Source organism: Bradyrhizobium sp. BRP56, assembly GCF_020194035.1.
GTDB lineage: Bacteria > Pseudomonadota > Alphaproteobacteria > Rhizobiales > Xanthobacteraceae > Bradyrhizobium > Bradyrhizobium australafricanum.
Genome location: NZ_JADYVV010000079.1, coordinates 1 through 43,788 on the forward strand (window position 1 = coordinate 1; position 43,788 = coordinate 43,788).

At 65.0% G+C, this 43,788-nt stretch carries 40 protein-coding genes; 15 read left to right on the forward strand and 25 right to left on the reverse strand.

Annotated elements, in window-relative coordinates; all coding sequences use genetic code 11:
• Window positions 1-64: 64 nt before the first annotated feature.
• On the forward strand, window positions 65-568 hold the full coding sequence (locus tag I6F38_RS36880) for an RNA pyrophosphohydrolase (RefSeq protein WP_092087088.1): 504 nt from the start codon (window positions 65-67) through the stop codon (window positions 566-568).
• Window positions 569-600: 32 nt separating this feature from the next.
• Window positions 601-1,101 carry an RNA pyrophosphohydrolase gene (locus I6F38_RS36885; protein WP_225163853.1) on the forward strand — a complete coding sequence of 167 codons (501 nt, stop codon included), beginning with the start codon at window positions 601-603 and terminating at the stop codon, window positions 1,099-1,101.
• Here I6F38_RS36885 and I6F38_RS36890 read toward each other — a convergent pair.
• The 7 genes from I6F38_RS36890 to I6F38_RS36920 form a co-directional block, all read right to left on the reverse strand.
• Entirely contained in the window at window positions 1,059-2,054 is a 996-nt protein-coding gene (locus tag I6F38_RS36890) for a helix-turn-helix domain-containing protein (RefSeq protein WP_225163854.1), read from the reverse strand. The two genes, I6F38_RS36885 and I6F38_RS36890, sit on opposite strands and share 43 nt — an antisense overlap.
• A gap of 104 nt (window positions 2,055-2,158) precedes the next feature.
• On the reverse strand, window positions 2,159-2,314 hold the full coding sequence (locus I6F38_RS36895) for a hypothetical protein (RefSeq protein WP_225163875.1): 156 nt from the start codon (window positions 2,312-2,314) through the stop codon (window positions 2,159-2,161).
• 205 nt (window positions 2,315-2,519) lie between these two features.
• Window positions 2,520-2,927: a F0F1 ATP synthase subunit epsilon gene (locus tag I6F38_RS36900; protein WP_028336321.1), complete on the reverse strand. Its 408-nt coding sequence runs from the start codon at window positions 2,925-2,927 to the stop codon at window positions 2,520-2,522.
• 115 nt (window positions 2,928-3,042) lie between these two features.
• The gene (gene atpD / locus I6F38_RS36905) at window positions 3,043-4,485 is read right to left on the reverse strand and encodes a F0F1 ATP synthase subunit beta (protein WP_016843821.1); all 1,443 of its coding nucleotides are present in this window, start codon (window positions 4,483-4,485) and stop codon (window positions 3,043-3,045) included.
• Window positions 4,486-4,510: 25 nt separating this feature from the next.
• The gene (locus tag I6F38_RS36910) at window positions 4,511-5,389 is read right to left on the reverse strand and encodes a F0F1 ATP synthase subunit gamma (RefSeq protein WP_057020916.1); all 879 of its coding nucleotides are present in this window, start codon (window positions 5,387-5,389) and stop codon (window positions 4,511-4,513) included.
• Between the two features lie 91 nt (window positions 5,390-5,480).
• On the reverse strand, window positions 5,481-7,010 hold the full coding sequence (gene atpA / locus I6F38_RS36915) for a F0F1 ATP synthase subunit alpha (protein WP_225163855.1): 1,530 nt from the start codon (window positions 7,008-7,010) through the stop codon (window positions 5,481-5,483).
• Window positions 7,010-7,570: a F0F1 ATP synthase subunit delta gene (locus I6F38_RS36920; RefSeq protein ID WP_225163856.1), complete on the reverse strand. Its 561-nt coding sequence runs from the start codon at window positions 7,568-7,570 to the stop codon at window positions 7,010-7,012. Before I6F38_RS36920 ends, atpA begins: the two co-directional genes overlap by 1 nt.
• A gap of 630 nt (window positions 7,571-8,200) precedes the next feature.
• Between I6F38_RS36920 and I6F38_RS36925 the strand changes: the two genes are divergently transcribed.
• Window positions 8,201-8,692, forward strand: a complete 492-nt coding sequence (locus I6F38_RS36925) for a septal ring lytic transglycosylase RlpA family protein (RefSeq protein ID WP_225163857.1) — start codon at window positions 8,201-8,203, stop codon at window positions 8,690-8,692.
• Window positions 8,693-8,910: 218 nt separating this feature from the next.
• Here I6F38_RS36925 and I6F38_RS36930 read toward each other — a convergent pair whose 3' ends face one another.
• Window positions 8,911-11,121 (reverse strand): primosomal protein N', encoded by a 2,211-nt coding sequence (locus tag I6F38_RS36930; RefSeq protein ID WP_225163858.1) that lies wholly within the window; start codon window positions 11,119-11,121, stop codon window positions 8,911-8,913.
• Between the two features lie 109 nt (window positions 11,122-11,230).
• Between I6F38_RS36930 and I6F38_RS36935 the strand changes: the two genes are divergently transcribed.
• Window positions 11,231-12,202, forward strand: a complete 972-nt coding sequence (locus tag I6F38_RS36935; protein WP_225163859.1) for a tyrosine recombinase XerC — start codon at window positions 11,231-11,233, stop codon at window positions 12,200-12,202.
• Between the two features lie 144 nt (window positions 12,203-12,346).
• The gene (locus tag I6F38_RS36940; protein ID WP_028336314.1) at window positions 12,347-12,937 is read left to right on the forward strand and encodes a DUF4337 domain-containing protein; all 591 of its coding nucleotides are present in this window, start codon (window positions 12,347-12,349) and stop codon (window positions 12,935-12,937) included.
• 144 nt (window positions 12,938-13,081) lie between these two features.
• Here I6F38_RS36940 and I6F38_RS36945 read toward each other — a convergent pair whose 3' ends face one another.
• The 12 genes from I6F38_RS36945 to I6F38_RS37000 all read right to left on the reverse strand — a co-directional run bounded on the left by I6F38_RS36945 (window position 13,082) and on the right by I6F38_RS37000 (window position 27,357).
• Window positions 13,082-13,621: a hypothetical protein gene (locus tag I6F38_RS36945; protein WP_225163860.1), complete on the reverse strand. Its 540-nt coding sequence runs from the start codon at window positions 13,619-13,621 to the stop codon at window positions 13,082-13,084.
• A 40-nt stretch (window positions 13,622-13,661) separates the two neighbouring features.
• Window positions 13,662-15,062: a dihydrolipoyl dehydrogenase gene (gene lpdA / locus I6F38_RS36950; RefSeq protein ID WP_057020923.1), complete on the reverse strand. Its 1,401-nt coding sequence runs from the start codon at window positions 15,060-15,062 to the stop codon at window positions 13,662-13,664.
• 84 nt (window positions 15,063-15,146) lie between these two features.
• Window positions 15,147-15,896 (reverse strand): SDR family oxidoreductase, encoded by a 750-nt coding sequence (locus I6F38_RS36955; RefSeq protein ID WP_057020974.1) that lies wholly within the window; start codon window positions 15,894-15,896, stop codon window positions 15,147-15,149.
• Between the two features lie 72 nt (window positions 15,897-15,968).
• Window positions 15,969-17,210, reverse strand: a complete 1,242-nt coding sequence (gene odhB, locus I6F38_RS36960; RefSeq protein WP_225163861.1) for a 2-oxoglutarate dehydrogenase complex dihydrolipoyllysine-residue succinyltransferase — start codon at window positions 17,208-17,210, stop codon at window positions 15,969-15,971.
• A 167-nt stretch (window positions 17,211-17,377) separates the two neighbouring features.
• Complete coding sequence (locus I6F38_RS36965; RefSeq protein WP_092087063.1) at window positions 17,378-20,338, reverse strand: 2-oxoglutarate dehydrogenase E1 component; 2,961 nt, start codon at window positions 20,336-20,338, stop codon at window positions 17,378-17,380.
• 254 nt (window positions 20,339-20,592) lie between these two features.
• Entirely contained in the window at window positions 20,593-21,474 is an 882-nt protein-coding gene (sucD, locus tag I6F38_RS36970; RefSeq protein ID WP_225163862.1) for a succinate--CoA ligase subunit alpha, read from the reverse strand.
• Window positions 21,475-21,569: 95 nt separating this feature from the next.
• Complete coding sequence (locus I6F38_RS36975) at window positions 21,570-22,046, reverse strand: DUF1579 family protein (RefSeq protein ID WP_057020925.1); 477 nt, start codon at window positions 22,044-22,046, stop codon at window positions 21,570-21,572.
• Between the two features lie 2 nt (window positions 22,047-22,048).
• Window positions 22,049-23,245 (reverse strand): ADP-forming succinate--CoA ligase subunit beta, encoded by a 1,197-nt coding sequence (gene sucC, locus I6F38_RS36980; RefSeq protein WP_057020926.1) that lies wholly within the window; start codon window positions 23,243-23,245, stop codon window positions 22,049-22,051.
• A 161-nt stretch (window positions 23,246-23,406) separates the two neighbouring features.
• Window positions 23,407-24,375 carry a malate dehydrogenase gene (gene mdh / locus I6F38_RS36985; RefSeq protein WP_028336306.1) on the reverse strand — a complete coding sequence of 323 codons (969 nt, stop codon included), beginning with the start codon at window positions 24,373-24,375 and terminating at the stop codon, window positions 23,407-23,409.
• Window positions 24,376-24,596: 221 nt separating this feature from the next.
• The gene (gene zapE / locus I6F38_RS36990) at window positions 24,597-25,784 is read right to left on the reverse strand and encodes a cell division protein ZapE (protein ID WP_225163863.1); all 1,188 of its coding nucleotides are present in this window, start codon (window positions 25,782-25,784) and stop codon (window positions 24,597-24,599) included.
• Window positions 25,785-26,006: 222 nt separating this feature from the next.
• On the reverse strand, window positions 26,007-26,543 hold the full coding sequence (thpR, locus tag I6F38_RS36995; RefSeq protein WP_057020928.1) for an RNA 2',3'-cyclic phosphodiesterase: 537 nt from the start codon (window positions 26,541-26,543) through the stop codon (window positions 26,007-26,009).
• A gap of 166 nt (window positions 26,544-26,709) precedes the next feature.
• The gene (locus I6F38_RS37000; protein WP_028336303.1) at window positions 26,710-27,357 is read right to left on the reverse strand and encodes an arylesterase; all 648 of its coding nucleotides are present in this window, start codon (window positions 27,355-27,357) and stop codon (window positions 26,710-26,712) included.
• Window positions 27,358-27,412: 55 nt separating this feature from the next.
• Here I6F38_RS37000 and I6F38_RS37005 point away from each other — a divergent pair, with 55 nt between their 5' ends.
• From I6F38_RS37005 to I6F38_RS37015, 3 genes are all read left to right on the forward strand, one after another.
• Window positions 27,413-28,132: an ABC transporter ATP-binding protein gene (locus tag I6F38_RS37005; protein WP_028336302.1), complete on the forward strand. Its 720-nt coding sequence runs from the start codon at window positions 27,413-27,415 to the stop codon at window positions 28,130-28,132.
• A complete protein-coding gene (locus tag I6F38_RS37010) occupies window positions 28,129-30,699 on the forward strand; it encodes an ABC transporter permease (protein WP_225163864.1) in 2,571 nt (856 codons plus the stop codon). The genes I6F38_RS37005 and I6F38_RS37010 overlap by 4 nt, the downstream gene beginning before the upstream one ends.
• A gap of 234 nt (window positions 30,700-30,933) precedes the next feature.
• The gene (locus I6F38_RS37015; RefSeq protein WP_021078796.1) at window positions 30,934-31,725 is read left to right on the forward strand and encodes a Bax inhibitor-1/YccA family protein; all 792 of its coding nucleotides are present in this window, start codon (window positions 30,934-30,936) and stop codon (window positions 31,723-31,725) included.
• Window positions 31,726-31,948: 223 nt separating this feature from the next.
• On the opposite strand, the gene I6F38_RS37020 is transcribed toward I6F38_RS37015, so the two are convergent.
• The 3 genes from I6F38_RS37020 to acnA all read right to left on the reverse strand — a co-directional run bounded on the left by I6F38_RS37020 (window position 31,949) and on the right by acnA (window position 36,576).
• Window positions 31,949-32,320 carry a DUF2794 domain-containing protein gene (locus I6F38_RS37020; protein ID WP_225163865.1) on the reverse strand — a complete coding sequence of 124 codons (372 nt, stop codon included), beginning with the start codon at window positions 32,318-32,320 and terminating at the stop codon, window positions 31,949-31,951.
• A gap of 525 nt (window positions 32,321-32,845) precedes the next feature.
• On the reverse strand, window positions 32,846-33,607 hold the full coding sequence (locus I6F38_RS37025) for a DUF1223 domain-containing protein (protein ID WP_225163866.1): 762 nt from the start codon (window positions 33,605-33,607) through the stop codon (window positions 32,846-32,848).
• A 248-nt stretch (window positions 33,608-33,855) separates the two neighbouring features.
• Complete coding sequence (acnA, locus tag I6F38_RS37030) at window positions 33,856-36,576, reverse strand: aconitate hydratase AcnA (RefSeq protein ID WP_225163867.1); 2,721 nt, start codon at window positions 36,574-36,576, stop codon at window positions 33,856-33,858.
• A gap of 240 nt (window positions 36,577-36,816) precedes the next feature.
• Here acnA and ccmA point away from each other — a divergent pair, with 240 nt between their 5' ends.
• The 5 genes from ccmA to I6F38_RS37055 all read left to right on the forward strand — a co-directional run bounded on the left by ccmA (window position 36,817) and on the right by I6F38_RS37055 (window position 39,722).
• Window positions 36,817-37,419, forward strand: coding sequence for a heme ABC exporter ATP-binding protein CcmA (ccmA, locus tag I6F38_RS37035; RefSeq protein ID WP_225163868.1), 603 nt, complete (start codon window positions 36,817-36,819; stop codon window positions 37,417-37,419).
• Window positions 37,416-38,084 carry a heme exporter protein CcmB gene (gene ccmB / locus I6F38_RS37040; RefSeq protein ID WP_225163869.1) on the forward strand — a complete coding sequence of 223 codons (669 nt, stop codon included), beginning with the start codon at window positions 37,416-37,418 and terminating at the stop codon, window positions 38,082-38,084. Before ccmA ends, ccmB begins: the two co-directional genes overlap by 4 nt.
• Before the next feature lie 75 nt (window positions 38,085-38,159).
• A complete protein-coding gene (locus I6F38_RS37045; protein ID WP_225163870.1) occupies window positions 38,160-38,948 on the forward strand; it encodes a heme ABC transporter permease in 789 nt (262 codons plus the stop codon).
• Between the two features lie 4 nt (window positions 38,949-38,952).
• Window positions 38,953-39,132, forward strand: a complete 180-nt coding sequence (gene ccmD, locus I6F38_RS37050; RefSeq protein WP_057020935.1) for a heme exporter protein CcmD — start codon at window positions 38,953-38,955, stop codon at window positions 39,130-39,132.
• The gene (locus I6F38_RS37055; RefSeq protein ID WP_057020936.1) at window positions 39,129-39,722 is read left to right on the forward strand and encodes a DsbE family thiol:disulfide interchange protein; all 594 of its coding nucleotides are present in this window, start codon (window positions 39,129-39,131) and stop codon (window positions 39,720-39,722) included. Before ccmD ends, I6F38_RS37055 begins: the two co-directional genes overlap by 4 nt.
• 219 nt (window positions 39,723-39,941) lie before the next feature.
• Here the strand turns inward: I6F38_RS37055 and I6F38_RS37060 are convergent, their stop codons facing one another.
• Both I6F38_RS37060 and ftsY read right to left on the reverse strand, forming a co-directional pair.
• The gene (locus tag I6F38_RS37060) at window positions 39,942-40,544 is read right to left on the reverse strand and encodes a septation protein A (protein WP_225163871.1); all 603 of its coding nucleotides are present in this window, start codon (window positions 40,542-40,544) and stop codon (window positions 39,942-39,944) included.
• The gene (gene ftsY / locus I6F38_RS37065) at window positions 40,544-41,488 is read right to left on the reverse strand and encodes a signal recognition particle-docking protein FtsY (RefSeq protein WP_225163872.1); all 945 of its coding nucleotides are present in this window, start codon (window positions 41,486-41,488) and stop codon (window positions 40,544-40,546) included. The genes I6F38_RS37060 and ftsY overlap by 1 nt, the downstream gene beginning before the upstream one ends.
• A gap of 49 nt (window positions 41,489-41,537) precedes the next feature.
• Here ftsY and I6F38_RS37070 point away from each other — a divergent pair, with 49 nt between their 5' ends.
• Both I6F38_RS37070 and I6F38_RS37075 read left to right on the forward strand, forming a co-directional pair.
• Window positions 41,538-42,239 carry an RNA pseudouridine synthase gene (locus I6F38_RS37070; protein ID WP_225163873.1) on the forward strand — a complete coding sequence of 234 codons (702 nt, stop codon included), beginning with the start codon at window positions 41,538-41,540 and terminating at the stop codon, window positions 42,237-42,239.
• Between the two features lie 104 nt (window positions 42,240-42,343).
• Window positions 42,344-43,483 (forward strand): DUF2336 domain-containing protein, encoded by a 1,140-nt coding sequence (locus I6F38_RS37075; RefSeq protein ID WP_225163874.1) that lies wholly within the window; start codon window positions 42,344-42,346, stop codon window positions 43,481-43,483.
• Window positions 43,484-43,788 lie beyond the last annotated feature (305 nt).

Genomic DNA, 43,788 nt, shown 5'->3' on the forward strand with positions numbered 1-43,788 from the left:
GCTCGAGACCTTGCCGGGGGGGCCGGGTCGGGCGGCTCCAGAAAATGTGCGAGGTAGCGGCAGCATGGCACGTTATGAAGACCTGCCCTATCGAACCTGCGTCGGCATCATGCTGCTGAATACTGCGGGGCTGGTCTTCATCGGACGCCGCGCGGGCGGCATCGAGCATGTCGACGACGCGCATGTCTGGCAGATGCCGCAAGGCGGCGTCGATCCCGGCGAGGATACGTTTCAGGCCGCGCGGCGCGAGCTCTATGAGGAGACCAGCATCAAGTCCGTGGAGAAGCTCGGCGAGGTCTCGGACTGGCTGATCTATGATATCCCGCGCACCGTCGCCGGCCGCGCCTGGAAGGGCCGCTATCGCGGACAGCGGCAAAAGTGGTTCGCGCTGCGCTTCACCGGCGATGAGAACGAGATCAACGTCGCCAATCCGGGCGGCGGCCACAAGGCCGAGTTCATCACCTGGCGCTGGGAGCCGATGAAGAATCTGCCGGGGCTGATTGTGCCGTTCAAGCGTCCGGTCTATGAGCGCGTCGTGAAGGAATTTTCCGGTCTGGCGGCCAAGTAGCCGACCGGGTCAACGCGCGACGTACCCACCGAATGTCATCAGATAAGCCCTATCGCCCCAATGTGGGCATCGCGCTGTTCAACGCCGGCGGACGCGTGCTGATCGGCCACCGGATCAAGGACGACGGTCCGGAGATCGTGCTGCCCGGCCTCGAATGGCAGATGCCGCAGGGCGGCATCGACGCCGGCGAGGATCCGCACGAGGCCGTGATGCGCGAATTGTGGGAGGAGACCGGGGCGGTCAACGCCGACTATCTCGGCGAGACCGACTGGATGACCTACGAATTCCCCGCCTATGCCGGGCCGGCATCGCACCGGCTCGCCAAATTCCGCGGCCAGCGGCAGAAATGGTTTGCGCTGCGCTTCACCGGACGCGACGAGGAGATCGATCCTTTGACGCCGCGCAACGGCCAGCCCGCCGAATTCGATCAATGGCGCTGGGAGCGCCTCGACCGCGTTGCCGATCTCGTGGTGCCGTTTCGCCGCGACGTCTATCGCGCGGTCGCGACCCGGTTCGCGGAATTCGCCGGCTGATCCTGCGGCGGAATGCGCCGCGCGTCGCCCGGTGTCATGCCGTAGGTCGAGCGGAAGACGCGATAGAAGGTCGCGATGCTGTCGAAGCCGCACGAGAACGCGATCTCGTCGATGCTGCGCTCCCGTATGGCATAGAGCGCGCGCCTCGCCGCCTTCAACCTTGCCGCCGTCAGCGTCCGCGCAAATGACAGGCCGGTCGGCTCGAACAACGCATGCAATTGCCGCAGTGAGATGCCGAGCTCGGTGGCAACCGCGGCCGGCGTGAGCGAGGCGCGATGCAGGTCGCGGTACAGAATTTCGCGGGCGGCATGAAGGTAGCCCGCATGCAGCGCGGCGCGGATCTCGTCCTGGCGTGGCCGCACGCGTCCGCGCGCGAGCAGCGCCAGGCGCACCATATGAGCAACGTCGTCGGCGAACTGCCCGGCTTGCGCGAGATCTCGCGTCATCGAGCGGAACATGGCGCCGACAAGCCGGGTCAGGCTCGCATCACGCGCCAGCGCGACCGGCGGCGCATCCTCGATCCGCGCGCCGAGCACGAGCTCGTCGGTGACCGGGATCTTGAGGCTGAAGAAGTCAAAGCCGTCGGTCCGTTCGGGTGTCGAGGCAAACGGAAGATTGGAATGGCCGAACACCAGGTCGCCGTTGCGCACAAACTGGACACGATCGCGACCGATATTCATGTGGCCGGGGCCGCGCACCTGCCAGGCGAGATGCAGGCTGTTGCTCGGAACGCGCGCGATGTCGGATGCGGTCCGGCTGACGCGGTAGGAGGAAGCCGACATTTGCGCGAGCACGGCACTGCCCACCGGCGTCGCGGAGAAGCGCCCGCGGAAATCGGCCCTCTTGTCGCGCTCGAGCTCGATGGTGACCCCGAACAGGCTCTTGCCGCGCACCTCGCACCAGTGCTCGAAACGGTCCTGCGGGCGGAGAGCATCGGTGGTGAAGGTCAGCACAGCAGCTTGTCCGTTATGTCAGGAATGAAATCGCGATGCGGTCGGGCCAAATCGTCATCGTGCTGCAGCTTGTCATTTGTGCACGATCCCTGCTGTAAGCTGCTTCACATATTTGCAGGTCGTTCGTTCGGGCCGACCGCGAAGAAGCGGACTTGTCGAGAAGAGGCGAGCCGCCGCAGCGTCTCTTCCTCATCGTCGGCAACCAATCGGCTCTGACCTGCGATATCGGCCGCGAGGATCGCTGCGACCTTGCGCTTCATGAGTACCAGCCCCCGAACCCAGATATGCCTGGGAGAATGCCGCCAGACGATCCCGCGCGCAATAAGCATTGAACGCTCGCCAGGGCGTGGCGAGCGTTGAATTATTCAAGCCTTCTCAGGCAATGATCGAAAAAGTGTGAGCTATTCCACTAAGGGGGTCGGCTCACTCGACATGGCGGCGCGATCGCCGGTCGGCAACCGCGCCTTAGTGCATAGCCGTCGTGTTGAGCTCTTGCTGGATGCTCTTGAAGTGGTCGAGCCGCTCGATCGCGTGGTCGAGCTCGGAGCCCTCCTTCTCGGCGAGCTTCTCCTGCATCTCGTTGATCGTCTCGGCGAACTTCGCGCGATCGATGTCCGCAAGCGCGGTCGCGACGTCGGCGAGCACGGTGAGGCCCTTGTCCGACACCTCGGCAAGACCGCCGAGCACGATCACCTTCTCGCGCTTGCCGGCGGTCGTGATCGTCAGGATGCCCGGACGAACCGTGGCGATGACCGGAGCGTGTCCAGCGAGCACACCGAAATCACCCTCCACACCGGGGACGTCAACCTGATCGACCTCGCCGGAGAAGGCGAGCTTTTCGGGAGAGACGAGATCGAAGTGGAAGGTGGCCATGGTGTTTCCGTTCTTTGCGCTGTCACCCGCGGGCTCGACCCGCGGGTCCATCAGTCAAATACTTCTCGTGCGATGGATCGCCGGATCAGGTCCGGCGATGACGACATCCCAAAGCTTAGGCGGCTTCGGCCGCCAGCTTCTTGCCCTTCTCGACGGCTTCTTCGATGGTGCCGACCATGTAGAACGCCGCTTCCGGCAGATGGTCGTACTTGCCCTGGCAGAGATCGCGGAAGCCCTTGATGGTGTCGGCGAGGTCGACGAACTTGCCCGGCGAGCCGGTGAACACTTCGGCGACGTGGAACGGCTGCGACAGGAAGCGCTCGACCTTGCGGGCGCGGGCGACCGTCAGCTTGTCCTCTTCCGACAGTTCGTCCATGCCGAGAATGGCGATGATGTCCTGCAGCGACTTGTAGCGTTGCAGGATCTGCTGGACCATGCGCGCGGTGTTGTAGTGCTCGTCACCGACGACGAGCGCCGACAGCATGCGCGAGGTCGAGTCGAGCGGATCCACCGCCGGATAGATGCCCTTTTCCGAGATCGCGCGCGACAGCACCGTGGTGGCGTCCAAGTGCGCGAACGAGGTGGCGGGCGCCGGATCGGTCAAGTCGTCGGCCGGCACGTAGATCGCCTGCACCGAGGTGATCGAGCCCTTCTGGGTGGTGGTGATGCGCTCCTGCAGCGCGCCCATGTCGGTCGCGAGCGTCGGCTGATAACCCACCGCCGAAGGAATACGACCGAGCAGCGCCGACACTTCCGAACCCGCCTGGGTGAAACGGAAGATGTTGTCGACGAAGAACAGCACGTCCTGGCCCTGGTCGCGGAAGTGCTCGGCAACGGTGAGACCGGTCAGACCGACGCGGGCGCGGGCGCCCGGCGGCTCGTTCATCTGGCCGAACACCAGCGCGCACTTCGACTTCACGCTCGGATCCGGGTTGTGCGGATCGGCGTTGACCTTCGATTCGATGAACTCGTGATAGAGGTCGTTGCCTTCGCGGGTGCGCTCGCCGACGCCGGCGAACACCGAGTAACCGCCGTGCGCCTTCGCGACGTTGTTGATCAGCTCCTGAATCAGCACCGTCTTGCCGACGCCGGCGCCGCCGAACAGGCCGATCTTGCCGCCCTTCGCGTACGGAGCAAGAAGGTCGACGACCTTGATGCCGGTGACGAGAATTTCGGCTTCGGTCGACTGGTCGGTATAGGTCGGCGCTTCCTGATGGATGGCGCGCAGGCCGTCGGACTTGATCGGGCCGGCTTCATCGATCGGCTCGCCGATGACGTTGATGATGCGGCCCAGCGTGCCTTCGCCGACCGGCACCCGGATCGGTTCGCCGGTGTCGGTCACTTCCTGGCCGCGCACGAGGCCCTCGGTGATGTCCATCGCGATGGTGCGGACGGTCGATTCGCCGAGATGCTGCGCGACTTCGAGCACCAGGCGGTTGCCGCCGTTCTTGGTCTCGAGCGCGTTCAGAATCGCCGGAAGGTGGCCTTCGAACTGCACGTCGACCACGGCGCCCGTGACCTGGGTAACGCGACCGATCTGGTTGGCTGCTGTAGCCATGGACTGTTCTCCTTCGAAATCTGCCTTAGACCGCCTCAGCGCCGGAGATGATCTCGATCAGCTCCTTCGTGATCTGGGCCTGACGGGTTCTGTTGTAAATCAGGGTTTGCTTGCGAATCATCTCGCCGGCATTGCGGGTCGCGCTGTCCATCGCGCTCATCTGCGCGCCATAGAACGAGGCGTTGTTCTCCAGCAGCGCGCGGAAGATCTGCACCGCGAGGTTGCGCGGCAACAGGCTGCCGAGGATCTGGTCTTCCTCAGGCTCGTATTCGTAGGACGTGGAGGGCGCCGCATTGGCCGCGGGCGCGGCCACCTCCAGCGGGATGATCTGCTGCGCGGTCGGGATCTGCGCGATCACCGACTGGAAGCGCGAGTAGAACAGCGTGCAGACATCGAACTCGCCGGCCTCGAATCGCGCCAGCACCTTGTTGGCGATGTCCTCGGCATTGGCGAAGCCGATCTGGCGCACCGAACGCAGGTCGAGATGCTCGACGATGCGCTTCTCGAAGGTCCGCCGCAGCTGCTCGTAACCCTTGCGGCCAACGCAGAAGAACTTCACTTCCTTGCCCTGCGCGAGCAGCGCGTTCGCCCGTTCGCGCGCCAGGCGCACGATGGCGGAGTTGAACGCGCCGGACAGGCCGCGCTCGCCGGTGCAGACCAGAAGCAGGTGCACCTGATCGTTGCCGGTGCCGGCGAGCAGCGCCGGCGCGCCGGGCGTGCCGTTGGCTGCCGCGGCGATGTTGGAAATCACCGCATCCATCTTGGTGGCATAGGGCCGCGCCGCTTCGGCGGCGTTCTGCGCGCGGCGCAGCTTCGAGGCTGCGACCATCTGCATGGCCTTGGTGATCTTCTGCGTCGCCTTGGTCGAGGCGATGCGGACCCGCATGTCTTTTAGTGACGCCATTCTTCGTTCACCCCGGCGACCCGACCACAATGGTCAGATCGCAAGCCTCCGTTCGTCACGCCCGGCGGCGAGCCGGGCGACGCCCCATTCGTTATGCAAACGTCTTGGCGAAACCTTCGACCACCGTCTTCAGCTTGGCGGCGGTGTCGTCGGACAGATCGCGGCTGGTGCGGATCGCATCGAGGATGTCGGCGTTCTTGCCGCGCAGCAGCGACAGCAGGCCGTCCTCGAACGCCTTGACCTTGTTGAGCGGCAGCGGATCGAGATAGCCGTTGGTGCCGGCCCAGATCACACAGACCTGCTCTTCCATCTTCAGCGGCGAGAATTGCGGCTGCTTCAGGAGCTCGGTGAGGCGCGAGCCGCGGTTGAGCAGGCGCTGGGTCGAGGCGTCGAGGTCCGAACCGAACTGCGCGAACGCCGCCATTTCGCGATACTGCGCGAGCTCGCCCTTGATCTTGCCGGCAACCTTCTTGGTCGCCTTGGTCTGCGCCGACGAACCGACGCGCGACACCGACAGACCGACGTTCACCGCGGGACGGATGCCCTGGAAGAACAGGTCGGTTTCCAGGAAGATCTGACCGTCGGTGATCGAGATGACGTTGGTCGGAATGTAGGCCGACACGTCGTTGGCCTGGGTTTCGATGACCGGCAGCGCCGTCAGCGAGCCCAAGCCATGCTCCTTGTTGAGCTTGGCGGCGCGCTCGAGCAGGCGGGAATGCAGGTAGAACACGTCGCCCGGATAGGCTTCGCGGCCCGGCGGGCGGCGCAGCAGCAGCGACATCTGGCGATAGGCGACGGCCTGCTTCGACAAGTCGTCATAGATGATCACGGCGTGCATGCCGTTGTCGCGGAAGTACTCGCCCATGGTGCAGGCGGTGAACGGCGCGATGTACTGCATCGGCGCTGGATCGGACGCGGTGGCCGCGACGATGATCGAGTATTCCAGCGCGCCCTGCTCTTCGAGCACCTTGACGAACTGCGCGACGGTGGAGCGCTTCTGGCCGATCGCGACGTAGACGCAATACAGCTTGAGGTTCTCGTCCGGCTGGGCGTTGAGCGGCTTCTGGTTCAGGATGGTGTCGAGCGCGATCGCGGTCTTGCCGGTCTGACGGTCGCCGATGATCAGCTCGCGCTGGCCGCGGCCGATCGGGATCAGCGCATCGATCGCCTTGAGGCCGGTGGCCATCGGTTCGTTCACCGACTTGCGCGGAATGATGCCGGGCGCCTTGACGTCGACGCGCTTGCGTTCGGTGGCCTGGATCGGGCCCTTGCCGTCGATCGGGTTGCCGAGCGCGTCGACGACGCGGCCGAGCAGGCCCTTGCCGACCGGCGCGTCCACGATCGCGCGGGTGCGCTTGACGGTCTGGCCTTCCTTGATCTCGCGGTCGGCGCCGAAAATCACGATACCGACGTTGTCGGTTTCGAGGTTGAGCGCCATGCCGCGCGTGCCGTTCTCGAACTCGACCATTTCACCGGCCTGAACGTTGTCGAGACCGTAGACGCGGGCGATACCGTCGCCGACCGACAGCACCTGGCCAACTTCGGTGACCTCGGCTTCCTGGCCGAAATTCTTGATCTGGTCCTTGAGGATCGCAGAAATTTCTGCGGCGCGGATGTCCATCAGCCTGCCTCTTTCATCGCGTTCTTGATCGAATTGAGTTTGGTGCGAAGCGAACTATCCACCATGCGGCTGCCGAGCTTGACCACCAGGCCACCAATAATGGAGGGATCGACCTTCACGTTGAGCGCGACGTCCTTGCCCGTCACTGATTTCAGTGCGGCCTTCAGCGCGTCGAGATTCTTGTCACTGAGCTGCTCGGCGACGGTGACTTCCGCAGTCGCCTCGCCCTTGAACTTCGCCACCAGCGCGCGATAGGCGCGGATCACATCGGCAACGGCGAACAGCCGGCGATTGGCAGTGAGCACCTTGAGGAATTTGGCCGACGTGCCGGCGATGCCGGCCTTGTCGAGTACCGCGGTCAGTGCCTTGAGCTGGGCATCCGCGGCGAACACCGGGCTGCGGACGAGGCGCTTGAGATCGGCGCTATCGTTGAGCAAGGCCTCGAACTTGTCGAGGTCGGCCCGGACTTGATCGACGGATTGCTCGTCGCGCGCCAACTCGAACAGGGCCGTTGCGTAACGACCGGACACTCCCGAAACGGACGGATCTTCAGCTGCCACGAGCTCGCTCTTTTTTGCTGTCAAATTCGCAAGGGAAAAACCGTCGCCACCAAAGCAGCGCCTAGCGATCCAAGCCCTTGGAATTCAAGCGGGACTTCGATTTTCGACCGGCACAGGACGTGCCGGGACCGTTAAAATCGCGGCTTTGCTAACATAGCAATCGCGCAGGTGCAACATGACGGCATCGTGAGTGCCGCCTTGTCGCATGCGCTTTTTGCCGACCGCAGCCGGCGGCCAAACCGGAAAATTTGGCGCGCGGAAATGCGGCGCGCCGAACCCGATTCGCGCCGCCACGATTTTGTTCCATCGAAATTTGCATAGGCCCATGGCCGAGCGCGCAGGGAACTCCGGGCGGGCTGCGGTTTCATTTGGCGATTACTTACCGAAAACTTACCGTCGGCCTGATAATCAGTATTGGCAAGTATATTGGTCGTTAAAAATTGGTTAAATAGCAAGATTACGGAACCTCGATCGACTACCCCAAGGCGGTAACAAGATATTTCAGCACGAGATAATCCGGATTTACTGCCCAATTCGTGCCTCATTGAGAAACCAAACGGCCTTGGTCAACGAAGGGACGGGGGTTCCACTTGCCGCGTTAGCGGCAATACTGTCTGAGGGTCTTAATCAATGCTGAATATCAAGAAGGCGGCGGGCACCGTAACCCGCTCGCGTACGGCGCTTGCTTTTGTAGCCGCAACTATTCTGGTCGGGGGCAGCGTGACCGAGGCGTCCGCGAAGTCCCGGCACCACCATCATCGCCACCACCATCATCACCACGCCCGCGCCGAAGGCTCGTCCTGGCGCGATGCCAATGCATCGATCCAGCCGTCCGGCGGCCACTCGTTCTCGGGGATGGCCTCCTTCTACGGCAATGAGTCGGGCAGCCGCACCGCTTCCGGCCAGCGCTTCAACCAGAACGCCATGACCGCGGCCCACCGCTCGCTGCCGTTCGGCACCAAGCTCCGCGTCACCCATGGCGGCCGCAGCGTCGTCGTCACCATCAACGATCGTGGCCCGTTCATCCGCGGCCGCGTGCTCGACCTCTCCACCGGCGCAGCCCGCGCCATCGGCCTGACCGGTGCCGGCGTTGGCCGCGTCACCGCCGAGGTCGTCTCGTAAGCGCCTTCAGTAAGTGTTGCGTTGCGTAACGGCCGCGAGGCCTGCCTCGCGCCAAAAAGGCCTGCCGTCGCAAATGACGGCAGGCTTTTTCTTTTGCGGGACGTGCTGCCAGCCGCCGTCATTGCGAGCGGAGCGAAGCAATCCATTTCACCGCGTTTGCGGACACATGGATTGCTTCGTCGCTTCGCTCCTCGCAATGACGGAGGACAGTGAACGAACTAGAGGAAGCTCTGCGGATCGACGTCGACCTCGAGCTTCAGATTGCCCTTGGTCTTGGGACCTGCATCGAGCCATTCGCGCAGATATTGCGACAGGTCGACATTGCGCAGCGACTTCACCAGCAGGCGGAAGCGATAGCGGCCCTTGATGACGGCGAGCGGCGCCTCGGCGGGGCCGAGCACCTGGATCCGCTCGTCGAGCGGCGCCACCGCGGCGAGCTTGCGGGCGAACCCTTCCGCGGTCGGACGGTCGCCGGCGGAGACGATCAGGCTCGCCAGCCGGCCGAACGGCGGGTAGCCGGTGCGCTCGCGAATCTCGATCTCGCTGGCATAGAACGCCTCGCGGTCATTGGCGATCAGGGCCTTGATCACCGGATGCTCCGGCTGGTGAGTCTGCAGAAAGCCGACGCCGCGGCCCTGCTCGCGGCCGGCGCGGCCGACCACTTGGTTCAGCAGTTGGAACGTCCGCTCGGCGGCGCGCGGATCGCCATTGCTCAGGCCGAGATCGGCGTCGATGACGCCGACCAGATTGAGCCGCGGGAAGTTGTGGCCCTTCGCCACCAGCTGGGTGCCGATGATGATGTCGACGCGGCCCTCGGCGATCTCGTTGAGCTCGCTGCGCATGGTCTCGATCGAGGTGATGAGATCGCTCGACAGCACCATCGTCCGTGCCTCGGGGAAGATGTGGGCGGCCTCCTCCTGCAGGCGCTCGACGCCGGGCCCGACCGCGACCAGCGATTCCTCGGCCGCGCAATGCGGGCAGATATTCGGCCGCGGCATCGAGAAGCCGCAATGATGACAGACCAGCCGCTGCCGGAACCGGTGATCGACCAGCCATGCATCGCAGATGGTGCAGGCGAAGCGGTGGCCGCAGGCCCGGCACAGCGTCAGCGGTGCGTAACCGCGGCGGTTGAGGAACAGCAGCGCCTGCTCGCGGCGCTCGATGGCATGGCGGATCTGCTCGGCCAGTACAGGCGAAATGAAGCGGCCGCGCGGCGGCGGCGCGCGGCGCATGTCGATCGCCTCGATATGCGGCATGTGCTGGCCGCCGAACCGCGACGGCAGCGCCACGCGCTGGTAACGCCCCTTGCGCGCATTGACCTCGCTCTCGACCGACGGCGTCGCCGACGCCAGCACGATCGGAATCTTTGCGATATGGGCGCGGACCACCGCCATGTCGCGCGCGTGATAATGCGCGCCGTCGTCCTGTTTGTAGGCCTGGTCGTGCTCCTCATCGACGATGATGAGACCGAGATCGGCATAGGGCAGGAACAGCGCGGAGCGGGCGCCGACCACGACCGGCGCCTTGCCCTCGGAGATCGCGGCCCAGTTGCGCGCGCGCGTGCGCGGCGTCAGCTCCGAATGCCACTCCAGCGGCCGCACGCCGAAGCGCTGCGCGAAACGGTCAAGGAACTGGCCGGTCAGCGCGATCTCCGGCATCAGGATCAGCGTCTGCTTGCCGCGGCGGATATTCTCGGCGATCGCCTCGAAATAGACTTCGGTCTTGCCGGAACCGGTGACGCCGTCGAGCAACGCGACGTGAAAGCTGCCGCTCGCGGCCAGCGTCCGCATCACGTCGACGGCGCTGCGCTGCTCGCGCGAAAAATCCGGCTGCGCGTAGGAGGGATCCGGAACGGGCGGCGGTGCCGGCGGCGGCATCGCCTCGACCGTCAGGGTGCCTTCGTCGACCAGGCCGTCGATCACGCCGGAACTGACGCCGGCCTCCCGGGCCGCCTCCGACTTGCCGTGCAGCAAGCGGTCCGACAGCACCTCGATCACCCGCCGGCGTGCCGGCGTCAGGCGCCGCGGCGGCTCGCCGACCAGCCGCACGCCGAGCCGCATCCGCTCCGGCCCGAGATTTTCGCCCATCCGCAGCGTCATCCGCAGCACCATGCCGCGTGCCGACAGCGTGTAATTGGAGACCCAGTCGACCAGCTGGCGCAGCTCCGGTTTCAGCGGCGGAACATCGAGCTTCTCGCTGACGTCCCTGAGCCGGTTGTGCAGCCGCGGATCCGGATTGGCATTTTCCGCCCACACCACCGCGACCACCTCGCGCGGCCCGAGCGGAACGCCGATCACGTCGCCCGGCGCAAGCTCCATGCCGCGCGGAACGCGGTAGGAATAAGTCTGGTTCAGCGCGACAGGCACCAGCACATCGACGACACGTATCGTCGATGCGGAGGCTGGGTTGTGGCGCGTGGTGTGGTCCATTGAATCCGAACTTTGCGCCGGGCTAGCACCGCTACGCGGTCTTAGCGATCGGTAAACGAAGGCAGTGCGATATAATCAGGAGATTCGTAGTGCCAATAGCCCCTTACAGATGGCCCGGACCGATCAGCCCATCCAGCCGCTCGAGCTCGACTGCGCCGACGCATCGGTCACGCAGGAGATGACGCGCTGGCTGTCGCATCTGCGCGCGGAGCGGCGGCTGTCGCCGAAGACGCTCGAGGCCTATGCCCGGGACGTGCGCCAATGCCTTTCCTTCCTGGCCGGGCATTGGGGCGCGCGGGTGACGCTCAAGGCATTCTCCGCGCTCGAGGCGAGCGATGTGCGCGCCTTCATGGCGATGCGCCGCGCGGATGAAATCGGCGGGCGATCGCTGATGCGGGCGCTGGCGGGCCTGCGCTCGCTCGGCCGTTTCCTGGAACGCGAAGGCAAGGGCAAGGTAGGCGCGCTCTCGGCGATCCGCGCGCCCAAGGTGGCGAAGAGCCTGCCGAAGCCGATTCACATGGAAGCAGCGAAACGCTTTGCCGATGCCGACGAGCGCGCGGACGAGACCCGCGAGACCTGGATCCTGGTGCGTGACGCCGCCGTCATGGCGCTGCTCTATGGTTCGGGCCTGCGCATCTCCGAAGCGCTGGGGCTGAAGCGCCGCGACGTGCCGAAGCCCGGCGAAGGCGACGTGCTCGTGGTGACCGGCAAGGGCAACAAGACCCGCATGGTGCCGGTGCTGCAGAACGTGCTGCAATTGATCGCGGACTATGCGGCGATCTGCCCGCATCAACTCAGCCCGACCGGGCCGATGTTCGTCGGCGCGCGCGGCGGTCCCTTGAGCCCGCGCATCATCCAGCTCACCATGGAACGGCTGCGCGGCGCGCTCGGCCTGCCCGACAGCGCAACGCCGCATGCGCTGCGGCACTCCTTCGCCACGCATCTGCTCAGCCGCGGCGGCGATCTGCGCGCGATCCAGGAATTGCTCGGCCACGCGTCGCTGTCGACCACACAGATCTACACCGGCATCGACAGCGAGCGCCTGCTCGAAGTCTATCGCTCAGCGCATCCCCGAGGTTGAACGTTCGGTTCTGAAAAAATAAAGCGCGAGCTTTAGCCCGCCGTCATGCCCCGTTCATCTTCAGACGGTTACCCAAAACCGTTCGGCCCTTGCCTTGTGCACCGCATTCGGCAATCGTGGCGCGGTCTCATCCGGAGGGGAATCATGAGCGCACATGAAAGTATGGAGCACGCGGAGCATGCCGAGCATGCCTCGGGCGAGAACAAGAAGATCGCGCTCCTGATCGCCGTGATCGCCCTGTGCCTGGCGCTGTCGGAAACGCTCGGCAAGGGCGCCCAGACCGAATCGATCAGCAAGAATGTCGAGGCCTCCAACCTGTGGGCCTTCTTCCAGGCCAAGAGCATCCGCCGGACCGCGGTGCAGACCGCGGCCGAACAGGGTAAACTGAACCTCGCGACCACTACCGACGAGGCGGCCAGGGCTGCGCTGCAGAAGCAGATCGACGACTGGCAGAAGACCGCCGCGCGCTATCGCTCGGAGCCGGAAACCGGCGAGGGTTCGGAGCAGCTCTCCGAACGCGCCAAGCACGCCGAGCATGAGCGCGACGAGGCCACCGCGAAATATCATCATTTCGAGCTTGCCTCCGCCGCCTTCCAGATCGCCATCGTGCTGGCGTCGGCGACCATCATCACGGGCATCATCGCGTTGGCCTGGGTCTCTGGTCTGGTGACGCTTGCCGGCATCGTGATGACGGCGCTCGGCCTCTTCCAGCCGCACTTGCTGCATCTGCATTGAGGCGCAGCGCCGCCGCTTTCGACCGTCATCCTGAGGAGCGCGCCCTTGCGCGCGTCTCGAAGGATCGACGGCCACCGGCCGGGCCGTGCATCCTTCGAGACGCGCGTTCCGCGCTCCTCAGGATGACGGAATAGAAAGTTTTGATCAAAGAGGCTTGCTGGTCTGATGCACGCTTTTGCGGAAGCGCGCGATCACGCGCAGCGTGCGCGCCGCCCAGCCCTCGCCGTCGCCGCTGATCATCTCGCGAATGCGCCGCTTGATCGGCTCGACCAGCGCGGTGGCCTTGGCCCGCAGCGCCATCACGAAATTATAGAGCGCCTCGAACCAGGGCATCTCCAGCAGCTTCGGTCGCGTCACGTCGAACAGGAAGGCCGTCACGCCGACGCCGACGAACTTGGCGAACAGGATCAGCGAGACCGCACTGAACCAGTATTGGTTCGCCAGCAGCCAGAGCCCGATCAGCTTGAGCGGAAACAGCGGGATCACCGGCACGACGAAGACGATCAGCGTCATCGCCGGCGACAGCGAATCGACCCGGTCGGCAAGCCATTGCTTGAGCGCGCGGAGCGGAATCCACGCCACCGCCCGCGCCACGATCGGCTCGAGATGGTCCCATAGCCAAGCCTCGACCAGGAAGATGATCGCAAGCAGGACCCAGAACGGCTGAAGCAGGCGGCGCAGCATCGCTATGATCTCAACCCGGCTGACGCCGGACTTTCGATCATCACATATGGATGGCGCGCTTGCCCACCGCAAGCGCGGCTTCCTTGATCGCCTCCGAACGGGTCGGGTGCGCGTGGCAGGTGCGTGCCAGATCCTCCGCAGATCCGCCGAATTCCATCAGAACGCAGGCTTCGTGGATCATTTCGCCGGCTTCGCGGCCGACAATGTGGACGCCAAGCACCCGATCCGTCTTCGCATCTGCGAGAATTTTCACGAAGCCATCGGTGGTCTGATTGACCTTGGACCGGCCGTTCGCCGTGAACGGGAATTTGCCGACGGTGTACGCGACGCCGGCCTGCTTGAGTTCTTCCTCGGTCTTGCCGACCGACGACACTTCCGGCGTGGTATACACAACACCTGGAATGACGTCGTAGTTCACGTGGCCGGCCTGGCCCGCGATGATCTCCGCACAGGCAACGCCTTCGTCTTCCGCCTTGTGCGCGAGCATCGGCCCGGCCACGACGTCGCCGATCGCGTAGATGCCCTTCACGTTGGTCGAGAAGTGCGCGTCGATCTCGACGCGGCCGCGATTGTCGAGCGCAACGCCGGCTTCCTTCAGCCCGAGGCCCTCGGTGTAGGGCACCCGGCCGATGCAGACGAGCACGACGTCGGCTTCGATGGTTTCCGCAGCGCCGCCCGCGGCGGGCTCGACCTTGGCCTGCAGCGTCTTGCCGGAGCTATCGACCGCGGTGACCTTGGCGCCGAGCTTGAAGACGAAGCCCTGCTTCTCGAGCATGCGCTGAAATTGCTTTGCCACCTCGCCGTCCATGCCGGGCAGGATGCGGTCGAGGAATTCCACGACCATGACGTCCGCACCGAGACGCCGCCAGACCGAGCCAAGCTCGAGCCCGATCACCCCCGCGCCGATGATCAGCAATTTCTCCGGCACCTTCTCCAGCGACAGCGCGCCAGTCGAGGACACGATGCGCTTCTCGTCGATGTCGATACCCTTCAGGCGGGCGATATCGGAGCCGGTGGCGATCACGATGTTCCTGGTCTCGACGGTCTCGGACTTGCCGTCGCCGGAGACCTCGACCTTGCCGGCACCGAGGATCTTGCCGGTCCCCTTGAGCACGTCGATCTTGTTCTTCTTCATCAAGAACTCGACGCCCTTGACGTTGCCGTCGATGCCCTGCTGCTTGAAGTTCATCATCGCGGGCAGATCTAGCTTCGGCGCCGGGACGCTGACGCCCATCTTGGCAAAGGAGTGCCCGGCTTCCTCGAACATCTCGGAGGCGTGCAGCAGCGCTTTCGACGGCATGCAGCCGACGTTGAGGCAAGTGCCGCCCAGCGTCGCGTCCTTCTCGACGACGGCGACCTTCATGCCGAGTTGCGCCGCGCGGATCGCGCAGACATATCCGCCCGGGCCGGTGCCGATGACGACGAGATCGTAAGAAGCCATGATGGAAGGTCCTGTAGCTAAGCTCTGTGACAATTACGCGGGCGCGATCGTGACGGCAGACCGCCGCCCGCTCTTGATCGTGTGCTAGCGACCGCCCGACACGTCGAGGATCGCGCTGGTGACATAGGAAGCCTCGTCCGAGATCAGCCAGACGATGGCGTTGGCGATTTCATCGGCCGTGCCGACACGCTTCATCGGCACCATATGGGCAAGCCGGTGCGCGCGATCGGGCTCGCCGCCCGCGGCGTGGATGTCGGTGTCGATCAGTCCGGGCCGGATGCCGGCGACGCGGATGCCCTCATTCGCGACTTCGTAGCCGAGGCCGATCGTGAAGGAATCGATCGCGCCCTTGGAGGCGGCATAGTCGACATAGGTGTTGGGCGCGCCGAGCTTCGCCGCCACCGAGGACAGGTTGACGATGACGCCGCCCTTGCCGCCGTGCTTGGTCGACATGCGCTTCACCGCCTCGCGCGCGCACAGGATGCTGCCGGTGACATTCACTGCCATCATCTGCTGGATACGCTCGGCCGACATCTCGTCGACACGCACGCCGCTCTTGCCGACGATGCCGGCATTGTTGACGAGCGCGCCGAGCGTGCCGAAGCCGTCGGCCGCCTTGAACAGCGCCAGGATGTCCTGCTCGCTGCCGACATCGCATTTCACCGCGATCGCCTTGCCGTTGCTGGCTTCGATCGCGGCGACGACCTCGTCCGCCGCGGTCTTGTTGGATGCATAGCCGACCACGATGCGATAGCCGCGCGCGGCGGCAGCGAGCGCGGTGGCGCGGCCGATGCCGCGGCTGCCGCCGGTGATGACAACGACCTTATCCGTCACTTTGATCCCCAAATGTGAGCAACCAACAGATCGCGGCGCCCGAGCCGATCGGACGCCGCGCGCGATACGACCTTAGAGGTCCAGCACCAGGCGGGCCGGATCCTCCAGGCTCTCCTTCACACGCACCAGGAAGGTAACCGCTTCCTTGCCGTCGATGACGCGGTGATCATAGGACAGCGCCAGATACATCATCGGGCGCACCTCGATCTTGCCGCCGACCACCATCGGCCGCTCCTGGATCTTGTGCATGCCGAGGATGCCGGACTGCGGCGCATTCAGGATCGGCGTCGACATCAGCGAACCGTAGATGCCGCCATTGGTGATGGTGAAGGTGCCGCCCTGCATCTCGTCGATCTTGAGCTGGCCGTCGCGGGCGCGGCGGCCGTAGTCGGCGGTCGACTTCTCGATCTCGGCGATCGACTTGTGGTCGCAGTCGCGCACCACAGGCACCACGAGGCCGCGGTCGGTGCCGACCGCAACGCCGATGTGATAGTAGTTCTTGTAGATCAGGTCAGAGCCGTCGATTTCGGCGTTGACCGCCGGAATGTCCTTTAGCCCCTGCACGACCGCCTTGGTGAAGAAGCCCATGAAGCCGAGCTTCGAGCCGTGCTTCTTCTCGAACGTGTCCTTGTAGAGGGCTCGCAGCTTCATCACCTCGGTCATGTCGACCTCGTTGAAGGTCGTCAGCATCGCGGCGGTGTTCTGCACGTCCTTGAGGCGGCGCGCGATGGTCTGGCGCAGCCGCGTCATCTTCACGCGTTCCTCGCGCGCGGCGTCGTCCGCCGGCGACGGCGCACGAACCTGAACGGCGGCGGCCGGCTGGTTGACCGGGGTCGGCGCCGAGGCGGCCTTCTCGATCGCGGCCAGCATGTCGCCCTTGGTCACGCGGCCGTCCTTGCCCGAGCCGGGAACGGTGGACGCATCGATGCCGCTTTCAGCGGACAGCTTGCGGACCGAGGGTGCCAGCGGCGCATCCGCCGGCGGCGCCTTCGGCGCAGCGGCAGCAGCCGGCGCAGCAGCGGCAGCCGGTGCGGCGGCCTTGGCGGGAGCCGCAGCAGCCGGCCTGGCGGCCGGAGCGGCGCCGTCATTGATCTGTCCGAGCAGCGCGCCGACGGCGACCGTCTCGCCGTCCTTGGCGATGATCTCGCCGAGCGTACCGGCCACCGGCGCGGGCACCTCGATGGTGACCTTGTCGGTCTCCAGCTCCACCAACGGCTCGTCCACCGCGACGGCTTCACCGGCCTTCTTGAACCAGCGGCCGATCGTGGCCTCGGTCACGGATTCGCCGAGCGTTGGAACGCGAATTTCAGTCATGGTCTTTTCCTCGATAACCCTGCGGTCGCAAAATTTGCGGTCGTGAAACTTGTCCGCCACCGCCCGCAAAGCGAGCGATCCGGTACTCCGTGACGACAGCACTTCTGCTGGATGACGCGGGATACCGGATGCCCCGCATTCGCGGGGCATGGCTTCAATGAAAGTCGTTAGTTCAGTGCGTCGTCGAGCAGCGCCTTGAGCTGCGCCAGATGTTTCGACATCAAGCCGGTCGCGGTTGCCGCCGATGCCGGACGGCCCGCATAGCGCGGACGCCTGTTGGGTGCGTGGATCTGGTTGAGCACCCATTCCAGATAGGGCTCGATGAAGTGCCAGGAGCCCATGTTGCGCGGCTCTTCCTGGCACCAGACCACCTCGGCGTTCTTGAAGCGGCCGAGCTCCTGCACCAGCGCCTTCAGCGGCACCGGATAGAGCTGCTCGACGCGCATCAGATAGATGTCGTCGATGTCGCGCTTCTCACGCTCCTCATAGAGATCGTAGTAGACCTTGCCGGAGCACAGCACGACGCGGCGAATCTTGTCGTCCGGCACCAGCTTGATCTTCTCGTCCGGCAGCATCTGCGCGTCATCGTACAGAATGCGATGGAACGTGGCGTTCTTGCCGAGCTCCTCGAGCTGCGACACGGCGCGCTTGTGGCGCAGCAGCGACTTCGGCGTCATCAGGATCAGCGGCTTGCGGATCTCGCGATGCAGCTGGCGCCGCAGCACGTGGAAGTAGTTCGCCGGCGTGGTCGGATTGACCACCTGCATGTTGTCCTCGGCGCACATCTGCAGGTAACGCTCGAGACGCGCGGAGGAGTGCTCCGGCCCCTGTCCCTCGTAGCCGTGCGGCAGCAGGCAGACGAGGCCCGACATGCGCAACCACTTGCGCTCGCCCGAGGAGATGAACTGGTCGAACACCACCTGCGCGCCGTTGGCGAAGTCGCCGAACTGCGCTTCCCAGAGCGCCAGCGCATTCGGCTCGGCCAGCGAGTAGCCGTATTCGAAGCCGAGCACCGCCTCTTCCGACAACAGCGAGTTGATGACCTCGTAGTGGCCGGTGTCTTCGCCGCCGAGATGATTGAACGGCGTGTAGCGGCTCTCGTCCTCCTGGTCGATCAGGACGGAGTGGCGCTGCGAGAAGGTCCCGCGCTCGGAATCCTGGCCGGACAGCCGCACATGATGACCTTCCTGCAGCAGCGTGCAGAATGCCAGGGCCTCGCCGGTGGCCCAGTCGATCCCGACACCGCTGTCGATCGCCTTGGCGCGATTGTCGAGGAAACGCTGGATGGTGCGGTGGACGCGGAAGCCGTCCGGCACCTTGGTGATCTTGCGGCCGATATCCTTGAGAACGGCGACATCGACGCCGGTGACGCCGCGGCGGGCGTCCTCTTCCTGGTCGGCGATCTTGAAGCCTGCCCACTTGCCGTCGAGCCAGTCGGCCTTGTTCGGCTTGTAGCCGGCGCCGGCTTCGAGCTCGGCGTCGAGCCGCGCGCGCCAGTCGGCCTTGGCCTTCTCGACCTCGCCCTCGGTCAACACGCCGTCAGCGACCAGCCGCTTGGCGTAGATCTCCAGCGTTGACGGGTGAGAAGCGATCTTCTTGTACATCACCGGCTGGGTGAAGGCCGGCTCGTCGCCCTCGTTGTGGCCGTGGCGCCGGTAGCAGAACATGTCGATGACGACCGGCTTGTGGAATTTCTGCCGGAACTCGATCGCGACCTTGGCCGCGAACACCACGGCCTCCGGATCGTCGCCATTGACGTGGAAGATCGGCGCATCGATCATCTTCGCCACGTCGGACGGATAGGGCGACGAGCGCGAATAGCGCGGATAGGTGGTGAAGCCGATCTGGTTGTTGACGATGAAATGCAGCGAGCCGCCGGTGCGATAGCCCTTCAGGTCGGACAGGCTGAAGCATTCAGCCACCACGCCCTGGCCCGCGAATGCCGCGTCGCCATGCATCAGCAGCGGCAGCACGGAGATGCGCATATCCGGCGGATCGCCGTGCTGGTCCTGCTTGGCGCGCACCTTGCCCATCACGACCGGATCGACGATCTCGAGATGCGACGGGTTTGCGGTCAGCGACAGATGGATGTTGTTGCCGTCGAACTCGCGGTCCGAGGAGGCGCCGAGGTGATACTTGACGTCGCCGGAGCCTTCGACCGAGTCGGGGTTGGCCGAACCGCCCTTGAACTCATGGAACAGCGCACGGTGCGGCTTGCCCATCACCTGGGTCAGCACGTTGAGACGGCCGCGATGCGGCATGCCGACCACGATCTCCTTCACGCCGAGATTGCCGCCGCGCTTGATGATCTGCTCGAGCGCCGGGATCAGCGATTCACCGCCGTCGAGACCGAAGCGCTTGGTGCCGGTGAACTTGGTGTCGCAGAACTTCTCGAAGCCGTCCGCCTCGATCAGCTTGTTGAGGATCGCGCGGCGTCCCTCGGGCGTGAACGAGATCTCCTTGTCCGGCCCCTCGATGCGCTCCTGGATCCACGCCTTCTGCGCGGCGTTGGAGATATGCATGAACTCGACGCCGAGCGTCTGGCAGTAGGTGCGTTCGCAGATCTGCACGATCTCGCGCAGCGTGCCGTATTCGAGCCCGAGCACGTGGTCGAGGAAGATCTTGCGATCGAAGTCCGCCTCGGTGAAGCCGTAGGAGCGCGGATCGAGCTCCTCGCGGTCGCGCGGCGCCTCGATGCCGAGCGGATCGAGCTTGGCGTGGAAATGGCCCCGCATGCGGTAGGCGCGGATCAGCATCAGCGCGCGAACCGAATCGCGGGTGGCCTGATGGACGTCGGCATCGGACAGCTCGGCACCCCTGGCCTGCGCCTTGGCCGCGAGCTTGGTGCCGACCGCCTTCTCGACCTGGGCCCAGTTGCCGTCGAGCGCCGAAGTCAGCTCGTCGCGCGGCGTCACCGGCCAGTTGTCGCGGCCCCACGAGGCGCCCTCGGCGTTCTTCTGGACGTCGGCCGGGGCGTCCTTCAGGCTTTTGAAGAAATCCTGCCACTCGGCGTCGACCGACGACGGGTCCTGCTCGTAGCGGGCGTAGAGGTCGTCGATGTAGGCGGCGTTGGTGCCCTGCAGGAATGATGAGAGTGCAAAAGCGGCGTTCGCGTCTTGGCGAGACATGGGCAGTCCTGGTGATTTTTTCGGTTCGCGCGTAGGAGACGGCGCTGATGCCGGTCTGGAAGTGCGCCGGCTGGATTGATACCCTTTACCCTATCTAGGACAGATATTCCTGCCTAAAAGAACTAAGAAATGAATTTATTTTCATTTTTTATTGATCGACATTCCGGCACCAAAACGCAATAAAAGGGCGGGTTCCCCAAGGAGAACCCGCCCCAAATCACGCCAAACCTCGAAGGGAACTCGCCGGACGGCGGTTACTTCAGCATCTCCGCGAGCGTATGCCCGAGGCGCGCCGGCGACGGCGACACCCTGATGCCGGCGGCTTCCATCGCCGCGGTCTTGGAACCGGCGTCGCCCTTGCCGCCCGAGATGATCGCGCCGGCATGGCCCATGCGGCGGCCGGGAGGTGCGGTGACACCCGCAATGAAGCCGACCATCGGCTTCTTGCGGCCGCGCTTGGCCTCGTCCTTGAGGAACTGGGCGGCGTCTTCCTCGGCGGAGCCGCCGATTTCGCCGATCATCACGATCGACTTGGTCTTCTCGTCGGCCAGGAACATCTCCAGCATGTCGATGAACTCGGTGCCCTTGACCGGGTCGCCGCCGATGCCGACCGCGGTGGTCTGGCCGAGACCCTCCTGGGTGGTCTGGAACACCGCCTCATAGGTCAGGGTGCCGGAGCGGGAGACGATGCCGACCGAGCCGGGCTTGAAGATGTTGGCCGGCATGATGCCGATCTTGCATTCGCCGGCGGTCATCACGCCGGGGCAGTTCGGCCCGATCAGCCGCGACTTCGAGCCCGACAGCGAGCGCTTCACGCGCACCATGTCGAGCACCGGGATGCCCTCGGTGATGCAGACGATCAGCGGGATTTCCGCATCGATCGCCTCGCAGATCGCGTCGGCTGCGCCCGGCGGCGGGACATAGACCACGCTGGCGTCGGCGCCGGTCTTCTCGCGCGCTTCGGCGACGGTGTCGAACACCGGCAGGTTGAGATGGGTCGAGCTGCCTTTGCCCGGCGCCACGCCGCCGACCATCTTGGTGCCGTAAGCGATCGCCGCTTCCGAATGGAACGTGCCGTTCTTGCCGGTGAAGCCCTGGCAGATGACCTTGGTGTTCTTGTCGATCAGAATGGACATGGTTCGAGATGCTTTCGCGAGACGATCGGTGATGGGACTCTATGGTTTGAGCATGATCTTGTCGGAAAACCGGAGACCACTTTTCCGGATCATGCTCAGTGAATACGCCGGTACACGCCGGTGAGCACGTCGGCCCACCCTTCCGCGTCAGGCGAGAACTGGATTTTCATGTTGTAGGTGTTGTCGTCGACGACCTCGTAGACGTGACGGGCATTGCCGCGCAGCGAGCCGCGCACCAGGATCAGCGACTTGCCCGCCCAGCCACCGGACGCCGGTGACGGGGGGTAGTAGCCGAGCGAGTCGTGCCAGAACAATTTGTAGGCCCGATCGTCGCGGTCGTAGGTGAACACGCCGTGGGTGGCGAAGCTCTCCTTGCCGTCGCGGGTCTGCACGCTGTCCTGGATCAGGTAGAAGCCGTTGAGCGCGATGCGCGCAACGACCTGCGAGGTGGCCGGACCGCCCGCGGTCCAGCGCGACGGATAGACCATCTCTTCGCCGCTCCACTCGCCCGCGAACGCCGCGAGCTTGCGGTGTTCGTCCAGCGGTGTCGGAGCGTCGAGATGATCGGCCATCGTTAGCCTCCCTTGACGGCTTTCACGATCTTCTGTGCAGCGTCATCGAGGTTGTCGGCGGGCAGGACGTTGAGGCCGCTCTCGCGGATGATCTTCTTGCCCTGCTCGACATTGGTGCCTTCGAGGCGCACCACCAGCGGAACCTTGAGGCCGACCTGCTTCACCGCGGCGACCACGCCCTCGGCGATCACGTCGCACTTCATGATGCCGCCGAAGATGTTGACCAGGATGCCCTTCACGTTCGGATCGGCAGTGATGATCTTGAACGCGGCCGCGACCTTCTCCACGCTGGCGCCGCCGCCGACGTCGAGGAAGTTCGCCGGCTCCATGCCGTACAGCTTGATGATGTCCATGGTCGCCATGGCGAGCCCGGCGCCGTTGACCATGCAGCCGATCGTGCCGTCGAGCGCGACGTAGTTGAGGTCGTATTTCGACGCCTCGATCTCCTTGGCGTCTTCCTCGGTCTCGTCGCGCAGCGCGACCACGTCCGGATGACGATAGAGTGCGTTGCTGTCGAACGACACCTTGGCGTCGAGCACGCGAAGCTGGCCCTGCTTGGTGACGACGAGCGGATTGATCTCGAGCATCGCCATGTCCTTGGCGGCGAAGGCGGCATAGAGCTGGCCGGTCAGCTTCTCGGCCTGCTTGGCGAGATCGCCGGTCAGCTTCAGCGCCTTGGCAACCGTGCGCCCGTGATGCGGCATGATGCCGGTCGCGGGATCGACCGAGAACGAGACGATCTTTTCCGGGGTCGAATGCGCGACCTCTTCGATATTCACGCCGCCTTCGGTCGACACCACGAAGGAAATTTCGGAGGTCTCGCGATTGACCAGGATCGAGAGGTAGAACTCCTTGTCGATGTCGGAGCCTTCCTCGATGTAGAGGCGATTGACCTGCTTGCCGTGCGGACCGGTCTGCACCGTGACCAGCGTCGCGCCGAGCATCTGCTTGGCGAATTCGGCGACCTCGGCGGCCGACTTGGCGATGCGGACGCCGCCCTTGTCGCCGGCCGATGCTTCCTTGAACTTGCCCTTGCCGCGGCCGCCGGCATGGATCTGGCTCTTCACCACCCAGATCGGGCCGGGCAGCTGCTTGGCCGCCGCGTCGGCCTCTTCCGGCTTCAGCACCGGCACGCCGCGCGAGATCGGCACGCCGAATTCATGCAGCAAAGCCTTGGCCTGGTATTCATGGATATTCATGGAAAGACGCTCCCAAACCCTCGTGCGGCGACCTTTTACGTCAGCCTTGAGACTGGCATACCATATACCAAAGCTCGCGCAACTAAAAAATCCGCCGGAATTTCATCGCCTTGCACCCGACAGGCGATTGAAACCGCCTATCGGGTCATTGCCAATCGAGATTACTTGCCGAGCAGATCGGGCGCGATCTTCTTGCAGGCGTCGACCAGGCCCTGCACCGCACCGACCGACTTGTCGAAAGCCTCGCGGTCCTTGCCCGCCAGTTCGATCTCGACGATGCGCTCGACACCCTTGGCGCCGACCACGACCGGCACGCCGACATACATGTCCTTCACGCCGTACTCGCCGTTGAGATAGGCGGCGCAGGGCAGCACACGCTTCTTGTCCTTCAGGTAGCTCTCGGCCATCGCGATCGCGGACGCCGCCGGCGCGTAGAAGGCCGAGCCGGTCTTGAGCAGGTTGACGATCTCGGCGCCGCCGTTGCGGGTGCGATCGACGATCTCGTCGATGCGCGCCTGCGAGGTCCAGCCCATCTTGACGAGGTCGGGCAGCGGAATGCCGGCGACGGTCGAGTAGCGGGTCAGCGGCACCATGGTGTCGCCATGGCCGCCGAGCACGAAGGCGGTGACGTCCTCGACCGAGACGTGGAATTCGTCGGCCAGGAAATAGCGGAAACGCGCGGAGTCGAGCACGCCGGCCATGCCGACCACCTTCTTGTGCGGCAGGCCCGAGGCCTTCTGCAGCGCCCACACCATGGCGTCGAGCGGGTTGGTGATGCAGATGACGAAGGCGTCGGGCGCGTACTTCTTGATGCCGGCGCCGACCTGCTCCATGACCTTGAGGTTGATGGAAAGGAGATCGTCGCGGCTCATGCCGGGCTTGCGCGGCACGCCGGCGGTGACGATGCAGACCTTGGCGCCGTCGAGCGCTTCATAGGAATTGGCGCCGACCAGATTGGAATCGAAACCGTCGACCGGCGACGACTGCGCGATGTCGAGCGCTTTGCCCTGCGGCACGCCCTCGGCAATATCGAACAGCACGACGTCTCCGAGTTCCTTGAGGCCGACGAGGTGCGCCAGCGTTCCGCCGATCTGTCCGGAGCCAATCAGAGCAATCTTGTCGCGTGCCATGGGAAATCAGTCCTTTGAACTGTGTACGGGAGGGAGGGAAGTCGGTTGCAAGGGTGGTTATCCCTTTCGAATGATCCATTCAAGTCGCGGCCGCCCGATTGCGGGCCCTGCCTGGAATTCGATCAGGCATGCCAACACGCCCGCCCCGGAGACACGAAAAGTTGCTCCGATCCGGACCGCGCGCAAGACGGAATTTCGAGACGGAATTTCGAGGCTGAATTTCAGGTCTCGACCAGGCCGGTCGACGCGCCGCTCGCGGAGGAGTCCTTCCGGCCGTGCGGCAGCGCCAGGTAGGATTCCGAGCTCATTTCGATCAGGCGCGAGGATGTGCGCTTGAACTCCATCGCCTCGACGCCGTCGGTCGCAAGGTACAGCGACACCGGATCGGCCTCGGCCGAGGCCATCAGCTTCACGGCATTGTCATAGAGCGTGTCGATCAGCGAGATGAAGCGCTTGGCGGCATTGCGCTCGGCGTAGTCCATCACCGGAATGTGGTCGATCAGGATCGTGTGGTAGTCGTGCGCGAGCCTGAGGTAATCGGACGCGGCCAGCGGCTTCTCGCAGATGTCCATGAAGCTGAAGCGCGCGACGCCGTGTGCCGAGCAGGGCACGTTCAGGATGCGTCCCTTGATCGGAATGAGGCGCGCCTTGCACGGCGCATTGCCGGTCATCTTGCGCCAAGCCGCGTTGAGCGCGGCATCGGCCGCGTCATCCGCGGGCACCAGCCACATCTTGACGCCGACGAGTTTCTCCAGCCGGAAGTCGGTGCGCGCATCGAGCCGCAGCACGTCCATGTGGTCGGAGATCTGCGCGATGAACGGCAGGAACAGCGCGCGATTGAGGCCGCCCTTGTAGAGATCATCAGGCGCAACGTTCGAGGTCGCGACCACCACGGTGCCGAGCTCGAACAGCTTGGCGAACAGCCGGCCGAGGATCATCGCATCGGCGATGTCGGTGACGTGAAATTCGTCGAAGCAGAGCAGCCAGGCTTCGTCGAAGATCGCCTGCGCGGTGAGCGCGATCACGTCACCGTCCGCGATCTCGCCGCGCGCGATCTGCTGACGGTAGCCGTAGATGCGCTCATGCGCCTCGGCCATGAATTCGTGGAAGTGCGCGCGGCGCCTGTGCTCGACCGGGCTCTGCTGGAAGAACAGATCCATCAGCATGGTCTTGCCGCGGCCGACCTCGCCGTGGACGTAGAGCCCGCGCGGCGGCTTGTCGTCCTTGTCGCCGCCGAACAGCCGCCCGAACAGGCCTTGCTTGCGCTGCGGCTTGTAGCTCGCGAGCCGTTCATCCAGCGCGCCGAACGCCTCGGCGGCGCGGGCCTGCGCGGGATCGGCCTCGATCGCGCCGGAGGCGACCAGGGATTTGTAGAGCTCGAGAAAGGAACTGGGCGAGGTGGACAGCATGAGCCCACCTTACGGCCCTAGTGCGCGGCAAATTGCAAGCCGTGAATTGTGCCAGTGGGGTATGCACTTTCCTCTCCCTCGCCCCGCTCTTGCGGGGAGAGGGCTGGGGTGAGGGGCTCTCACCACCCGACGCGCTCTATCGACGGACCCGTACCCCCTCACCCGGATCGCATCTTCGATGCGATCCGACCTCTCCCCGCAAGCGGGGCGAGGTGAAGAGGCTCACGCGCAGAGCGCGTAGGAATCCTCGACCACATAGGGGCCGCCGCCTGTCGACGCGCGCGACGAGAACAGCACGAAGCGGTCCGCCAGGAAGCTGCGGCTCGGGAAGTAGCCGCGCACGGACAGATAATCCGCGACGTCCTGGCTCGAAGCGTCATGCAGACGTGCGAGCGTGACATGTGGCGTGAATTTCCTGCCCTCGGGATCGAGCCCCATCCGCTGCATCATCCGCTCGAGCTCGGCCTGCAGTTCGATCAACGGCCGGCTCGGCTCGACGGCGGCAACCACCGCGCGCGGCTTGCGTCCACCGAAGCTCGACAGGCCTTGCAATTTGACCTCGAACGGCTTGCGGTTTACCCGAAACAACATCGTCGCGATCTCGTTGGCCCACATGCCATCGATATCGCCGATGAAGCGCAGAGTGACGTGATAATTTTCGGGATCGATCCAGCGTGCGCCAGGAAGGCCGCCACGCAAGCTGGAGAGGGTTTGGCCGATATCGGCCGGAATTTCCAGTCCAGTGAACAGACGCGGCATCGCAATAATCCTCGATGCTTGGCGCGGGTTTTGGGAGCCCGCACCCTGTAACGGCCCGGCGACGAATCACCGATGCCTATTTGTACCCGAGATATGTGACTCTGCGAAGCATGACCCGTTAACAGCTCGTAAACCTACGGACACGGCACGGCTCACTGCCTGCGCTTCAACTGCGTTGCCCTGATATTGCGCCGAGAAATGCCTCCACTGTGGGCAGGATATTTTTCACAACGATGTCCACACCTGCTGCCGTCGGATGCATGCCGTCGGCCTGGTTGAGCTTCGCGTCGGCGGCAACCCCATCGAGGAAGAACGGATAGAGCGGCACGCCAAGGGTCTTCGAGAGATCCGGATAGATCGCGTTGAACTTCGCTGCATACTCACTGCCATAGTTCGGTGGCGCGAGCATGCCGCACAAGAGCACGGCGATCTTGCGCGCCTGCAACTTTGTGATGATGTCGGAGAGCGCGGCACGCGTGACGGCGGGATCGATGCCGCGCAAGGCATCGTTGGCGCCGAGCTCGACAATCACGGCATCGGTTCCATCAGGCACCGACCAGTCGAGCCGCTCGCGGCCGCCCGAGGCGGTGTCGCCGGACACCCCGGCATTGCTCATCTCGACCTTTATCCCCTTGGCTTCCAACGCCTTTTGCAGCCGGATCGGGAATGCCGCCGGGCCCGGAAGGCCATACCCGGCGCTCAGGGAATCGCCCAGAACCACCATCTTGATCGGCTTCGCCGGGCCCTTCTCCAGCCTTGGCGTCTGCGCGCTGGCCGCCGTCATCAAGCCCATAAGCAACACGAGTATGTGCACGAAGATTCTCAACCGGCCCTCGACCGCAGACGCGGAAGTGCCATATGACCGAACCATGGACAGTCTCATCGAATCCTCTTCACTGACCGACGTCGAGCCGGACACCATTGCCGTCAGGAACGTCAATCTCTCGCTCGGCACCGGCGCGGCACGGGTCCATATCCTCAAAGATATCAGCCTTCGTGTGGCAGCGGGTGAGGCCATCGGCCTGATCGGCCCGTCGGGCTCGGGCAAGTCGACCTTGCTGATGGTAATGGCGGGGCTCGAACGTCCTGACAGTGGAGAAGTGGTCGTCAACGGCACCTCGTTCAATGCCCTCGACGAAGATGCGCTGGCGCGCTTCCGCGGCCGCCAGGTCGGCATCGTCTTCCAGTCATTCCATCTGATCCCGACCATGACGGCGCTGGAGAACGTGGCGGTGCCGCTCGAGCTCGCCGGCAATCCCGATGCCGCTGCGCGCGCCGCGCAGGAGCTGCAATCGGTCGGGCTCGGCGAGCGCCTGCATCATTATCCGACGCAGCTCTCCGGCGGCGAGCAGCAGCGCGTCGCGATCGCGCGCGCGCTCGCGCCCGATCCCGCGATCCTAGTGGCCGACGAGCCGACCGGGAATCTCGACGAGACGACGGGCAAGCAGATCGTCGACCTGCTGTTCACCAAGCACGCCGAGCGCGGCATGACCCTGGTGCTGGTGACGCACGATCTCGCGCTCGCGCAGCGCTGCGACCGCGTCGTGCGGCTGCGCTCCGGCCGCATCGACGGACAATCCACGACATGAGCATCGCGTCCGAAGTCGCGGTGCAGGGCCGCGCGTCGTCGCTTGCCTTCCGTTATGCGCTGCGCGAATTGCGCGGCGGCCTGCGCGGCTTCTACGTGTTCATCGCCTGCATCGCGCTCGGCGTGATGGCGATTGCCGGCGTCGGCTCGGTCGCCGCGAGCCTTGGCGACGGCCTGTCCCGCGAGGGACGCACGCTGCTCGGCGGCGACGTCGCGTTCTCGCTGATCTCGCGCGAGGCCAAGCCCAACGAGGTCGCCTATCTGCGCACGCGCGGCGAGGTTTCGATCGCGGCCACGCTGCGCGCGATGGCCCGCAGCAATGACGGCAAGCTGGCGCTGGTCGAGCTCAAGGCGGTCGACGGCAAATATCCGATGCTCGGCGAGCTGACGCTCGAGCCGAACATGCCGGTCGCCGATCTGCTGGCCGAACGCGACGGCGTCTACGGCGCGGCCGCCGATTCGACGTTGCTGGCGCGGCTCGACCTGAAGCTCGGCGACCGCGTCACCATCGGCAGTGCGACCTACCAGATCCGCAGCGTGGTGGTGGCCGAGCCCGACAAGCTCGCCGGCGGCGTCGGCCTCGGGCCGCGCTTCCTGGTCAGCGAAGCCAGCCTGCACGCCACCGACCTGCTGCAGCCGGGCAGCCTGGTGCGCTGGATCTACCGCGTGAAGCTGCCTGACGGCGCCAACGACGATCGCGCCACCACCGCGCTGATCGACGGCGCGCGGACCGCCGCGCCGGAGGCCGGCTGGGAGGTCCGCAGCCGCAGCAATGCCTCGCCGCAGCTCGAGCGCACCATCAACCGCTTCACCCAGTTCCTGACCCTGGTCGGCCTCGCGGCGCTGCTGGTCGGCGGCGTCGGCGTCGCCAACGCGGTGAAGAGCCATATCGACCGGCGCCGCGACGTCATCGCTTCATTCAAGGCGCTCGGCGCCACCGGCCGCGACGTCTTCACGATCTACTGCACGCAGGTGGTGGTGCTGGCCGGGATCGGCTCGGTGATCGGGCTCGTGCTCGGCGCGGCGCTCCCCTTCGTCATCGTCGGCCTGTTCGGCAAGCTGCTGCCGCTGCCGGTAGTGCCCGCGCTGCATCCCGACGAGCTCGCGCTGTCCTTCCTCTACGGCCAGCTCACCGCGCTGGCGTTCGGGCTGTGGCCACTCGGCCGGGTGCATGACGTGCCGGTCGCGGCGCTGTTCCGCGAGACCGTCACCAGCGAGTGGCATCGCCCGCGCTGGAGCTATCTGGCGCTGATCGCCGTGGTGATCGCGCTCCTGATCGGAGCCGCGATCGGGCTTGCCTATGACAAGCGGGTCGCCGCCGTGTTCGTCGCCTCGTCGATCGCAGTGTTCCTGCTGCTGCGCGGAATTGCCGAGCTCCTGATGGCGGTGGCCCGGCGGCTGCCGCGCAGCCGCATGACCATGCTGCGGCTGGCGATCGCCAACATCCACCGGCCGGGCGCGCTGACGCCGTCGGTGGTGCTGTCGCTGGGGCTCGGGCTGGCGGTGCTCGTCACCATCACCCAGATCGACGGCAATCTGCGCCGGCAATTCCTGGCCGCCCTGCCGGAGCGGGCGCCGTCATTCTTCTTCATCGACATCCCCTCCACCGAAGCCGACCGCTTCAATGCCTTCCTGGCCAAGGTCGCCGCCGGCTCGACCGTCGAGGACGTGCCGATGCTGCGCGGGCGCATCGTGGCCGCGCGCGGCGTCAAGGCCGACCAGCTCAAGCCGTCGGTCGATTCGGAATGGGTGCTGCAGAGCGACCGCGGCCTGACCTATACCGGAGAAATCCCCAAGGGCTCGAAGATCGTCGAGGGCGAATGGTGGGGGCCGGACTACAGCGGGCCGCCGCTGGTCTCGATGGAGAAGAAGATCGCCGACGGCCTGTCCTTGAAGATCGGCGACGAGATCGTCGTCAACGTGCTCGGACGCGACGTGCCGGCGAAGATCGCCAACCTGCGCAGCATCGACTGGCAGGGCCTCGGCATCAATTTCGTGCTGGTATTCTCGCCGAATGCCTTCAGGGGCGCGCCGCACAGCCATGTCGCGACCCTGACGGAACCACACGCCGATTCCGCCGACGACGCGCGCATCATCAAGCAGGTCGCCGACGCGTTCCCGATGGTGACCAGCGTGCGGGTCCGCGAGGCGCTGAAGACGGTCGGCAGCGTGGTCAGCAATCTGGTGCTGGCGATCCGCGGCGCCAGCGCCGTGACGCTGATCTCCGCGATCCTGGTGCTCGGCGGCGCGCTCGCCGCCGGACACCGCCACCGCGTCTATGACGCCGTGATTCTCAAGACGCTCGGCGCCACGCGGGTGCGACTGCTTGGCGCCTACGCGCTTGAGTATCTGATGATCGGTTTTGCAACCGCCGTGTTCGGGGTGATCGCCGGCTCGATCGCGGCCTGGCTGATCGTGACGCGGCTGATGACGCTGAGTTTTATCTGGCAGGCCGGCAGCGCCGCGCTGGTCGTGGTCGCCGCGCTGGTCGTCACGGTCGGGCTGGGGCTCGTCGGGACGCTGCTCGCGCTAAACCAGAAGCCAGCCTCAGTGTTGCGGAATTTGTGACAAAATGTAGCGGCGCGAGCGCCGTTTTTGCCTATGATGCTAGGGCAGAGCGACATTCGGCCGCGCGTGGAAGCTTGCGTCGGATGTGTTAATTTCCCACATACCAATCGGGTCGGATAGTCGGTTTGAATGACACGGAATTAATGTTCCGCAAACCGAGCCATCTGAGATAGATTTACGACCGGCGCCGCAAATCCCTTGCGCTCCACCGGGACCAACCACGGGAATTCGACCATGTCGGACCTAGACCGCAACTACGCTTCTCCTTTCGGCCGGGCCGCCGGGCGCATTGACGCTGCGGCCGTCGACGCCGGTCTGCGCGCCTACATGCTGCGCATCTACAACTACATGAGCATCGGCCTGGCCATCACCGGCCTCGCCGCGCTCGGCGTCTACATGGGTGCGGTGACGACCGACCAGTCGGCCGCCGTCGCCAAGTTCGGCAACGCCTATCTGACGCAGTTCGGCTACGCGATGTTCGTGAGTCCGCTGAAGTGGCTGTTCATCCTCGCCCCCCTGGCGATGGTGTTCGTCATCTCGGCCGGCATCAACCGCCTGCAGCCCGCGACCGCCCAACTCCTGTTCTGGGTGTTCTCGGCGCTGATGGGTCTGTCGCTGTCGTCGATCTTCCTGGTGTACACGCACACCTCGATCGTGCGCGTGTTCTTCATCACCGCGGCGACGTTCGGTGCGCTGAGCCTCTACGGCTACACCACCAAGCGTGACATGAGCGGCATGGGCTCGTTCCTGTTCATGGGTCTGATCGGCATCATCATCGCGAGCCTGGTCAACCTGTTCCTGGCGAGCTCGGCGCTGCAGTTCATCGTGTCGGTGGTCGGCGTGCTGGTGTTCGCGGGCCTCACCGCCTGGGACACCCAGCGGCTGAAGAACGACTACATCTACGGCTACGCCTCGCAGGGTGGCGTGATGGCAGAGCGTGCGGCAATCACTGGTGCGCTGTCGCTCTACCTGAACTTCATCAACCTGTTCACGCTGCTCCTGCAGCTGCTCGGCCAACGCGACTAAGCGCCTCGAGCGAGCCGATCAAATCCAAGCCCCGGCCATCCCGCCGGGGCTTTTCTTTTGGGCGAGGCGAGATGTGGCGTAGCCCGGATGAAGCGCAAGCGAAATCCGGGGCAAGTTCATCCATGGCTTCGGCAGTCCCGGATCGCGCGGAGCCTTTCATCGGGCGCGCGTTCGCGCGACCCGTTGGCTCCATCCGGGCTACAAGCAGACTGACCTGACGCGCTTAGACCAGCGACAGCTTGCGATCGATCACGAACAGCACGCGTTCGAGTTCATGGCCACGACGGAGGATCAGGCCGGTCGCGGAAATCACGCTGTACATGCCCTGTTTGCGCGCAAGCCGGGGATCCTTCTCGATCCGGTAGATCGGCACTTCCGACGCGCGCCGGAACACCGAGAACACGGCACGGTCCTTCAGGAAGTCGATCGCATAATCGCGCCACTCGCCGTCGGCGACCATGCGGCTGTAGAGATTGAGAATGCGGTTGAGTTCAAGTCGATTGAAAGTCACGCGATTGGGCTGAGGGGTCGCGGCGGCGGTGCGCGCCGCGGCACGACTCCCGCTCGGATCAGTGTCCTCCGAGATCAAACTCATCGAGCGCCTCCTGTCACCTCGGTGACGGTCGGGTTCCGAAGGCCCCTCTCCGGGATCGTCACGAGAGTGACATGATCGCGCTAAGCGAGGGGGCCCGCAAGGGGCCAATCGCAATGCAACCGGGCCTTAACCACCGCCGCACGCGGCGGATTGTCCGGAAAACCGCAGAGTCACGGGAACGTTAGCGGAATCATATTGCTGCCCCACTTCCGCCCATCGCCCGCCCCGCTGCCCTGCGAAAAGGAAATCCTGCGTTGGCCCGGTCCTTTCGGTTCCGGATTCCTCAGCCCCCAGCCCCCCGGGGCCGTCGGGATCGGGCCTGTTCGCAGGGGAGTCAAATCCCAACACTGGGCCAACGAAAGTTGGTCCTTTTTGTTTTGGGACCTGCGCAAGCAAGACGCGCGCCAAGCACCGGCGCCTTCCTTTCGGCAGATCACTGAATGCAGGTTTGTCGCCATGCGGCTGCACGAAAACATGCGTGCGACCGGCGGAAGCCAGCGCATCGCGCCTTACCGCAGCGAGGCGCTAGTGAAGTGAGGTGAAGGCAGCGCCGAGCATCGGGCCCGGCTTGTCGCGGTTGCCGTCCTGGACGTACACCGCCGCAGCATCGACACCGTCACGCGTGATGTTCTCCAGCGGCACGGTCCAGCTCCCGGACGAACCGTTCCAGTCACCGACCTTGAGGAGATTGCGCACGACGTTGTGGTAGGTGATCTCGCGGCCGCGGTTCTCGCCGCGCGCGATCGAGATCGGCACCGACTTCGAGATCGAGCAGATCCAGACCTCGCCGCGCGACACGGCCGGCGACTTCGATGCGGCGACCGACACGTTGATCTGCTTGCCGCTCAGCGTCATCGTCACCGGCACCGACATCACGCTGCCGCCCTTCTCGGTGTCCTTGATCGCGCTCTCGATGCTGGCGCGGTCGCTGCCGATCACATGCGCGGAGCCGTTGATCACGGCCTGCGGCGTGTAGACGTCGCGGTCGCCGCGCACATGCGAATAGGCCTTCTGGCGCGCGCTGAAACGGGAATCGGCCAGCGTATCCTTCCAGCCGAGATAGTCCCAATAGTCGATCGGCATGCTCAGCGCGATGACGTTGGGGTCCTTCGCGAGGTCACCGATGATCTTGTCCGCGGGCGGACAGGACGAGCATCCCTGCGAGGTGAAGAGTTCGACGACAGCACGCGGATCGGCGTGGGCGGGGCGGATGATCGCGACGATTGCGCAGATACCAAGGGCGCTCGACCATCGCGAGATACAGTTATAGGCCATCATCGCTGTCATACTGCGAACCAGTCGTGATGATTTCCATCCGTAATTGTACGGAGCATGAAGTCTGTCCCTGAACTTGCGTGCCCCAAAACGCGAGAAAGCGGCCTTTTCATAGGCCGCCTTCTTTTTAGTCGCTACTCACTAAGCAGTGAGGCACCGATCACAAATCCGCGTTGGAGCATGGCCCGGAAAAGTGTGAAGCGGTTTTCCCCGCGACAAACGCGGGGCGTTTGCGCGGAGATCATGCTCAAACAAAGGGCCTACGCCGCGAGTTTGCGCAGCACATAATGCAGGATGCCGCCGTTGCGATAGTAGTCGAGCTCGTCCAGCGTATCGATGCGGCAGAGCAGCGGGACATCCTTTTTGCCGCCGTCAGCGGAGACGATCTCGGCCGTCAGCGTCTGGCGCGGCTTCAGATCGCCCTGCAGCCCGCGGATCGTGACCTTCTCGTCGCCCTTGAGGCCGAGCGAGGACCACGAGGTGCCGTCCTGGAAGGTGAGCGGAAGGACGCCCATGCCGACCAGGTTGGAGCGATGGATGCGCTCGAAGCTCTGGCAGATCACCGCGCGCACGCCGAGCAGGCGCGTGCCCTTCGCGGCCCAGTCGCGCGACGAGCCGTTGCCGTATTCGGCGCCGGCGAACACCACCAGCGGCACGCTCTCCTGCTGGTACTTCATCGCGGCGTCGTAGATCGACATCTGCTCGCCGTCGGGCCAGTGCCTGGTCAAACCGCCTTCCGGAATATTGCCGTCCGCGCCCTTCAGCATGAAGTTCTTGATGCGGATGTTGGCGAAGGTGCCGCGCATCATCACTTCATGGTTGCCGCGCCGCGTGCCGTACTGGTTGAAGTCGGCGGGGCGCACCTGGTGCTCGCTGAGGAACTTGCCGGCGGGCGAGGTCAGCTTGATCGAACCGGCCGGCGAGATGTGGTCGGTGGTGATCTTGTCGCCGAACATCGCGAGGATCCGCGCGTCGACCACGTCCGTGACCGGATCGGGCTGCTTCTTCATGCCTTCGAAATAGGGCGGGTTCTGCACATAGGTCGAGCTCATGTTCCAGCGATAGGTCTCGCTTTCCGTGGTCTTGATCTTGCGCCAATTGGTATCGCCCTTGAACACGTCGGCGTACTTCTTCTTGAAGATCGTCGCGGTGACGTACTTCTTCATGAAGGCGTTAATCTCCTTGGCGGTCGGCCAGATGTCCTTGAGGAACACCGGCTTGCCGTCCTTGCCGATGCCGAGCGGCTCGACCGCGAGATCCTTGGTCACGGTGCCGGCGATCGCATGCGCGACGACGAGCGGCGGTGAGGCGAGGTAGTTCGCCTGCACGTCGGGCGAGACGCGGCCTTCGAAGTTGCGGTTGCCCGACAGCACGGCGGCGGCGACGATGCCGTTTTCGTTGATCGACTTCGAGATGTCCTCCGGCAGCGGGCCGGAATTGCCGATGCAGGTCGTGCAGCCGAAGCCGACCAGGTTGAAGCCGACCTTGTCGAGATCGGCCTGCAGGCCGGAATTGGCGAGATACTCCGCCACCACCTGGCTGCCCGGCGCGAGCGAGGTCTTCACCCACGGCTTGGCCTTGAGGCCCTTGGCGGCCGCCTTGCGCGCCAGCAGGCCGGCGCCGATCAGCACGCTCGGATTCGAGGTGTTGGTGCAGGAGGTGATCGCCGCGATCACGACGTCGCCATGGCCGAGATCGAAGTCACGGCCCTCGACCGCATAACGCTTCTGCTCGCCCTCGGGCTTCTTGTATTCGCCGACCAGCGCGGTCGCGAAACCGGTCGACACCGCCGGCAGCGCGATGCGGCCTTCGGGGCGCTTCGGTCCGGCCATCGACGGCACGACGTCGCCGAGGTCGAGCGTCAGCGTGGTGGTGAACACCGGGTCAGTCGACTTGGCGGTACGGAACAGGCCCTGCGCCTTGGCGTAGGACTGCACCAGCTTGACGCGATCGGCCTTGCGGCCCGAGGTCTTCAGATAATCGATGGTCGCGGCATCGACCGGGAAGAAGCCGCAGGTCGCGCCGTATTCGGGCGCCATGTTGCCGATAGTCGCCTTGTCCGCGACCGAGAGATAGTCGAGGCCCGGGCCGAAGAACTCGACGAATTTGCCGACCACGCCGAGCTTGCGCAGCATCTGGGTGACGGTCAGCACGAGGTCGGTCGCGGTGACGCCTTCCTTGAGCTGGCCCTTGAGCTTGAAGCCGACCACTTCGGGCAACAGCATCGACAGCGGCTGGCCGAGCATGCACGCCTCCGCCTCGATGCCGCCGACGCCCCAGCCGAGCACGGCGAGGCCGTTGACCATCGTGGTGTGCGAGTCGGTGCCGACCAGCGAGTCGGGATAGGCGACCTCGAAGGTGCCGGTCTTCCGGCCGACCGTCATCTTCTCCTTCTTGGTCCACACTGTCTGCGCGAGATATTCGAGATTGACCTGGTGGCAGATGCCGGTGCCGGGCGGCACCACCGAGAAGTTCGAGAACGCCTTCTGGCCCCACTTCAGGAACTCGTAGCGCTCCTGGTTCTGCTTGTATTCCTCGGTGACGTTCTTCGCGAACGCCTTGTTGTCACCGAAGAAGTTGACGATCACCGAGTGGTCGATGACGAGATCGACCGGCACCAGCGGGTTGATCTTCTCGGCATCGCCGCCGAGGTTCTGCATCGCGTTGCGCATCGCCGCGAGGTCGACCACGGCCGGGACGCCGGTGAAATCCTGCATCAGGACGCGCGCCGGGCGGAACGCGATTTCGTGCTCGAGCTGGCGCTTCTTCAGCCACTTCGACACCGCAACGATGTCTTCCTTCTTGACGGTGCGGCCGTCCTCGTTGCGCAGCAGGTTCTCCAGCAGAACCTTCATCGAATACGGCAGCTTCGAAATCCCCTTCAGTCCGTTCTTCTCTGCCTGGGGCAGGCTGTAATAGACGTAGGACTTGCCGCCGACCTTCAGGGTCTTGCGGCATTTGAAGCTGTCGAGCGAGGTCATGCGAGGAATCCCAATTCTCAGTTATACCCGGCAAGGGTAACTAAACACCGGCGATCGACACTGGCCAAGGGATGGCCTGGGGTGGGTTGCGGCCGCCGATTGTGTGTGCTGCATCAAGTTCCGGGCTTATAGAACCTTTCTAGAAGCGCCGCCACACCGACAAGCGTGCGACAGCGTTGCGCGACCCAAAAATTCTCACGCGGTAGCGAAAGATTTCAGAGGGCTGTGACAAGACGAACCATGCGGCTCTCGGGACGAAATCTGAAATGTGTGCGCGGCGGGCGCGAGGTGTTTTCCGGCCTCGATCTGTCGGCCACGTCAGGCGAGGCACTCGCCATCACCGGCCCCAATGGCGCCGGCAAGACCTCGCTGCTGCGCGTCCTCGCCGGGCTATTGGTTCCCGCCGAGGGTGTGGTCGCGCTCGAAGGCGGCGACGCCGAGCTCAGCCTGCCGGAGCAGGCCCACTATCTCGGCCACCGCGACGCCCTGAAGCCGGCGCTGAGCGTTGCGGAAAATCTGTCCTTCTGGCGGGAATTTCTCGGCGGCGAGACCAAGGATGCCGGGCAGTGCCTTGCCGCCGTGGCGCTCGACCACGCCGCGCACCTGCCGGCGGCCTATCTTTCCGCCGGCCAGCGCCGCCGCCTGTCGATCGCGCGCCTGCTCTCGGTGCGGCGGCCGGTGTGGCTGCTGGACGAGCCGACATCGGCGCTCGACGCGGCCGGACAGGCGCTGTTCGTCGAACTGATGCGCGATCATCTCGCCGGCGGCGGCCTGATCGTCGCGGCGACGCACCTTCCGCTCGGCATCGATGCGCGTGATCTGCGGATGGGAGGCGCGGCATGAGCGCGCTTGGCGCCTTGATCCGGCGCGACATCCGCATCGCGCTGCGCGTCGGCGGCGGTGCGCTGATCGGCGTGCTGTTCTTCCTCACCGTCACGGTGCTGATGCCGTTCGCGGTAGGCCCGGATCTCGCGCTGCTGTCGCGGCTCGGTCCCGCCATCCTCTGGCTCGGCGCGTTGCTGGCGAGCCTGCTCACGCTCGACCGCCTGTTCACGGCCGACCACGAGGACGGCTCGCTCGACCTCATCGTGATGAGCCGGACGCCGCTGGAACTCGCCTGCGCCGCCAAGGCGCTGGCGCACTGGATCGCCGCCGGCCTGCCGCTGATCGTCGCAACCCCGGTGCTCGGCCTGCTGCTCAATCTCGACGGCACCGCGACGGTTGCGGTCGCCGCGACGCTGCTGGCGGGAACACCGGCGCTGACCTTCACCGGCATGATCGGCGCGGCATTGGCCGTGACGCTGCATCGCGGCGGGCTATTGCTGGCGGTGCTGGTGCTGCCGCTGTCGATCCCGGTGCTGATCTTCGGTGTTGCGGCCTCGCAGGCGGCGATTTCGGGCCCCCTGCCCTTTGGAACACCGTTCTCGATCCTCTGCGCGCTGTCGCTTGCCAGCCTCGTGATCGGCCCCTTTGCCGCCGCCGCGAGCCTGCGGCACGGGCTGGACTGAAATGAGCCCGATCAAATCTCGCCGGGAGGAAATCGGCCGATTGCCTGCGACACATCGGACGATTATCAGGGTGCCATGACGCTGACCGACCTCGCCAACCCGACCAAGTTTCTGGCGCTGACCGCGCGCATTCTGCCGTGGCTCGCGGGCGTGACCGCGATCCTGCTCGCGATCGGGCTCTACCAGTCGGCGATGGCGCCCGACGACTACCAGCAGGGCGCCACGGTGAAGATCATGTTCATCCACGTGCCGAATGCGTGGCTGTCGATGTTCGTCTGGGGCGTCATGAGCGTAGCCGCGCTCGGCACCTTGGTGTGGCGGCATCCGCTCGCTGACGTCGCCGCAAAGGCCGCCGCTCCGATCGGCGCCGCCTTCACCTTCCTTGCGCTCGTCACCGGCTCGCTGTGGGGCCGGCCGATGTGGGGCACCTATTGGGAATGGGATGCGCGCCTGACCTCGGTCTTGATCCTGTTCCTGATGTATCTCGGGCTGATGGCGCTGTGGCGCGCGGTGGAGGACCCGTCGCGTGCGGCGCGGGCGGCGGCGGTGCTCACGCTGGTAGGCGCGATCAACATCCCGATCATCAAGTTCTCGGTCGACTGGTGGAACACGCTGCATCAGCCGGCCTCGGTGTTTCGCGCGGGCGGGCCGACGCTCGACAAGGCGTTCCTGTGGCCGCTGCTGGTGATGGCGATCGCGTTCTCGCTGCTGTTCATCACCTTGCACCTGGCGGCGATGCGCAACGAGATCCTGCGCCGGCGCGTGCGCAGCCTGCAGATGATGCAGGCGAGCCGCGTCTCGTTCACGAGCGAGGTGGGCGGCGGTTCGCAAGCAACCGCGTCAAACGAAATTGGAGCGGCGTGATACGATGGCGCTTGGTCCCTACGCCTCCTTTATCGTGACCTCCTATGCGCTGGTCGCGGCGGTCGTGCTGCTGCTGATCGTCTGGATCATCGCCGACTATCGCCGGCAACAGGCGCGCCTCAGGGAGATCGAGGCCAGCGGCGTGACGCGCCGCTCCGGCCGCAGCGCGGCAGATATAAGATGAGCGATCAGGCAACCAACAGCCCGCCGCAAGCGCGCCGCCTGCTGGTGGTGCTGCCGCTGCTGATCTTCCTCGGCCTCGCCGGGCTGTTCCTGCTGCGGCTCTATGGCGGCGATCCCTCGAAAATCCCGTCGGCGCTGATCGGCCGGCCGGCGCCGCAGACCGCCCTGCCCGCGCTCGACGGCCTGGTGCGGGACGGCGCGCCGGTCCCCGGTCTCGATCCCGCCGCCTTCAAGGGCAAGGTCTCGGTCGTCAATGTCTGGGCGTCGTGGTGCGTGCCTTGTCACGACGAGGCGCCGCTGCTGACCGAGCTCGGCAAGGACAAGCGCTTCCAGATCATCGGCATCAACTACAAGGACTCCCCCGAGAATGCCCGGCGCTTCCTCGGCCGCTACGGCAATCCGTTCGGCATCGTCGGCGTCGACGGCAACGGCCGCGCCTCGATCGAATGGGGCGTCTATGGAGTGCCCGAGACCTTCCTGGTCGGGCGCGAGGGCACCATCGTCTACAAGCTGGTCGGCCCGGTGACGCCGGACAACGTCAACCGCGTGCTCAAGGCCGAGATCGAGAAGGCGCTCGCGGCGGGCAGTTGATAGCCGTTACTTGCGCTCACCTCTCCCCGCCCTTTACGGCGAGAGGTCGAAATTCGCGCGAAGCGGGAATTTCGGGTGAGGGGCTTTGGACGGTGTTTGTCACAAACTCCGAGCCTATCCGTGGAGAGACCCCTCACCCCAACCCTCTCCCCGCATCCGCCTTCGCCCGAAGGCGGGCTTCGGCGGACAAGAGAGCGGGGCGAGGGAGCAGAGCGCTGATCACCCCTTCCGCACGTCGCCCGCGTCGGCCTCGCTCGTCTCCAGCGAGACCGGCTCGAGGTGATAGCGCTTGGTCAGCGGCATCTGGGCGATGGCGAAGATCATGGTCAGCGGCGTCACGCCGAACACCTTGAAGTTCACCCAGAAATCGGTGGTCTGCGTGCGCCAGACAAGCTCGTTGAGCACCGCCATGCCGGCGAAGAACAGCGCCCAGCGCATGGTGAGGATGCGCCAGCCCTGCGGCGTCAGGTTGAACACCTGGTCGAACATGATGGCGATGAAGGACCGGCCGAACAGGAGCCCGCCGCCGAGCACGGCCGCGAACAGCCCGTAGATGATGGTCGGCTTGACCTTGATGAAGGTCTCGTCGTGCAGCACCAGCGTCAGCGTGCCGAACACCAAGACGATCGCGCCGGTCACCAGCGCCATGATCGGCACGTGCCTGGTCACCACATAGGATGCGATCATTGCGGCCACGATCGCCACCATGAACGCGCCGGTCGCGACGAACAGATGGTACTTGGCGTTGGCGATAAAGAACACGAGCAACGGCCCGAGTTCGGTCGCCAGCTTGAACAGCGGATGCGGCTGGGTCTTGTCCATCAATCGATTCCGGCAATTGCCTTGGCAAAATCCTTCGCCGCGAAGGGCGCGAGGTCCTCGACGCCTTCGCCGACGCCGATGAAATGCACCGGCAGCTTGTGCTTCTCCGACAACGCGACAAGGATGCCGCCGCGCGCCGTGCCGTCAAGCTTGGTCATCACGAGCCCCGTGACGCCTGCCGTACGATGAAACGCCTCGACTTGCGACAACGCATTTTGTCCCACCGTGGCGTCGAGCACGAGCAGCACCGCGTGCGGCGCCGACGCATCGACCTTCCTGATGACGCGCACGACCTTTTCCAGCTCGTTCATCAGCTCGGACTTGTTCTGCAGGCGGCCGGCGGTGTCGATCAGCAGCACGTCGCGCTGTTGCTCCTTGGCCGCGGTCAGCGCGCTGAAGGCAAGGCTCGCCGAATCCGAGCCCTGGGCGCCTGATATGACCGGCGACTTGGTGCGCTCGCCCCAGACCTTGAGCTGCTCGATCGCCGCGGCGCGGAAGGTATCGCCGGCGGCCAGCATGACCTTGCGGCCCTCGGCGGAGAATTTCGCGGCCAGCTTGCCGATCGTCGTGGTCTTGCCGGAGCCGTTGACGCCGACCACCAGGATGACGAACGGCTGCTTCGCGGCATCGATCTCGAGCGGCTTCGCCACCGGCGCCAGCACCTTCTCGACCTCGGTCGCGACGACCTCCTTGACCTCGTCGGCCGAGATCGCCTTGTCGTAGCGCCCCTTGCCGACAGCCTCCGCAATGCGGACCGCGACATCGGTACCGAGATCGGCGCGCAGCAGCACATCCTCGATGTCATCGAGCATGGCCGCATCGAGCTTGCGCTTGGTGACGAGGTCGGCGACCGCGGTCCCGATCGAACTCGAGGTCCGCTTCAGGCCGCCCTTCAGCCGCTGCCACCAGCTCTGTTTTGGAGTTCCCGCAGTGGTATCGTTCATGGCGCGGACGTGTTAGCCGTTTCGGCCCATAAACGAAAGTCTCGACGAATTGATCGATGTTCCCCAATTAACCGCGGAAGAAATCCTGGGCCGGGTGCTCCACCGCGACGGGCTGATGCTGGTGATCGACAAGCCGGCGGGCCTGCCGGTGCATCGTGGTCCCAAGGGCGGCCCCAATCTGGAGGCCTCGTTCGACGCGCTGCGGTTCGGCCTGCCGCGGCCGCCGGTGCTGGCGCATCGGCTGGACAAGGACACCTCGGGCTGCCTCGTCCTGGGACGTCACCGCAAGGCAACCGCCTCGCTCGGGCTGTTGTTCAAGCACAGCAAGATCTCGAAGACCTATTGGACCGTGGTCGAGGGCGGCCCTGCCGAGGATGAAGGCACCATCGACATGCCGCTCGGCCGACTCAACGCCGAGCGCGGCTGGTGGCAGAAGCCGGACCCGAATGGCCAGAAGGCGATCACCAACTGGAAGGTGCTGGGGCGTGGCGACGGCCTCACCTGGCTCGCGATGGAGCCGGTCACCGGCCGCACCCATCAGCTGCGGGTGCACTCGGCGGCGATGGGCTGGCCGATCGTCGGCGACAATATCTATGGCAACGGTCCGCGCTTCGGTGAGCCGACCCTGCATCTGCATTCCCGCGAGATCGGCATCCCGATCTCCAGGAACAAGGACCCGGTGCATGTGGTCGCGCCGGCACCCGAACACATGCGGGAGCGGCTCAAGGCCTGCGGCTGGAACGGGCAGTAGCCTCCGTGATTTTACGGAGAATTATCCTTTACGGAACATTCAGGCCCATCCGCTAGTCCTGAAGGCGGCTTAGAAAAGCGCGCCGCGACGGCTCAGGACGAGCAATGCTGAATGATGGACAAGCAATTGTCGACGAGGTCGAGGCTGCGATACGCGCCGGCTCCGCCGATAAATGCCTGGCCACGGCAAGGCGCGTCACCAGCCTCTTCCTCGCATCCGCCGGCAAGTTCAACAGCGAACAGATCGAGCTGTTCGACAACGTGCTCGAGCGTCTGGTGAAGACCATCGAGTTGCGCGCGCTCGCCGACATCAGCGCCCGGATGGCGCTCACCGACATCAGCGAGCAGCTCGCACCGGTCGCCCAGGCACCGCCCGCGATCATTCGCCGTCTCGCCAGCAATGACGAGATCAGGATCGCGCGGCCGATCCTGCAGGAATCGTCGCGGCTAAGCGCGGACGATTTGGTCGAGATCGCACGGACCAAGAGCGAGCAGCATCTGCTCGCCGTCTCCGGCCGCTGGTGGCTGAAGGAGGTCGTCACTGACGCGCTTCTGGCGCGTCGCTTTGCGAGCGTGAGCCACCGCCTGGTCACCAATCCCGGCGCCAAAGTATCGCCGGGCGGATTTGCCGTCATCCTCGCGCAGGCCGAGCACGATCCGGTCCTTGCGGTCGAGACCGGCATTCGCGCGGACCTGCCGTCGGAGCTCCGCCTTCAACTCCTGCGCCGCGCGACGGAAGAGGTTCGCGGCCGTCTGCTGGAGCGCGCCCCGCCCTATCTGTTCGAAGAGATCCGGCACGCGATCGCCGCGGTCGCCGCCGGCGTCGAGCGCGACATGTCGCAAGTCCGCGACTTCACCGCGGCCAAGCACCACGTCGCGAAGCTGAAGGACGATGGCGAGCTCAACGAAGCCTCACTGCTCGGTTTCGCCAGGCAGCGAAAATATGAAGAGACCATCGTTGCGCTGGCGTATCTTGCGCAGTCGAACATCGAGGTGATCCGCTCCCTGATGCAAAGCCTGCGCAGTGAAGGCCTGCTGGTGCCGTGCCGGGCGGCAGGCCTGAGTTGGGAGACCACCGCCGCCGTGATGGAATGTCGCTATACCACCGGCTCCATGGGACCGGTCGAGCTCGCCCATGCGAAGAGCCAGTTCACGAAATTGACCCGCGAAAACGCCGATCGCCTGCTGCGGTTCTGGCAGGTTCGCGCATCGCAGCCGGCAAGGCTGGGCGGGCGCACGCACTGAGTGCGTCATGCACGATGCGCATGCAGAGATTCAACCTGTCAAATAGCTCGTCCAGTATCATCACCTGCGAAATGCAGGTGATCCGCTGGTCCGGAGGCGCCATGCGCGGCTCCCCACTTTCGTCGTCCTGGCGAAGGCCAGGACCCATATGTGGACGGCCCCCGTGGCACAAGAGCTGTTGGTGAGATCGGATCGCTTGCATCCATATGTCCGGCCTGTTGGGTGCGATCGAATGGATCGCTGGCCAAGATGGTTTGCGCGATGCGAGTTCCAAACAACCACGCGGCCTGTTGGCGGCCGATGGG

What these genes read in the sequence shown, in the direction of transcription:
- odhB (WP_225163861.1), bottom strand. Translation starts at nt 17,210, where the DNA reads ATGACTGAAATTCGCGTTCCAACGCTCGGCGAATCCGTGACCGAGGCC.
- I6F38_RS37075 (WP_225163874.1), top strand. Translation starts at nt 42,344, where the DNA reads ATGCTGAATGATGGACAAGCAATTGTCGACGAGGTCGAGGCTGCGATA.
- I6F38_RS36930 (WP_225163858.1), bottom strand. Translation starts at nt 11,121, where the DNA reads ATGGACCACACCACGCGCCACAACCCAGCCTCCGCATCGACGATACGT.
- I6F38_RS37015 (WP_021078796.1), top strand. Translation starts at nt 30,934, where the DNA reads ATGTCGGACCTAGACCGCAACTACGCTTCTCCTTTCGGCCGGGCCGCC.
- I6F38_RS36940 (WP_028336314.1), top strand. Translation starts at nt 12,347, where the DNA reads ATGAGCGCACATGAAAGTATGGAGCACGCGGAGCATGCCGAGCATGCC.
- mdh (WP_028336306.1), bottom strand. Translation starts at nt 24,375, where the DNA reads ATGGCACGCGACAAGATTGCTCTGATTGGCTCCGGACAGATCGGCGGA.
- thpR (WP_057020928.1), bottom strand. Translation starts at nt 26,543, where the DNA reads ATGCCGCGTCTGTTCACTGGACTGGAAATTCCGGCCGATATCGGCCAA.
- I6F38_RS37060 (WP_225163871.1), bottom strand. Translation starts at nt 40,544, where the DNA reads ATGGACAAGACCCAGCCGCATCCGCTGTTCAAGCTGGCGACCGAACTC.
- atpA (WP_225163855.1), bottom strand. Translation starts at nt 7,010, where the DNA reads ATGGACATCCGCGCCGCAGAAATTTCTGCGATCCTCAAGGACCAGATC.
- I6F38_RS36945 (WP_225163860.1), bottom strand. Translation starts at nt 13,621, where the DNA reads ATGCTGCGCCGCCTGCTTCAGCCGTTCTGGGTCCTGCTTGCGATCATC.
- I6F38_RS36910 (WP_057020916.1), bottom strand. Translation starts at nt 5,389, where the DNA reads ATGGCGTCACTAAAAGACATGCGGGTCCGCATCGCCTCGACCAAGGCG.
- atpD (WP_016843821.1), bottom strand. Translation starts at nt 4,485, where the DNA reads ATGGCTACAGCAGCCAACCAGATCGGTCGCGTTACCCAGGTCACGGGC.
- I6F38_RS36925 (WP_225163857.1), top strand. Translation starts at nt 8,201, where the DNA reads ATGCTGAATATCAAGAAGGCGGCGGGCACCGTAACCCGCTCGCGTACG.
- I6F38_RS36965 (WP_092087063.1), bottom strand. Translation starts at nt 20,338, where the DNA reads ATGTCTCGCCAAGACGCGAACGCCGCTTTTGCACTCTCATCATTCCTG.
- acnA (WP_225163867.1), bottom strand. Translation starts at nt 36,576, where the DNA reads ATGACCTCGCTCGACAGCTTCAAATGCCGCAAGACCCTGAAGGTCGGC.
- I6F38_RS37045 (WP_225163870.1), top strand. Translation starts at nt 38,160, where the DNA reads ATGACGCTGACCGACCTCGCCAACCCGACCAAGTTTCTGGCGCTGACC.
- lpdA (WP_057020923.1), bottom strand. Translation starts at nt 15,062, where the DNA reads ATGGCTTCTTACGATCTCGTCGTCATCGGCACCGGCCCGGGCGGATAT.
- ccmB (WP_225163869.1), top strand. Translation starts at nt 37,416, where the DNA reads ATGAGCGCGCTTGGCGCCTTGATCCGGCGCGACATCCGCATCGCGCTG.
- sucC (WP_057020926.1), bottom strand. Translation starts at nt 23,245, where the DNA reads ATGAATATCCATGAATACCAGGCCAAGGCTTTGCTGCATGAATTCGGC.
- I6F38_RS36935 (WP_225163859.1), top strand. Translation starts at nt 11,231, where the DNA reads ATGGCCCGGACCGATCAGCCCATCCAGCCGCTCGAGCTCGACTGCGCC.
- ccmD (WP_057020935.1), top strand. Translation starts at nt 38,953, where the DNA reads ATGGCGCTTGGTCCCTACGCCTCCTTTATCGTGACCTCCTATGCGCTG.
- I6F38_RS37025 (WP_225163866.1), bottom strand. Translation starts at nt 33,607, where the DNA reads ATGACAGCGATGATGGCCTATAACTGTATCTCGCGATGGTCGAGCGCC.
- ccmA (WP_225163868.1), top strand. Translation starts at nt 36,817, where the DNA reads ATGCGGCTCTCGGGACGAAATCTGAAATGTGTGCGCGGCGGGCGCGAG.
- I6F38_RS37055 (WP_057020936.1), top strand. Translation starts at nt 39,129, where the DNA reads ATGAGCGATCAGGCAACCAACAGCCCGCCGCAAGCGCGCCGCCTGCTG.
- sucD (WP_225163862.1), bottom strand. Translation starts at nt 21,474, where the DNA reads ATGTCCATTCTGATCGACAAGAACACCAAGGTCATCTGCCAGGGCTTC.
- I6F38_RS37010 (WP_225163864.1), top strand. Translation starts at nt 28,129, where the DNA reads ATGAGCATCGCGTCCGAAGTCGCGGTGCAGGGCCGCGCGTCGTCGCTT.
- I6F38_RS36975 (WP_057020925.1), bottom strand. Translation starts at nt 22,046, where the DNA reads ATGGCCGATCATCTCGACGCTCCGACACCGCTGGACGAACACCGCAAG.
- I6F38_RS36880 (WP_092087088.1), top strand. Translation starts at nt 65, where the DNA reads ATGGCACGTTATGAAGACCTGCCCTATCGAACCTGCGTCGGCATCATG.
- zapE (WP_225163863.1), bottom strand. Translation starts at nt 25,784, where the DNA reads ATGCTGTCCACCTCGCCCAGTTCCTTTCTCGAGCTCTACAAATCCCTG.
- I6F38_RS36895 (WP_225163875.1), bottom strand. Translation starts at nt 2,314, where the DNA reads ATGAAGCGCAAGGTCGCAGCGATCCTCGCGGCCGATATCGCAGGTCAG.
- ftsY (WP_225163872.1), bottom strand. Translation starts at nt 41,488, where the DNA reads ATGAACGATACCACTGCGGGAACTCCAAAACAGAGCTGGTGGCAGCGG.
- I6F38_RS36885 (WP_225163853.1), top strand. Translation starts at nt 601, where the DNA reads ATGTCATCAGATAAGCCCTATCGCCCCAATGTGGGCATCGCGCTGTTC.
- I6F38_RS37005 (WP_028336302.1), top strand. Translation starts at nt 27,413, where the DNA reads ATGGACAGTCTCATCGAATCCTCTTCACTGACCGACGTCGAGCCGGAC.
- I6F38_RS36900 (WP_028336321.1), bottom strand. Translation starts at nt 2,927, where the DNA reads ATGGCCACCTTCCACTTCGATCTCGTCTCTCCCGAAAAGCTCGCCTTC.
- I6F38_RS37020 (WP_225163865.1), bottom strand. Translation starts at nt 32,320, where the DNA reads ATGAGTTTGATCTCGGAGGACACTGATCCGAGCGGGAGTCGTGCCGCG.